Source organism: Streptomonospora nanhaiensis, from assembly GCF_026642255.1.
GTDB lineage: Bacteria > Actinomycetota > Actinomycetes > Streptosporangiales > Streptosporangiaceae > Nocardiopsis > Nocardiopsis tropica.
The window spans coordinates 6,910,031-6,967,339 of the sequence record NZ_CP113264.1 but is presented as its reverse complement, the minus strand read 5'-3'; the positions used below and the strand labels follow the sequence as shown (position 1 = coordinate 6,967,339).

Genomic DNA, 57,309 nt, shown 5'->3' with positions numbered 1-57,309 from the left:
CTGCGGTCCCCGCCCCGGCCGAGTGCCCGACGGACCCCTCCGCGGTCCCCGGCTACCCCACCGCGACCCCTGACTACCCCTCCGCGATCCCCGACTACCCCTCCGCGATCCCCGACTACCCCTCGGCGATCCCCGGTTACCCCACTGCGGTCCCCGCCCCGGCCGAGTGCCCGACGGACCCCTCCGCGGTCCCCGGCTACCCCTCGGCGATCCCCGGTTATCCCATTGCGGTCCCCGACTACCCCTCGGCGGTCCCCGACTACCCCTCGGCGATCCCCGGTTACCCCACTGCGGTCCCCGCCCCGGCCGAGTGCCCGACGGACCCCTCCGGGCTGCCGGTTGCGGAGGCGCCCGTCGAGCTGCCGGTTGCGGAGGCCGAGCTGTGCGAGGACCCGGGCCAGCCGGAGCCCGCGCCCGTCGCCGTGCCCGCGTACCCGACCTACATCGACTGACCAGCTGATCCACGACCGGTGTCACCCCGTGGCGAGCACGGGGTGACACCGCGGCGGCGGGGCCCGCCGCGCACGGACGCTGTTGGTCGATTCTCGGTTCGGGTCTCACCCAACGCCGTTCTCCGCGACCCCGGTCGCGGAGAACGGCGTTGTCGTTGCGGATGGGCGCGCGTGTCGATGCAGCCGGAGGAACCGGGTCAGATCCCCACCGGGACTGTGCGGGTGGCACGAGCCGCGTTCGGTAGAAACAGCTTGGCGATTCGGATCCGGGACGAACTCGGGCCCTTGTTCGGCGACAAGGCGTTCTCGGACCTGTTCCCCGGCCGAGGAAAGCAGATCCCGTTACCGGGGTCCGGCCGAGGCCGGCCTCCAGCACCAGCTGATCGGTGTTGCGATCAACCTTGTCCGTATCGATGCTCCTCCGACCAGCACGCCCCGAGCTCGCACTCGTACCGGTCACTTCGCAGCGCTTCTCCCCGTCGAGCAGTAGCTCGACGGGGAGAAGCGCTCAGGAACCCGAATCGACCAACAGCGTCCGGGAGCGGTGCGGGCCCGCCCTGCCTGGCGCACCGGACCCGGAGAGCGGTAGAACGGTGACATGTCGTCACCGACGGAACATCCAGCCGCATGGGCTCGGACCGACGTCCCCGAGGGGCTCGGTCTGGGCACACTCCTCCCCGAGCCCGACGGCTACCGCCTGGAGGCGGGGGAGACCGTGGTCGAGGGCGAGGAGCGGTTCTTCACCCGCTTCACCGTCCGCACCGACCTCGCCTGGGCGACCCGGGAGGTGCGCACCGAGGTCGTGAGCAGCCGGGGCACGGCCGCGGTCGCCCTCGCCGCCCAGGGCGGCCACTGGTTCGACGACAAGGGGAACCCCCTCCCCGGCCTGGTCGGCTGCCTGGACGTGGACGTCGCCGCCACACCGCTGACCAACACCCTCCCGATCCGCAGGCTGGGCCTGCGGCCCGGCGAGTACCGGGACATCCAGGTCGTCTGGATCGACATCCCCTCCCTGCGTGTGCGCCGGGTCCGGCAGCGCTACACGCGCCACGCGGCCGAGGGGGGACTGGAGCGCTACACCTACCGGGACCCCCTGCACGGCGAGTACCGCCTCTCGGTGGACGGGCACGGCGTGGTGGTCGACTACGAGCGCTTCGCCCGGCGGCTGCGCGCGGACGACTGAGCCCGCGCGGCTCCCGCAGGCCCTCCCCGCCCCGGTCCTCCGCCGCGATCGCGGCGGCCCGGGGCCGGTTCCTTCCGCGGTCGGCGAGGCCCCGGCTGCGCGGCCCGCCGCCCCGCGCGCGATAATCGGCGGGAACACGCACGAGACCCACGGGGGAGAGCTGTGACCGACATCGAGCTGAGCCGGGCCCGCCGCGAGATCATCCTCGACCTGGACGTGCCCGAGGACTTCGACGTGCGCGCCGAGATCGAACGGCGCGTGACCTTCCTCTCCGAACTGCTGGCCACCACCGGCGCCACCGCCCTCGTCCTGGGCATCAGCGGCGGCGTCGACTCGCTGACGGCCGGTCTTCTGTGCCGCCTGGCCGTGGACCGTGCTCGGGAGGCCGGGCACACCGCCGAGTACGTCGCCATGCGCCTCCCCTACGGCGCGCAGAAGGACGAGGAGGACGCCGCGCGCGCCGTCGACCTCACCGCGCCGGACCGCTGCCTCACCGTGGACGTCAAGCCCGCCAGCGACGCCATGGCGGCCTCCCTCGCCGAGTCCGGGCTCGCCTACACCGAGGCCTCCGAGGACTTCGTCCTGGGCAACGTCAAGGCAAGGCAGAGGATGATCGCCCAGTATGCCGTCGCCGGCGGCCTGCGCGGCCTGGTGATCGGCACCGACCACGCGGCCGAGGCCGTCACGGGGTTCTTCACCAAGTACGGCGACGGCGGCGTGGACGTCGTCCCGCTGACCGGTCTGACCAAGCGCCGGGTGCGCGCGGTCGCCGCGGAGCTCGGCGCCCCGGACGACCTGGTGTCGAAGGTCCCCACCGCCGACCTGGAGACCCTGTCGCCGCAGAAGCCGGACGAGGAGGCGCTCGGTCTGACCTACGACCAGATCGACGACTTCCTGGAGGGGCTGCCGGTGCCCGAGCACGTGGAGACCACGCTGGTCGACCGGTACCGCGCCACCGCACACAAGCGCGCGCTGCCCACCGCTCCCCAGGGGCGCTGACCACGGAGGTCGGTGACACCCGCCCCTCCCGTCGCAGGCGAAGAGGGCCTCCGGCGCCGGTGTGGACGTCGCCGTCCACACCGGGCCGGAAGGCCCTCGACGCCCCACGCCGCCCACGCCGACGCCCGCCCCCGCACCAGCGGGGCCGGACACGCTGAGGCGTTCACGGGGTGGCCGCACCACGACGACCACCACCGGTTCCACACCGCCCTCGCCGGCCCTCCAGCTTCCCGTGTCCCCGGCCTCTCGGGTCGGTACGCCCGGGCCGCGGGTGCTCCCGGTGGTCTGGCGCCCGCGCCGATCGCCGCGAGCGGCCGTCGGACGCGGTCCCTCCCGTCCGGGCTCCACTACCCTGCCGGGCGCTCCCGCGCGGTGGTGCGGGCACCACCTTTTCGGGGAGTGCGAACCGCCGGTTCAAAAGGGGCGTCAGATCCATCGCGACCACCCGCCTGTTCCGCCTAAGGTCGTAACAACGCGCGTCACCGATCTGCCGACACCGACGCGGGCCCGCCGTAGGGCGCGTTGGAGAACGCGTTGCCACCCCCTGATCCCGGTCGACTCCGACCACTGGGAACACGCTATGCCCAGGGGGTCCGTGCACGGGAAGACCTAGGAGCGACATGACCGTGACCGTCGAGAACGAGGGCGGGGGCTTGCTGTCCGCGCCCCCGCCCGGCACCGTCCACGCGGCCTCACCCGCCGCCGACCAGCGGGTCCCCCGGCCCGGAGCGGGGCGTGACAGGTTTCTCGACGTCATCAGGCTCCTCGTCATGGCCCTCGTGGTCATGCAGCACTGGTGGCTCCCGGTCCTGGCCCAGGACCAGGGCGTCCTGGAGGCGGGAAGCGTCCTGGAGACCGAGGGCGGCTTCGCCCTCACGTGGGTCGTCCAGGTCATGCCGCTGATCTTCTTCGTCGGCGGGGCCGCGAACCTCATCAGCTGGCGCTCGGCCTCGGACAAGGGGGTCCCGGCCTCGACCTGGTACGCGCGCAGACTGCGCCGCCTCGCCTGGCCCGTGGTGCCGCTCGCGATCGTGTGGATCACCGCCTCCCACCTGCTGGTGCTGAGCGGCGCCCCCGCGGAGTCGGTCCTGGTGGGCTCGGGCGCGGCGGGCATGGTCCTGTGGTTCCTGGCGGTGTACGTGCTGGTCGTGGTGGCGACCCCGGTGCTGTTCGCCGCGCAGGAGAGGTTCGGGTGGTGGGTGCCGGCGGCGCTGCTCGCCGGCGCGGTCGCCGTCGACGCCGTCCGGTACGGGACCGGTGCGGACTGGGTCGGGTACCTGAACATCGCGTTCGTGTGGCTGGGCATCCACCAGCTCGGCTTCCGCTACGCGACGGGGGCGATCCGCCTCCGCTACGCGGCGATGATGGCCGTGGGCGGCGGCGTCGCCGCGCTGGCCCTGGTGCTGTTCGGGCCGTACTCGGTGAACATGACGGGCGTGTTCGCCGCCGAGACCTCGAACGTGTCCCCGCCGACCCTGGTGCTCGGCTCCCTGGGCGTCCTCCAGATCGGCGTCGCGGTGCTGCTGCGGGAGAGGATCAGCGCGTGGTCGGACCGCCCCGGGCCCGCGCGGATGCTGGACCGGGTCTGCCCGCAGCTGATGACGGTCTACCTGTGGCACATGATCCCGGTCAGCGTGGTCGCGGGGGTCCTGGTGTTCGGCCTGGGGATCGACACCCCGGCGCCGCTGACGGGCACGTGGCTGCTGTGGGGCGTGCTGGGCCTGGCGGTCCTGCTGCCGATGATCGCGCCGCTGGCGCACTGGGCGGTGCGGTTCGAGAACCCGCCGAAGGCGCTGAGCGGCTCCCCCGGCATGCTGCGGGTCCTGGTCGCGGCCGCGCTGATCGGCGGCGGGATGCTGATACTGACGGTGTCGGGCCTGGGCGTGGGCCTGGCGCCCCTGCTCGGGCTGCTGGCGGTCCTGTCGGGCCTGATGCTGACGCGGGCGCCCGTACGGGTCTGACGTCCTGCGCCCCTCCGGCGCGGCCCCGGTCCCCGCGCGGGGACCGGGGCCGCCGTCGTCGAAGGGGACGCGGGTCCGGTCCCGTTCCCCGCCCATCCGACCGTCCGGCGCCCCGCCCCGGGCCCGGTGGTGTCGGGGCGGTCCGTCCCCGCCCCCCACGGCCCGCGCCGCGCAGGCGTCCGGCGCGCCCCTCCGGCGCCCCCCGGGCCCGGTGGTGGCGACGCGCCGGAGCGGGTAGACCGGACAGCATGGACCCGACACGCATCGCCTTCGAACGGCGCGGGCGCGGTCGCCCGCTGGTGCTGCTCCACGGCCTGGGCGACCGGCGCCAGAGCTGGAAGGTCGTCATGACCCGGCTCGCCCGGGACTACCAGGTCATCTGTGTGGACCTGCCCGGCTTCGGCTCGACCCCCGCGCCGGGGGCCGACGAGCCCTACGACGTCCTGAGCATGACCGAGGACGTCCGCGCCCTCTGCGAACTGCACGGTTGGGAGCGCCCGCACCTGGCCGGGAACTCCCTCGGGGGATCGATCGCCCTGGAACTGGGGGCCCGTGGGCTGGCGGGGTCGGTGACGGTGTTCTCCCCGGCAGGGTTCTCGGACAGCCTCGCCCGGTGGGGGATGCGCGCGGTAGGCGTCGCCGCCGACCTGGCGACCCGGATCCCGACGCCGGTCAAGGAGCGCCTCGCCAACACCGCGCCCGCCCGGGCCGCCGCGCGGATCGCCCTGCGGGGCGACCCCTCCTCGCCCGAGGCCAAGGCCACCCGCTTCAGTGTGCAGGGGCTCGAACCGGGAGCCCCCTACGTGCGGATGGTCCCGCGCATCGCCGAGTACCACTTCGAGGCGCGGCCCATCGACTGTCCCGTGACCATCGCCTGGGGGGACCGCGACCGGACCCTGCTGCCGTCCAGCGCGGTGCACGCCCACGAGCGGGTGCCGAACGCGCGCATGGTCTCCCTGATCGGCAGCGGGCACATCCCCATGGCCGACGACCCCGTCACGGTCGCCGAGCACATCCGCTGGACCTGCCGCTCGGCCGACCTGGGGGGCCGGCGGGCCGCCCGCGGGCGAGCCCTTCCGCCGTCCGCCGGCCGGTGAGCGGAGCCCCCGGCGGAGGGCGGTCCCGGGAGCCGGATCCGCCGTCCGCGCCGCCCGTCCGTCCGGCCCCGGCGGCAGCCGCCAGGGGGACCCCGCCCGTCCGGACGGAGCGCCCGGAGTCCCGCCCGTCCGGTCGGTCCCCGGCACACCGGACCCCGGGGGTACCGGGGGCCCGGCGCTCCGCGCGCGTTCGCGCCGGGGCCGTCCCGGCGGCGCGCGACCGGGGCCCGGTTCGCCGGGCCCTGGGCTACCGCCGCGTCGACCTCGCGGGATAGCGTGGTCCGGCGTACCGACGAGGAGGCAGTGGATTGACAGCATCGACACACCGTGCCCCGGGGCATCCCGAGTGGCTGCGGGAGGAGGAGCGGAGGCTGTGCGCCTTCGCCGCGGGCTCCGCGGTGCCCGACGGCTTCGGCTGGTTGGACGCGCGCGGCGGGGTGGAGCGGGACCGGCCGGTCGCCACCTGGATCACCGCGCGGATGACGCACGTGTTCTCCCTGGCCCACCTCCGCGGTGACGCGGACGCCGGCCGGCTCGCCGACCACGGGGTGGCCGCACTCGCGAACGGGCCGCTGCGCGACGGGGAGCTGGGCGGGTGGTTCGACCGGGTTCCGGAGGGGCGCCCTGCCGGGGACGCGTCCCGGGAGCGCTCCCACGCAGAGGGCGGGGAGCCGGGGGCCGACCTCCCGCGCAAGTCCGCCTACGAGCACGCGTTCGTGGTCCTGGCGGCCTCCACCGCCACCGCCGCGGGCCGCCCCGGCGCCCGCGACCTGCTCGACGAGGCGCTGCGGGTCATGGACGCCCGCTTCTGGGAGGAGTCGGCGGGGGCCGTCCGGGAGAGCTGGGACGCCGGGTGGAAGGCCACCGAGGAGTACCGGGGCGCCAACAGCAACATGCACTGCGTCGAGGCGTTCCTCGCCGCCGCCGACGCCACCGGCGACACCCTCTGGACGCGGCGCGCGCTCGCCGTCGCGGAGCGGCTGGTCCACGGTGTGGCCGCCGCCCACGACTGGCGCCTGCCCGAGCACTTCACCCCCGGCTGGGAGCCCGTCCCGGACTACAACCGGGACCGGCCGGACCACCCCTTCCGCCCCTTCGGGAGCACCACCGGCCACCTGCTCGAATGGGCGCGGCTGCTGGTCCACCTGGAGATCGCGCTCACCCGGGCGGGCGAGGACGTCCCCGACTGGCTGACCCCCGACGCCCGGAGCCTGTTCTCCCACGCCGTCCGGCGCGGGTGGGGGGTCGACGGCGAGGACGGTTTCGTCTACACCCTCGACTGGCAGGACGGCCCGGTCGTGCGCGAGCGCATGCACTGGGTGGTGGCCGAGGCGACGATGGCCGCCTGGGCGCTGGCCCGGCACACGGGCGACGGCGAGTACACCCTCCTCTACGACCGCTGGTGGGACTACGCAGCCAGGTTCCACCTGGACGGCGAGCACGGCAGCTGGCACCACGAACTCGATCCGGCCAACCGGCCGGCGGGAAGCGTCTGGGCGGGCAAGCCCGACGTCTACCACGCCTACCAGGCGACCCTTCTGCCCCAGATCGGGTTGTCGACCTCCCTCGCGGACGCGCTCCCCGCGACGTCCGCCCCGGCCCCCGGAGGAGACGAGTGACCGCGCGAAGCACGGACGGCACGAGGGCGTCGGGCGCACCCGCGCGCCTCGTCGTGATCGGTGAGAACGTCATGGACCTGCTGCCCACCGGCCACGGCGCCGGCGTGCTGCGTGCCTCACCGGGAGGGGGTCCCGCCAACACGGCCGTCGCGGCGGCCCGGCTCGGCACCCCGACCCGCCTGCTCGCCCGGATCGGCTCGGACGGCTTCGGCGCGATGATCCGTGAGCGGCTGCTCGGCGAGGGCCTGGACCCCGCCGGCCTCCTGGCGGCGGAGGAGCCGTCGGCCCTGGCCCTCGCCTCGCTCGGTCCGGACGGGTCGGCCCGCTACGACTTCCGCATGGACGACGCCGCCGACTGGCACTGGCGCGCGGGCGAACTCCCGGAGGAGCTGGAGCCGCAGGTGCGCGCCCTGCACGCCGCGTCGATCGCCCTGTTCCGCGAGCCGGGGGCCTCCCGGATCGAGTCGCTGCTGCGCCGCGAGCACGGGAGGGGGCGGGTGACGCTCACCCTGGACCCCAACATCCGGCCGGACGTCATCGGCGACCCGGCGACCGCGCGCGCCCTGGCCCTGCGGCACTGTGCGCAGGCGCACGTGGTCAAGGCCAGCGACGAGGACCTGGCGTTCCTGTACCCGGACCTGTCGCCGTCGCGGGCGGCCCTCGCCCTCGCCGCCCTCGGCCCGTCGCTGGTCGTGGCGACCCTCGGCGGCGAGGGGGCCCTCGCGGTCTCCCACGGTGTGGAGGCGGCGGTCGAGGCGCCCGAGGTCGAGGTGGTGGACACGGTCGGCGCGGGCGACTCGTTCATGGGAGCGCTGCTGACCTGGCTGGACCGCCGCGACCTGCTGGGCGACGGCCCCCGGGCCCGTCTGGCGGGGACGACCCGGGGGGACCTGGAGGAGATGCTGCGGTTCGCGGCGTCCGCCGCCGCGGTCACGGTGACCCGTGAGGGCGCCGACCCGCCGGTCCTCGCGGACCTGGCGGACCCCGCGGGGGACGCCGTCTGAACAGCGGGGCCGCCGGACGTCCGGCGGCCCCGCGCCGGGGTCAGAGGCCCTCGCGCGTCCCGCGGACGACGTGGTCGACCACGTCGGTGAGGTACCCCCGCCGGGCGTAAGCGGAGCGCTGGCGGGCCGCCCCCGTCCCGGCCTCCCGGGCCCGGTCGAGCAGCGCCGACACCAGGTCGGCGTCGCCGTTGGCGCTCAGGCCGGGGAGCGCCGCGTTCCACAGCCGTTCGAGGGCGTAGGCCCCCGGCAGGCACTCGCCGGTGAGCGGGTCGGGGACGCTGCCCTCCAGGCCGTCCCGGGCGGCGCGCCACATGGCGGCGCGCAGGGTCTGGTCGGTGATCTCCGGCGCGGGCCTGCCGTGGTGGACGTCGGCGAGCGCGCGGGTGGCCAGGCCGCGGGCGAGGACGGCGAACAGCAGCGCCTCCTCGGCGGTCGCGGCCACGTCCCCCACCCGGATCTCCAGGGTGGGCAGGTGGTCGGACAGGCGGACGTCCCAGTAGACCATGTGCCTGTCCAGGATCGCTCCGGCGGAGGACAGCGCCCGCACCGCCCGCTCGTGCTCGGCCAGTGAGCGCAGCATGGGGGGCGGCCCGGCGGAGGGCAGCCGGTTCCAGGTGATGGACCGCCAGCTCGCGTAGCCGGTGTCGACCCCCGCGTGGAAGGGCGAGTTCGCGGACAGTGCCACCAGGAAGGGGAGCCAGCGCCGCAGGTGGTCGCTCACCGCCACGGCGGTCTCGCGGTCGGGGATGCCCACGTGCACGTGGCAACCGCACACGATGTGGGAGGTGCGCAGTGCTCCCGCGTGCGCGGCGATGTCGGCGTAGCGGGGGCCGTCGCTCACGAGGGCGGCCGAGGTGTCGCCGATGACGGCGGTGCCCGTGGCCGCCACGGCGAGCCCGGCCTCGTCGGCGGAGCGCGCCAGTTCGCCGCGGGCCGCGCGGAGGAACCGCAGGGCGTCGTCGGCGGTCTCGCACACAGGGCTGTTGGCCTCGACCTGGACGCGGCTGAACTCCCCGGACAGGCGTTCGTCCGGCATGCGGGCGCGGGACAGGAGCTCGGGCGCCCGGGAGAGGATCCGGCGGGTGCGCGGATCGACGACGAAGAACTCCTCCTCGACACCGAACGTGGGACTTCTCGCGGTGGTGCGGGTGTGGGTGGATGCCGGTAACCACTGGCCGTGTGCTGTCGTGGAGCGGTTCTCCATGGGCGTCGGTCCCTCCTGCTGTCCGGGGGTGTCCCGGACTGGATATCCCGTGCAGGGCGGCCGCGACAGTGTCCCGAAGAAGACAAAGAGCTATCCGTTGATTCGTTTGTCCTCTTTGTCGGGATCGCGGGTGTGGCGTTGCGCGCGCGTTACGGATTTATAACCGCCCCTGGAGTCGGTGAATCCCCGACGGGGCTCCGGACCGCCGTGCGGAGTGAGAGACGTCACTCTTCCGGGGGTGTGGAAACGCAGGTGGGTGCTGGGGCACCCCCGGGAACACCCGCCCCCCGGTTCCCCGCGGGAGGCGTCCCGGGCCCGCGGGAGCCACCGCGTGCGACTCGGTGCGGGCATCGGTGAAACGACCAGTGTGGACCTTCGCACCTGCCGTGACGGGGGGCCGCTGTGCGAATGTGAGCACGTGGAAGGCAGCGAACCCGAACCCCCGAACACCCGCCTCCGTGGCCGTGACACGGAGACGCGGGCCCTCGCCGACGCCCTGGGCGGCGCCAGGTCCGGACGGGGCACGGCCCTGCTCGTCTCCGGCGGTCCGGGCAGGGGGAAGACGGCCCTCCTCGACCACGCCCGCGGCGCCGCCGGTGGTTTCACCGTGCTCCACGCGGGGGGTATCTCCGACGAGGCGGGCCTCCCCTTCTCCGGACTCCAACGCCTGCTCCGCCCCCTCGGCGCCGAGGTCGACGGGCTCCCCGAGCCCTGGCGCCCGCTCCTCCGGGAGGCCCTCACCCGCGGCGCGGTGGCCGACGCCGACCGGCTCGCCCTCTACACGGCGCTGCCCGAACTCCTGTCCCGCACGGCCGCCGGGCGCGGTCGGCCGCTGCTGGTCTGCGTGGACGACGCCGACCGGCTGGACGCCCCCTCGCTGGACGCGCTGTCCTTCACGGCCCGCCGGCTCGGCGGCACCCCGGTCGCCGCCCTGTTCACCGCGCGCGAGGGACACGGCAAGCCCGCCGGGGCGCGCCTGCCCGAGACCATGGGCGAGCCCACCCCCGACGCGCTCGTGCCCGGCATCGCCGAACTCCTCCTCGCCCCTCTGGAGGAGCGGGCGGTGCACGACATCCTCACCGACAGCGCTCCTGTCACCCTCGCCTCCGCCGTCCGCTCCTCCCTCGTCCGCGCCGCCCACGGCAACCCGGCCGCCGTCCTCGGCTACCTGCGCGGACTGGCCCCGGCGCAGCTCCTCGGCGAGGAGCCGCTGCCCGACCCGCCCCGCCTGCCCGGCCGCCTGCGCGGCGACTTCCTCGCCCCCTACCGCGACCTGCCCGAGCGGGCCCGCCACCTCCTCCTGCTCGCCGCGCTCAGCACCGCGCCCCGCGTCCACCTGCTGCTCACCGCCTCCGGCGGGGCCGACACGACCATCACCGACCTCGAACCCGCGGAGGAGCGGGGCCTGGTCCGGGTGGAGGGCGACGCCGTCGTCTTCACGGACCCCCTGACCCGCGAGGCGATCGCCCAGGACACCCCCGCCGGGCGGTTGCGCGACGCCCACCGGGCGCTGGCCGGGGCGGTGGACCCGGAGCGGGCGCCCGTGGAGTTCTCCCTGCACACCGCCGCGGGTACGAGCGCCCCCGACGCGGACCTGTTCGAGGCGGTGTCCGCCGCCGCCCGCCGGGCCAAGCGCCTGGAGGGCCGCCTCGCCGCCTCCCACGCGTTCGAGCGCGCCGCCTGGCTGTCACCGGACTCCGACGAGCGCGCCTGCCGCCTGACCACCGCCTCCTACGAGGCCTACATGGCGGGCCGCACCGAACGCGCCACCCGCCTGCTGTCGCAGGCGCGCCCCCTCGCGGTCTCCGACCGGCGCCGCGTCACCGTCGACTTCATCGACGCCCAGATCGCCATGCGCGGCGAGAACGCCCTCGACGTGGCCGAGCGGCTGTACACCGTCGGGCGCGAGCTCATCCCGCACGACCGCTTCCTGGCCCTGCGGGCGCTGGTCCGCTCCGCCGACTCCGCCTCCCTGGCCGGCGACGCCGGACGCCACGCCCGCGCCGCCGAGCTGGCGGTCTCCCTGGTCCGCACCGACGACCCGGCGCCGATGCGCCTGCTGTCGGCCTTCCTGGAGGGGTGCGTGATCTCCTTCCGGGGCGACTACCCGGGGTCCACGCCCCTGCTGCGCGAGGCCACCGGGCTGGCGGAGATCGCCAAGCCCTCCGAGCTGATCTGGGCGGGCATCACCGGGCTGCGGCTGGCCGACGCGCCCTTCGTGCGCGCGGCGACCTCCCGGGCGGCGGAGGTCGGCCGGGCGCGCGGCGAACAGGCCACCCTCCCCGCCGCTCTGGGGTTCCTGGTCTTCTCCGAGTTCTGGAGCGGCCGGTTCCCGTCCGCGGCCGGTACCGCGCTCACCGGCCTCAGGGTGTCCCGTGAGAGCGGGCAGACCATCTGGGCCACCCAGCACCTGGCGTCGCTGGCCATGATCGCGGCCATCCAGGGCGACGTGGACACCTGCCGGATCCGCGCCCGCGCGGTCGCCTCCCAGGCGGGCGAGAACAGCCTCGGGCTGGCGGCGGCCCTGGCGGCGTGGGCGCTCGCCGTACTGGAGCTGTCCCGGGGCAACGCGGCGGAGGCGTTCTTCCGGCTGCGCTCCCTCGTGCACTCCGCCCCCGGCCACGGCCACCCCACCATGCGGCTGCTGACCGCCCCGCACTTCGTGGAGGCCGCGGTCAGGATGGGCGAGACGGAGTGGGCCCGCACGTCCCTGGCCGGGTACCGGCGCTGGGCCGAGTCGGTGGGGAGCCCGAGCGCGCTGGCCCTGGCCGCGCGCGGTTCCGGGCTCCTGGCCACGGGCGACGAGGCGGCCGACCACTTCGAGAACGCCCTGGCCCTGCACCGGGCGTGCGGGGACGACGACGTCGAGCACGCCCGCACCCAGCTGCTGTTCGGCGCCTTCCTCCGCAGGGCGCGCCTGCCCGGCCGGGCCCGCGAGCACCTGAACAACGCGGTGGAGACCTTCGAGCGCTTCGGCGCGAGGCTGTGGGTACGGCAGACCCGTGCCGAGCTGCGCGCCATCGGCACCGCCGCGACCGGACCCGACCCCGGGCCGCACGCGGCCGGCGAGCTGACCGCGCAACAGCAGCAGATCGCCCGCCTGGTCGCCGAGGGGGCCACCAACCGCGAGGTGGCCGCGCACATGTTCATCAGCCCGCGCACGGTCGAGCACCACCTGCGCGGCATCTTCCGCAAGCTCAACATCAGGTCCCGCGTGGACCTGGCCCGCCTGTTCAACTGACCCTCCGGTCCGACGGCCCCCGGGCCGCCGGACACCCCTGCCATACCAACTGGTCGGTACGGGTTTTCGGTCGGCAACCGCGAGAAAGGCAGCCATGACAACGACCGCAGCGGACCATCTCCTGAGAGCGGACGGGGTGACCGTGCGCTTCGGAGGCCTCACCGCACTCGACGACGTCGGGCTCCAGGTCGCGCCGGGGTCCGTCGTCGGCCTCATCGGCCCCAACGGCGCGGGCAAGACCACCCTGTTCAACGTCCTCTCCGGCGTGCTGCGGCCCACCGCCGGCACCATCACCTGGAAGGGGGCCCCGCCGCCCGGCCGCAGGCCCCACCACCTCGCCCGCGCCGGCATCGCCCGCACCTTCCAGGGCCTCAACCTCTTCCCGATGATGACGGTCCTGGACAACGTCGTCGCCGGAGCCGACCGCCTCGCCGCCGGAGGGGCGTTCTCCCTGATCAGCGGTCTCGGACGGCACCACCGCGACGAGAGGGAGCTGCGCGCCCGCGCCCTCGCCGCCCTGGAGGGGTTCGGGATCGCCGAGCACGCGCACCGGCTCCCCGGCACCCTCCCCTACGGCCTGCAGAAGCAGGTCGCCCTGGCCCGCGCCTGCGTCGGCGAACCCGAACTCCTCCTCCTGGACGAACCCGCCAGCGGGCTGTCCGGGACGCAGATCGACGCCCTCGCCGAGCAGATCCGCGGCTTCAGCCGGGACATGGCCGTGGTCCTGGTCGAACACCACATGGACCTGGTCATGCGCGTCTGCGACCGCATCGTCGTCCTCGACTTCGGCCGGGTCATCTCCACGGGGACGCCGGAGGAGGTCCAGGCCGACCCCCTCGTCACCCGGGCCTACCTCGGCGCCTCCGACGACGCCGCCCCCGGCCACACGAACGGAGCCCCCCGATGACCGCGGCACCCCTTCTCACCGTCGAGGGGCTCAGCGCCTCCTACGGCGCCGTCCGGGCCCTCGACGGCGTCTCCCTCGCCATCCCCGCCGGCGGCATCTGCGCCGTGCTCGGCGCCAACGGCGCGGGCAAGACCACGCTGCTGCGGACCGTCACCGGCCTCCACCCCTCCTCCTCCGGCCGGGTCCTCCTCGACGGGGACGACATCACCCGGCTCCCCGCGGAGAAGGCCATCACCCGCGGCCTCGCCCACGTCCCCGAGGGGGGCGGCGTCATCGCCGAGCTCACCGTCGAGGAGAACCTGCGCCTGGGCGGGCTGTGGCGGTCCGACCGCCGGGACAGGAGCACGTTCACCGAGGTCATGGAGCTCTTCCCGCCCCTGGCCGAACGGCGCGGCAAGACCGCGAGCACCCTCTCCGGCGGCGAGCGCCAGATGCTCGCCATCGGCCGCGCCCTCATGGGCAGGCCGCGGATCCTGCTCCTGGACGAGCCCTCGCTCGGGCTGGCGCCCCTGGTCACGCGGCAGATCTTCGGCCTCCTGCGCGACCTCCGGGACCGCACCGGGCTCACCGTCGTCCTCGTCGAGCAGAACGCCGCCGGGGCGCTGGCGGTCACCGACACCGGGTTCGTGCTCAACCAGGGGCGGGTCGTCGCCGAGGGCGCCTCCTCCGAACTGCTCTCCGACGACCGCACGCGCCACGCCTACCTGGGCTTCTGAGGAGCACCCCCATGACCCACTTCATCAACCTGACCCTCAACGGGTTGGCGACCGGGGCGGCCTACGCGGCACTGGCGCTGTCCCTCGTGATCATCTACCAGGCCACGCGCCTGGTGAACTTCGCCCAGCCCGCGCTCGCCCTGGTCGCGGTCTACACCGCCTACACCGTCACCGGGATCACCGGCTCCTACTGGCTCGGGTTCGCGGCCGCGCTGACGGCCGGGCTGGTCGCCGGGGCGGCGGTCGAGCGGTTCGTCATCAGGCCCATCGCCCGCGTCTCCCAGCTCAACGCCATCATCGTCACCCTCGGACTCCTCCTGGTCGTCCAGGGCCTGGTGGGCATGGTCTGGGGCAACGAGCAGCACGGGTTCCGGTACGCGTTCAGCTACGTGGGCCGCTTCGCCCCGTCCAGCGTGTTCGCCCTCGTGTCCGTCGGCGCCGTCGCCCTCCTGCTGTTCGCCCTCTACCGGTTCACCCCGCTCGGCCTGCGCATGCGGGCCGCCGCCTTCCACCCCGAGGCCGCCCGGCTCAGCGGCGTGCGGGTCGGCCTGATGCTCACCGCGGGGTGGGCCATCGCCTCCTGCATCGGGGCCCTCGCGGGCATGCTCGCCGGACCCCCGTTCATCTCCCCGAACGTGTTCGACGTCGTGTTCGTCTACGGCATCACCGCCGCCGTCATCGGCGGCCTGGACAACCCGTTCGGCGCCGTCGTCGGCGGGCTGCTCATCGGCCTCGGCATGTCCTACGTGTCCGGGTACGCCGGCCCCGAACTGGCCACCCTCACGGCCCTCGCCATCGTCGTCGTCGTCCTGAGCGTGCGTCCCGACGGCATCCTGTCCCGTCCGACCGCGCGGAAGGTGTAGCCATGTCCTCGCCCACCGGAAAGAGCGCGGAACGCGCCACCGGCCCCGGCGCCCACGCCGCGGGAAGCCCCGACACGCCCCGCGGCCGGAGTCGGCGGACACTGCCCTCGCCGCTGCGCCACCTCCTGTTCGCGGCGCTCGGCCTCGCCGCGGTGACGGGCCTGCTGCTCGTCACCGGGGACCTCACCGCGCTGCGCCTGGCCGCCGTCGGCTACACCATGCTCGCCGTCGCGGGCCTGCAGCTGCTCGTCGGGGGCAGCGGCCAGGTGTCGCTCGGCCACGGGGCGTTCATGATGATCGGCGCCTACACGATGACGCTGCTCGTCCTCCACCAGCCGATGCTGCCCATCGCCGCGAACCTGCTGATCATCGTCGCCGTGTCGGCGGTCGCGGGCATCGCGGTCGGCGCGGCCACCGCCCGCCTCCACGGCCCCTACCTCGCCGGGGCCACCCTGATCCTGGCGGTCGGGCTGCCCGGGCTGACCCACCGCTACCACGAGTTCCTCGGCGGCAGCAACGGGCTCAACATCCGCACCGCCGGGGCGCCCCCGTTCCTCCAGGGGGTCTTCACCGACAGCGAGTGGAAGGCGCTCGTCGTGTGGACCACCGTCGTCATCGGCCTCGCCGTGCTCGCCACCATCTCCTCCGGCCGCCTGGGCCGCCGCATGCGCTCCCTGCGCGACGACGAGACGGCCGCCGCCATGGCGGGCGTCCCCGTCGGGAAGACCAAGGTGGTCGCGTTCGTCATCGCCTCCGCCGCGGGGGGCCTCGGCGGAGGGCTGCAGGCCTACGTGCTCGGCACCGCCACCCCCAGCAGCTTCACCCTCGTGCTCTCCCTGACCCTGCTCGCCGCCCTGGTGTTCGGCGGCATCGGCAGCCTGTGGGGCGCGCTCTGGGCGGCGGTCACCGTCGTCTACCTCCAGATCTGGGCCACCGACCTGGCCCGCTCCCTCGAACTCGGCAGGAACGTCGAGAACAACCTCCCGGTCGTGTTCTTCGGGATCGTCCTCATCCTCGTCCTGCGCTTCTGGCCCCTGGGGCTCCACGGCGCGCTCACACGCCTGGGCGCCCGGCTGCGGCCCCCCACGACCCGCTGATCCCTCCACCCCCCATCGAAGGAGAACCACCATGCGAAGAGGAACACCGGGCGTACTCGCCGCCGCCCTCGCGCTGACGGTCATGGCGACCGCCTGCACGGGCGCGGGCGAGGTCGCCGACGGCGGCGAGGTCGACCTGGACGTGTCGACCGGCGTCACCGACGACAGCATCGTCCTCGGCTCCCACCAGCCCCTGACCGGACCCGCCGCCCCCGGATACCTGGCGGTCTCCCAGGGGGCGAGGGCCGTGTTCGACTACGTCAACGCCCAGGGCGGCATCCACGGACGCCAGATCGACTACCGGGTGGAGGACGACGCCTACGACCCGGCGCAGACCATCGACGTCACCCGCCAGCTGGTCCTGGAGGACGAGATCTTCGCGATGGTGGGCGGGCTGGGCACGCCCACGCACGGCGGCGTCATCGACTACCTCAACGACGAGGGCGTCCCCGACATCTTCCCGTCGTCCGGAGCCCTGGCCTGGAACAACACCGAGGAGCACCCGCTCACGTACGGCTGGCAGACCGACTACACGAAGGAGGCGAAGATCCAGGGCCAGTACATCAGCGAGAACTTCTCCGGCCAGAACGTCGGCTACCTGTACCAGAACGACGACATCGGGGAGGACTCCCAGGCGGGCCTGGACCAGTACCTCGCCGACGAGGTCGTCGCCCGCGAGCACTACGAGTCCGAGGTGTCCGACCTCAGCGCACAGGTCGCCGAGTTCGAGCGCACCGAGGCCGAGGTGGTCGTCTGCTCCTGCATCCCGGCGTTCGTCGCCCTCGCCATGCTGGAGGCGGCGAGCATCGGCTACGAGCCGCAGTGGGTCATCTCCAGCATCGGCGGGGACACCGCGACCCTCCAGGGCCTGCTCGCCGAGTTCACCCAGGACACGGACGCCGAGGACGTCCCTGCCGACGCGTTCCTGGACGGCGCCCTCGTCACCAGCTACATGCCGCGCGTCGAGGACCAGGAGGACGAGTGGGCCCAGTTCTTCCTGGAGGTCTACGGGGAGTACGGCGAGGGCGAGACCGTCACCAACACCCACGTGTTCGGCATGACCCAGGCCGTCATGGTGGCCCAGGTCCTCAGGTCGGCCGGCCAGGACCTCACCCGCCAGTCGCTCGTCGACGCGATGGAGGCCCAGGAGTGGCAGGGGCCGGGCCTCCTGCCCTTCTCCTCCAGCGGTGGCGACCACGGCGGACACCAGGGCGTGTACGTCGTCCAGTACCGGGCCGGCGGCACCATCGAGATGGTCCAGGGCCCCCGGGTGACCGACCGTGAGGGCGGCGGCATCGAGGAGACCGACTTCGAGCGGCTGCCCCCGGAGGAGCTGGACTTCCACGACTGACCGGGGTCGGACCGGTAGGACAGGGCGGTGGCCCGGAGGGAAGTCCCTCCGGGCCACCGCCTGTGTGCTCTCCGCCGTCCGGGCCACGGGCCCGGCCCGGGTCAGGACCCGTGCGGGCAGGAGTCCCGGTAGTCGGAGAAGTCCGTGCCGAACCCGGTGTCGGGCGCCGGGCACAGGAACTGCTCGTACCGCTCGTCCTCGTCCACGAACCGCTTCAGCCAGGAGATGCTGTACTTCGCGATCGCGGTGTTGGACATGTTGGGCGCGAAGTGGGAGGCGCCCCGCAGCTCCAGGTAGGCCCTGTCCAGGTTGCCGGGCAGGCTCTCGTAGAACGGGATGGAGTGGGTCCGCACCGAAGCGACGCTGTCGTTCTCGGCGCCGATGACCAGCGTCGGGACCTCCATGCCGGACCAGCTCTTCTGGGTGTGCCAGGGGGTCAGCGGGATCGCCGCACGCAGTTCGGGCCGGTCGTCGGCGACCGCGAGCGTGCCGCCGCCGCCCATGGAGTGGCCCATCACCGCCAGGCGGTCGCCGTCCACGCGGTCGGCCACGTCGCTGTCCTCGACCAGGTAGTCCAGGGCCGCGTCCAGCTGGCGGCCCCGGCTGTCGGGCTGGTCGTAGCGGGTCGTGGTGTCGATGGTGAACACCACGAACCCCTGGGAGGCGATCCGGTGCCCGTACCAGGACATCGAGGACTGCCCGGCGGTGTAGCCCGGGGCGATGACCACGCCGCCGAACGTGCCCTCGCTGGTGTCGGTCGGGTAGTAGATCGTGCCGCCGCCGAAACCGCTCACCAGGGAGGACACGGTGTCGGTGTCGGTGTCGAAGTGGCCCCGGACGGCGGTGACGCTCCGCTCGGTGGGGTCCGGGCCGCGCTCGTACTCACTGGCGGCCTGGGCGGGGGAGGCGAGACCGCCGGAGAGGCCCGCGACCAGTGCGAGGGCCATCGCCGACCGGGCGGCGAACCGGGCCGTCCGGGAGCGCGGACGGCCGGAGTCCTCCCGGAGTTCGGGGGAGGGGGGATTCATTGTCAGCACGTCGTTTTCCTTTTCTCGTGCAGCGGGAATCCGCGAGTCCTGGGGCGGACGCGGATCGGAGAACCATCAGGAAAGGAGATGTGCTCGGACGGGGGTCCGGCCAGCTCCTACCGCGCCCTCTACGAAACCCGATAGGGGGTCGGGAAATCGAATGGGACCTGGTTCCGGGGAAATGTTTCTCCGTTAATTCACTATGAAGTCGACAGTGTGAACGTGCATCCGTTGGATCACCAGTGCCTGGGTCGGGGCAGGTCGGGCGGGGGGCGCCCGTTTCCGGGGCGCGCACGGCCGCCGCCGGGGGCGGTCCCCGGTGTTTTGCACGACCGCGTCCCGGGCAGGGCGGTGGGCACCGAGAACCAACGAGGATCGGGGAGTGAGGACAGTGCCCGGTGCGAAGGAACTCCCGGCGACCCTGAAGCGGTCACCGAAGAAGGCCCAGGACACCTGGATCAAGGCGCACGACTCCGCGGTGGAGGAGTACGGCGAAGGGGAACGCGCCCACCGGGTGGCGATCGCGGCGCTCAAGCACAAGTTCGAGAAGCAGGGCGACCACTGGGTGCCCAAGCAGCGGTCGGGACCCTCCGACGCACAGGCCGCCAACCCGAAGGCCGGGCGCAACAGGGGCGGCAAGGACCTGCCCACCGCCGGCGGGGTGGACGCCAACGCCACGAAGGACCACCTCTACGGCCGGGCCAAGGAGCTGGGCATCCAGGGCCGCTCGTCCATGACCAAGCCCCAGCTCGTCGAGGCGCTCCGCAAGGAGAGCAACCGGCGGACCTCGGGCTCCGGGAAGAGCGGGTCCTCGAAGTCCCGCCGCTCCTCCTGACACACCGCACCACCCGTACCACCCGCACCGCGGGCGGGCGGCCGTGCGCGCCGCGCGCCCGCGGGCCACACCTGGGGGCGAGATGGCCCAGAACGTCGCCGACCACCTGCTGCGCCGCCTGTCCGACTGGGGCGTCACCGAGATCTTCGGCTATCCCGGTGACGGCATCGACGGACTCGTGGCGCAGATGGGGCGCACGGAGGGCGCGCCGCGGTTCGTGCAGAGCCGGCACGAGGAGATGTCCGCCTTCGAGGCGGTGGGCTACGCCAAGTTCGGCGGCAGGTTCGGGGTCTGCCTGGCGACCGGGGGGCCGGGGGCGGTCCACCTGCTCAACGGGCTCTACGACGCCAAGCTCGACCACGTGCCCGTCGTGGCGATCGTGGGGCAGACGGCGCGCAGCGCCATGGGCGGCAGCTACCAGCAGGAGGTGGACCTCCACAGCCTGTTCAAGGACGTCGCCGGGGCCTACGTCCAGACGGTGACGGTGCCCGAGCAGCTGCCCAACGTGCTGGACCGCGCGATCCGCACCGCGCTCGCGGAGAGGACCCCCACGGCCGTCATCGTCCCCGCCGACGTGCAGGAGGCGGACTACTCCCCGCCCGGGCACGAGTTCAAGGAAGTGCCCTCCAGCAGGCCCGACCCGGACGCCGGACCGGGCACGGTGCTGCCGCCCGAGTCCGAGATGGACCGCGCGGCCGAGGTCGTCGAGGCCGGTGAGCGCGTGGCCCTCCTGGTGGGCCAGGGCGCCCGCGGCGCCGTCGACGAGGTCCTGCACCTGGCGGACCTCACCGGGGCGGGGATCGCCAAGGCCCTCCTGGGCAAGGACGTGCTGGACGACACGCTGCCCTTCGTCACGGGGTCCATCGGGCTCCTGGGCACCCGGCCGTCGTGGGAGCTGATGCGCGACTGCGACACCCTGGTCATCATCGGGTCCAACCTGCCCTACACCCAGTTCCTGCCGCCCTTCGGGCGACGCGCGGTCCAGATCGACATCGATCCGAAGTTCATCGGCATGCGCTACCCGACCGAGGTCAACCTGGTGGGCGACGCCGCCGCCACCCTGCGCGCGCTGAGCGACCGGCTCTCCCCCGACGCCGGGCGCGACCGCGCGCGGAGCCGGTGGCGGGAGACCGTGGAGGACAACGTCGCCCGGTGGTGGCGTGTCCTGGACAGCCAGGCGCGGCTGGAGGCCGACCCGGTCAACCCGATGCTGGTCTTCCACGAACTCTCCCCACTGCTGCCCGACAACGCCGTGGTGACCGCGGACTCCGGGTCGGCGACCAACTGGTACGCGCGCTTCGTCCGCCTGCGGCACGGTATGCGCGGCTCCCTCTCGGGAACGCTCGCCACCATGGGCTGCGCGGTGCCCTACGCGATCGGGGCCAAGTTCGCCGCCCCGGACCGGCCCGCCGTCGCCCTGGTCGGGGACGGGGCCATGCAGATGAACGGGCTCATGGAACTGCTCACCGCACGCCGGTACCAGCACCTGTGGGAGGACCCCCGCCTGGTGGTCTGCGTGCTCCACAACAACGACCTCAACCAGGTCACCTGGGAGCTGCGGGCCATGGGGGGCTCTCCCAGGACACCTTTCTCCCAGGACCTGCCGGACATGTCCTACGCGGACTTCGCCGAGTCCGTCGGGATGACCGGTATCGGCGTCGACCGGCCGGACCAGGTGGCGCCGGCCTGGCGCCGGGCGCTCGCCGCCGACGGGCCGGTGCTGATCGACGTCCGCTGCGACGGCAACGTCCCGCCCATCCCGCCCGAGGTGGAGTGGGACCAGCTCGTCGACACCGCGAGGGCGCTCGTGTCGGGCGACCCGGACGCGGCGGACGTCGTGCGCCGGGGGCTCGCCGCCAAGGCACGGGAGTTCCTGCCGGGCCGCGGCTGAACGGGGGCCGCGGCGCGGCCGGGACGGGGCCCGGGACCGCACGGGCGGGGGCGGGGACCGCACGGTCCCCGCCCCCGCGTCCGTCGGGCCCGGGCTCAGCCGGCCTGGATCTCCCCTCCCGTGGGGGCCAGGGTCTCGCCCGAGTAGTACGACGACAGGCGGTCGCTGGCGAAGAACACGTACGACGGGGCGATCTCGTCGGGTTCGGCGGCCCGCCCCATCGGCGCCTGCTCGCCGAACCCCTCGGCGCCCTTCTCCCCGAGCGTGGCCGGGATGAGCGGCGTCCAGACGGGGCCGGGAGCGACGCAGTTCACCCGGATGCCGCGGTCGCGGAGCACCTGCGAGAGCGAGAGCGACAGGTTCATCACCGCGGACTTGCTCGCCGCGTAGTCGATGAGCGAGTCGTTGCCGCGCAGACCGTTGATCGACCCGGTGATGATGATCGAGCCGCCGTCGGGGATGTGCTCCAGCGCCTCGCGGACGGTCCAGAACACCCCCATCACGTTGACGTCGAACGTGCGGCGCAGCTGCTCCGTGGTCAGGTCGGTGAACTGCTCGACCGGCGACTGGGTGGCGGCGTGCTCCACGAGGACGTCGATCCCGCCGAGTTCCTCGACCGCGCGGCCGACCAGATGGGAGCAGAACGACTCGTCGGCCAGGTCGCCGCGGATCCCCACGGCCTTGCGGCCCTGTTCCTGGACCAGGCCCACGGTGTGCTGGGCGTCGGCGTCCTCACTGAGGTAGCCGAAGACGACGTCGGCCCCCTCCTTGGCGAACGCCACGGCCACGGCACGGCCGATCCCGGAGTCGCCCCCCGTGATCAGGGCGCGCTTGCCCTCCAGCAGACCGCGCCCCTCGTAGTCCCTCATCTCGTCCCTGGGCTGCGGATCCATCGGCTCGGTACGCCCCGGGTACGGCTGGCTCTGCGCGGGAGGTGGGGTCTCGGACATGGGCTTCTCCTCTCTCTGGCGCCTCGCGTGGGGCTCCTCCTACCCGGCTCCGAGCCCCTCCAACGCGGAACCCTTTCCCCGGTTCGGGCATCCGCGGACACGTCCGCGCGGGGCGGTGAACTCCCCTCCAAAAGCGGGACAACCATGTTTGGGGGTGGAGCGGCCCGGTCACCGTGAGTGGAGAAACCCCTTATGTCAGCACCTGAGGTCTCACCAACGGAGGACTTCCATGGACGACGCACGCACCGAGAAGGACCGTCGGCTCGATTCGGTGAGGACCGATTCCGCGCAACCGCTGACCACGGAGACCGGCGTGCGGGTGGGCGACACGGACAACTCGCTCAGGGCCGGCGCACGCGGCCCCACGCTCCTGGAGGACTTCCACGCCCGCGAGAAGATCACCCACTTCGACCACGAGCGCATCCCCGAACGCGTCGTCCACGCGCGCGGGGCGGGGGCCTACGGCCGCTTCCAGCCCTACGAGGGGCTCTCCGACCTCACCGCGGCCCACTTCCTGAGCGGTCCGGACGTGACCACACCGGTCTTCGTGCGCTTCTCCACGGTCGCCGGGTCGCGGGGCTCGGCCGACACGGTGCGGGACGTGCGCGGGTTCGCCGTGAAGTTCTACACCGAGCAGGGGAACTACGACCTCGTCGGCAACAACATGCCGGTCTTCTTCATCCAGGACGGCATCAAGTTCCCCGACTTCGTCCACGCGGTCAAGCCCGAACCCCACAACGAGATCCCGCAGGCGCAGTCCGCGCACGACACCCTGTGGGACTTCGTCGGCCTCCAGCCCGAGACCACCCACATGATGATGTGGCTGATGTCGGACCGGGCGATCCCGCGCAGCTACCGGACCATGCAGGGGTTCGGCGTGCACACCTTCCGGTTCGTCAGCGCCGAGGGGAGGGGCACCTTCGTCAAGTTCCACTGGAAGCCGCTGCTCGGCACGCACTCCCTCGTCTGGGACGAGGCGCAGCGCATCCAGGGCAAGGACCCCGACTTCAACCGGCGCGACCTGTGGGAGGCCATCGAGCGCGGCCAGTACCCCGAGTGGGAGCTGGGCGTGCAGCTCGTGGCGGAGGAGGACGAGCACGCCTTCGACTTCGACCTGCTGGACGCCACCAAGATCATCCCGGAGGAGGAGGTGCCTGTCCGGCCCATCGGGAAGATGGTCCTGGACCGCAACCCGGACAACTTCTTCGCCGAGACCGAGCAGGTCGCCTTCCACACGGCCAACGTGGTGCCGGGGATCGACTTCACCAACGACCCGCTGCTCCAGGCCCGCAACTTCTCCTACCTCGACACCCAGCTGCTGCGCCTGGGCGGCTCCAACTTCCAGCAGATCCCCGTCAACCGGCCGGTGGCGCCGGTGAGCAACAACCAGCGCGACGGCTTCGCGCAGCACCGGGTGCACCGGGGACAGACCTCCTACTACCCGAACTCGCTGGGGGGCGGCTGCCCCGCGCCGGCCGACGAGGGCGTCTACCGCCACTACGCGGAGAAGGTCGAGGGCGGGAAGATCCGGGTGCGGAGCGAGAGCTTCGCCGACCACTACTCCCAGGCGACGCTGTTCTACAACAGCCTCGCCGACTGGGAGCGCGAGCACCTGGTCGCGGGGTTCCGCTTCGAGCTGGGCAAGTGCGAGGAGCTCGCGGTGCGCCAGCGTGTGGTCGCCAACCTCAACCACGTCGACCACGAGCTGTCGGCCCGTGTGGCCGAGGGGATCGGGGTGGAGCCCCCCGAGACGGAGGGGACGCCCAACCACGGACGCTCCTCACCGGCCGTCAGCATGGCCAACACCGCCTTCGGCTCGCTGACGGGCCGCCAGATCGCGGTACTCGTCGCCGACGGCGTGGACGCCGCCGCCGTCCACGCGTTCCGGGACGGCCTCGTCTCCGAGGGCGCGGTGGTGGAGCTCCTCGCCGCGACGGACGGCGCGGTGCGCGCCGGCGCCGGGGACCCCGTCACCGTGGACCGCGCCTACACGACCGTGTCCTCCGTCCTGTACGACGCGGTCGTGGTGCCGGGAGGGCCCTCCTCCGCCGAGTCCCTGGAGCAGGACGGCGTGGCCGTCCACTTCGTCCTGGAGGCGTACAAGCACCACAAGGCGGTGGCGGCGGTGGGCGAGGGCACGCGTCTCCTCGCGTCCCTGCCGGTCCCGGAGGGGACCTTCGCACCCGCCGGGGGCACGCGCACCGAGCTGGGGGTCGTCGTGTCGGAGACGGCGGGCGACGACTGCGTCGCGGAGTTCGCGCGGCTGGTCGGGGGACACCGGATCTGGGACCGGCCGACCGCGGCGGTGCCGGCCTGACGAGGGGAGGGACGACGACACCATGAAGGTGGGCTTCAAGCTGTTCGCCGAGGGCTTCGGGCCCCGCGAGATCGTGGAGCAGGCGGTCCGCGCGGAACAGGCCGGTTTCGACTTCGTCGAGGTCAGCGACCACTTCCATCCGTGGCTGTACAGCCACGGCCACTCGGGTTTCGTGTGGTCGATGCTGGCCGCCGTCGCGGAGCGGACCGAGACCATCGGCCTGGCCACCGGGGTCACCTGCCCGATCCTGCGGGTGCACCCGGCGATCGTCGCGCAGGCCGCCGCCACCACCGCCCTCCTGTCCGAGGGGCGGTTCAGCCTCGGGCTGGGCTCGGGGGAGCGCCTCAACGAGCACGTCGTCGGCCGGGGCTGGCCCAACGTCACCACGCGCCACCGGATGCTGCGCGAGGCGATCGACATCATCCGGCTGCTCTGGTCCGGCGGCTACCACTCCTACGAGGGGAAGCACCTGGTCCTGGAGGACGCCCGCGTGTTCGACCTCCCCGACGAGCCGCCGCCGATCATCGTGGCGGCCGGGGGCGAGCAGGCCGCCCTGCTCGCCTCGGAGCTCGGCGACGGGTTGTTCTGCACCGAGCCCGACAAGGCGCTCACCCGGGCGTACGGCGAGAGCGGCGGCGTCGGCCCGCGCTACGGCGAGGTGCCGCTGGCCTGGGCCGCCGACGAGGTCGAGGCGCTGGACTCGGCGCGCGAGGTCTTCCGCTTCGGCCTGCTGGGGTGGAAGGTGCAGGCCGAGCTGCCCAACCCGGTGAACTTCGAGGCGGCCACCGCCCTGATCGGCCGGGAGGCGATGCGCGACGCGTTCGGCTACGGACCGGACCCGGAGCGCCACCTGGAGGCCGTGCGCCAGTTCACCGAGGCCGGTTTCGACCACCTGTGCCTGGTCAACGCGGGGCCGGACACGGAGGGGTTCTTCACCTTCTTCGAGGAGGAGCTGGCCGGGCCGATCCGGCGGTTGGGCGGTCGGGCCGGCCCGGCGGCGTGAGCCGCGCGGCCGGGCTCCGGCGGCCCCGGGGTGCGGGCCTCCCCGGGGCCGCCGTGCGTCCCGCGTCGGCCCGCTCCGGGGGCGGGGCCGGCGCCCCGCGCCCGGAAGGTGCCCGGCCGCGCACGACGGGCCCGGAGGGCGCCGCGCCTACCCGCGCAGGCCCCGCCACCAGAGGAGGAGCCGGTCGAGCAGGTCGCCCTCCTGCCCGTCCTCCTCCCCGGCGGACGACCGCCGGCCGTCCCGGTGCCGGGACGCCGACTCGTCCCCGGCGGCCGGATCCGGGGCGGAGGGCTCGCCCGGGACGAAGACGACGGGCAGCTCGCGCAGTCCGCGCAGGAACGGCGAGGGCGTCCAGCGCAACTCCTCCGGGTCGACCGCCAAGCGCATGCCCGTCAGCCTCTCGTGCAGGATGGTGACGGCCGTCGCCGCGATCATCTTGGCCATCTCGCGCGCCGGGCAGGCGTGCGCACCCGCTCCGAACATCAGGTGTGCGCGGCTGCCGCTCGCCACCCCCGTGCCGTCGTCCTCGCCCCGCCGTACCGCGGGGTCGCGGTGGGCGGCGTCGAACCCGATCAGCAGGGCGTCGCCCGCCCGGACCTCGGCGTTGCCGATGCGCATGTCCTGGAGGGCGAAGCGGGCGGGGAGGATCTGGAAGGGCGTGTCCGTCCACATGACGTGGTCCAGCAGTTCCTGGACCGGCAGCCGGGCGTCGGTGTACGCCCCGCGGATGCGGTCCTCCGTGAGCAGTGTGCGCAGCGTGTTGCCGATGAGGTGCGTCGTGGGCTGGTGGCTGGCGTTGTTGATGAGGGCCGCCTGGTGGGCGACCTCGTGCCCGCTCAGGCCCGAGGGGTGCTCCAGGATCCACGACACCAGGTCCGGTCCGGGGTGCTCGCGCTTGCGGTCGACCAGCCCGGAGAAGTACTGGTGGACGCGGCCGATGGCGTCCTCGCCCCGCTTGGCGTCCTCGTCGAAGATGAGGGCCGTGAGGTCGCCGAGCATGTGCCCGTAGCTGTCGGAGAGCCCGTACAGCCGGTTGATCACCAGCACGGGCAGCGGGTTGGCGTACTGGGCGACGAGATCGGCTCTGCCCTCGGCCACGAAGGCGTCGATCAGTTCCTCGCAGAGCTGCCGGACCATGCGCGAGGTGGCGGCCATGTCCACCCTGGCCAGGGCTTCCACGACGGCTCCGCGGAGCCGCGTGTGCTCGGCCCCGTCGGCGTAGAGGACGTTGGGGCGCCAGGACAGGGCGGGCCGGGCCGAGGCGAGGTCGACGCGGCCCTCGGCCACCTCGCGCCACCGGCGGGTGTCCCGGGAGAACATGTGCGGGTTCTGGAGGACGGTGAGGTTCTCGTGGTAGCCGAGGAGCAGCCAGGCCCGTACCCCGGTCTCCAGTTCGACGGGTGCGACGGGGCCGTGCCGTTCGCGCAGCGCGGCCCAGAGCGCGTCGCGCCCGGTGTCGGGCGTGGTCCCGTACAGGCGGGTGATATCGGCCGGGCACCCCCGGGGGGGCATGGAGCCGGGGGCTCCGGGCGGGGCGGTTTCGTCGCCGGGGCGGGTGGTCGTCATCGGGGTCGCGGTACCCGGGGGTCACGGGAGCCGCTTCCCTCCCTTCGAGGAGACGTTGTGTTTCTTTGGTGTCGGGGGAGGGGGAGCGGGGACGGTCTCGGCCGCAGGCGGGAAGGGCGGGCCGTGGCCGGGTTCCGGGACCGCATTCCCCGGAGGCGTGGCGACCGGGGGCTGAGATCCTGGTCGTGGCATTCTAGGAGGGTAATAGATCTGTTTTCAACACCCTCAGAAAAATGCGCGGATCAGGACTTTCGGCACCAGGATAAAACGGCCAGAGAGAACAAATGTATTTTATATGCCGTTAATGCGTTTTCGGTGGCACACGGGGGTTTCGTGGCCGTGGGCGGGCCGGTCCGCTGCCCCATCCTTCCACGGGGCCCGGACAGTTCCGGATCTCCGGCCGGCGCCCCCGGGAAAGGTCCCGCGAGGAGCTGTCGGAACACCCCGATTTGTCACTGTCGTTCCGTAGTGTTCTCCATGTGAGCGATCGATGGAGTACCGACGACGTATGGGCGCTGGCTCCGGACCCCTCCTCCCAGAAGGCCGCGATCAAGGTGGCCAAGGGCGGGTCCTGGCCGGAGCGCGGGGTGGTCGCCGCCCCCTCGGGCGGCGCCTCCGCCGTGTGGGGCGAGTGCAAGGGCAGCGGTTCCAAGCCCTACCTCGCCGCCGTCCACCTGGACGGTGACGGCGGCCCCGCCTTCAAGTGCAGCTGTCCCAGCCGCAAGATCCCCTGCAAGCACGTCCTGGCCCTGCTCGCGCTGTGGGCCCAGGACGACGTGGCGGTCCGGGCCGAGAAACCCGAATGGGTGGGCTCCTGGCTCAACGGCCGCGCGGCCCGCCGGGCCCGGGCCGAGAACGGGGCCCCCGCGGCGCCCGCCGACCCCGCCAAGGCGGCGCAGACCCTCCAGAAGCGGGAGGAGGCCGTCGGCGCCGGACTGGAGGAACTCCGGACCTGGCTGTACGACCAGGTCGACGCGGGCCTGGCCGAGGTGCCCAAGCAGGGCTACGACCACTGGGACCGCATGGCCAGGCGCCTCACGGACGCCAAGGCGCGCGGAGCCTCCACCCTCGTCTCCCAGCTGCCCTCCGCCGCCAGGGGGGACCACTGGCCCGAGCGCGTGCTCGAACAGCTCGGCCTGCTCCACCTGCTGGTCGTCGGCCACCGGGCAGGGGACGCCCTCGGGGAGCGCACCCGCGGGGCGGTCCGCGCCAGGGTCGGGATCACCACCCGCGCCGAGGACGTCCTCGCGGGCGGCGAGCGGGTCCGCGACACGTGGCGGGTCCTGGGATGGCGCGACGTCGCCACCCCCGAGAACGACATGCGCGCACGCCGGGTGTGGCTGCGGGGAGCCGGGACCGGGCGCACCGCCCTGTCCCTGACCTTCGGCCGCGCCGGGGAGGCGCCCGCCACCGCCTTCCGGGTCGGCACCGAGGTCGCCGCCGAGTTCGCGTTCTACCCCGACGGCCACCGCGTCGTCCCCCTGGGCGACGGTGACACCGGCCCGGCGCCGGAGCCCGGGGGCGGCACCGTCGCCGAGGCCCTCGACGCCTTCGCCGCGGTCCTGGCCGAGGACCCCTGGCAGGACGCCTGGCCGGTCGTGCTCGACCGGGCCGCCCCCGCACTCCCGGCCGGGGGCGGCGACCGGTGGCACCTCGCCGACCCGACCGGCGCCGCCCTCCCCCTGGCCTCCCCCGACCCCTGGCGCCTCCTCGCGGTCACCGGCGGCCATCCGGCCACCGTCGCCGCCGAGTGGTCGCCCTCCCACGGGCTCACACCCCTCACCGTGTGGGACCGGAACGGAAAGGCGGTCTCCCTGTGACCGGCACGACCGAACCCCTCGACCCCCTGGCCCCCCTCACCGCCGTCGACTCCTGGGACCGCCTGGTCTCCGCCGCCCTCGTGGGCACCTCCCGCCGGGCCGTGCCCGACACCCCCGACCTGCCCTCCACCCCCGCCGCCGAGGGAGCCGAGACCCTCCTGGACAGGGCCGCCCTGGCCGCCGTCCGCCGCGCCGCCGGGTACACACCCGCCGAGGCGACGCCCGTCGCGCCCGACGCCCCCGACGAACGCCCCGAGGTGGGGCAGGCCGCCACGCGCCGGCTGGAGGGCATCCTCGCCGGACGCCTCCCCCTCCTGCCCGAGTGGCTCGAACTCGCTGCCGCCCGCGGGAGGCGGGCCGCCCACTCCAGCGTCCCCGCCCTCCTCGACCAGGGGGCGCGCGACAGCCGGCTGCGCCCCGCGCTCGCGGCGGCCGTCGGCGGACGCGGCCACTGGCTGGCCCGGTTCAACCCCGGTTGGGAGTACATGCTGGGCGAATCCGTCCCGGGCGACCGGTTCGACCGGCACGAGTGGGAGCAGGGGAGCCCCGCCCGGAGGCGACGCGCCCTCGCCGCGCTGAGGACCACCGACCCCGACGCGGCCCGCGAGCTCCTCCGGGGCGTCTGGCCCGACCTGGCCAGGGCCGAGCTCCGCCGCCGGCTCCTGGAGGCGCTCGCGACCGGGCTGGGCCCCGCCGACGAGGAGTTCCTCGAACACGCCCTGGACGACCGGGGCGCCAACGTGCGGGGCCTGGCCCTGTCACTCCTCACCCGGCTGCCCGACAGCGCCCACGCGCACCGCCTGCGCGGCCACGTCCGCGAGTACGCGTCGGCGGGCGACAACGGCGGGCTGCGGGTGGAGACCGTCCACACCCGGCGCGACGACATCCACCGCGACCTCGCGCTCGCGGCGCCCCAGCAGCAGCCCGAGGGCAAGAACGAGCGGTCCGAACGCCTCTGGGCGCTCGTCACCCACGCCCCGCTGGACGTGTGGCCCGACCTCCTCGGCACCGGCCCCTCCGGGGTCCTGGACGCCGCCACCGACTCCGGCGACGCCGAACTGCGCGACGCCTTCGTCAACGCGGTCGTCGTCCAGGAGGACACCGCGTGGGCGAGGGCCGTCCTGGAGGCGATCGGCCCCCGCGTCTCCCACCGCTCCCACGCCCACACCCGCGGGGCGTTCCAGCTGGAGAAGCTCCTGGACCTGCTGCCGGTCGAGGAGCGCTGCGCGCACGTGCAGGGCGTCCTCAACCCCGGGGTGGGGTTGGAGCGCTGGGGCGAGATGCTGCGCGCCACCCGCGGTCCCTGGACCGCGGCCCTGTCCGAGCAGGTCGTCCGGCGCCTGCACCGGCCCGGACGCGGACGCGACTCCTTCGGCTACCGGGAGGTCTGCGAGGCCGCGGCCGAGCACATGCCCCCCGAGCACCTCGCCGGCCTGAGCACCGAACCCCCGTTCGACGACACCGCGGACGCCTACCTCCGGCTTCGGGACACCCTCCGATTCCGACTCGACATGCACAAGGAGCTCTAGTTGACCACCTCCGCCATCAGCACCGACGCGGCCCAGGCCATCCGCCCGCACGCCGAGCAGACCTACGCCGCCGAACTGGAGGCGCTGGCCAAGGCCGACGACCGCCGGCGCCCCCCGGGCTGGCGCCTGTCCCCGTGGGCGGTCACCCAGTACCTGCTGGGCGCCACCCTCGACGACGGCACCGAGATCACCCCCAAGTACATCGGCGCCCGCCGGGTCGTGGAGGTCGCCGTCGCCACCCTGGCCACCGACCGCGCGCTGCTCCTCCTCGGCGTCCCCGGAACCGCCAAGACGTGGCTGTCCGAGCACCTGGCCGCCGCCGTCTCCGGCGACTCCACCCTCCTGGTCCAGGGCACCGCCGGGACCTCCGAGGAGGCCGTCCGCTACGGCTGGAACTACGCGCGGCTCCTCGCGGAGGGGCCCTCCGAGGCCGCCCTCGTGCCCAGTCCCGTGATGACCGCGATGGCGCGCGGCTCCATCGGGCGCATCGAGGAGCTCACCCGCATGCCCTCCGACGTCCAGGACGGCCTCATCACCGTGCTGTCCGAGAAGGCCCTGCCGGTCGCCGAACTCGGCATCGAGGTGCAGGCCCGGCGCGGGTTCAACATCATCGCCACCGCCAACGACCGCGACCGCGGCGTCAACGACCTGTCGAGCGCGCTGCGCCGCCGGTTCAACACGGTGGTGCTGCCCGTCCCGGACAGCGCGGAGGACGAGATCCGCATCGTGACCCAGCGCGTGGAGCAGCTGGGACGCTCGCTGGAGCTGCCCGAGGTCCCCACCAGCCTCACCGAGATCCAGCGGGTCGTCACGGTCTTCCGCGAACTGCGCTCCGGGGTCACCGAGGACAACGGCACCAAGGTCAAGTCGCCCAGCGGCACCCTGAGCACGGCCGAGGCCATCTCGGTGATCACCAACGGCATCGCCCTGGCCGCGCACTTCGGCGACGGGAAGCTGCGCGCCGCCGACGTCGCCGCGGGCATCCAGGGCGCCGTCGTCCAGGACCGCGTGTCCGACGGCGTGGTGTGGCGCGAGTACCTGGAGACCGTCGCGCGCGGCCGCGACGGCTGGGGCGAGTTCTACCGCGCGTGCCGTGAGGTGGGCGCCTGATGGGCCGACCCCGACTGGACACGAGCGGGCTGCACGTCCTCGGCGTGCGGCACCACGGCCCGGGTTCGGCCCGGGCCGTCCGGGCGGCCCTGGAGGAGATCAAGCCGGACGCCGTGCTGATCGAGGGGCCGCCGGAGGCGGACGCGCTCACCGCACTCGTCGGCGAGCTGGAGCCGCCGGTGGCGCTGCTGGCCTACGTGGCCGACGCCCCCGCGGGGGGCGGGAAGGCCCCGGCCGGGGGCGGCGGGGAGGAGAAGGCCGCGGTCGAGGACCGGCGGTCGAGGGACGGATGGGCGTTCTGGCCGTTCGCGAGCTTCTCCCCCGAGTGGGAGGCCCTGCGCTACGCGGTGGCCAACGACGTCCCGGTGCGCTTCTGCGACCTGCCCGCCGCGCACACCCTCGCCGAGCGAACGGCCGGGGCGGAGGACCACGGCGCCGGGGCGGACACGGAGGCCGGCGCCGGGGAGCCGGGTGAGGGCGCCGACGGCTCCGGGATCGAGGAGGCCGTCGGCGAGCCCGAGCGGGTCCGCCTGGACCCGCTCGGCGTCCTCGCCGAGGCCGCGGGCTACGACGACGCCGAACGCTGGTGGGACGACGTCGTCGAGCAGCGCGGCGACGGGGAGCCCTCCCCGTTCCCCGCGATCGCCGACGCCATGGCCGCGGTCCGCGCGGAGTCGGGCCCCGAGGAACCGCGCAACGCCCGCCGTGAGGCGTACATGCGCCAGACCCTGCGCGCCACCCTCAAACAGGGCCACGAGCGCGTCGCCGTGGTCTGCGGCGCCTGGCACGCCCCCGCCCTGCGCGACCTGGCCGACCACCCGGTCAAGGACGACGCCGCCCTGCTCAAGGGCCTGCCCAAGGTCAAGGTCACCGCGACCTGGGTGCCGTGGACCCACGGCCGCCTGGCCTCGGACAGCGGCTACGGCGCGGGCGTGTCCGCGCCCGGCTGGTACCACCACCTGTTCACCGTCGCGGACCGCCCGGTGCACCGCTGGCTCACCGACGCCGCCCGCATGCTGCGCGACGAGGGTCAGGGCGTGTCGTCCTCGCACGTCATCGAGGGCGTACGGCTCGCGGAGAGCCTCGCCGTGCTGCGGGGCCGACCCCTCGCCGGGCTCGACGAGGTGTCCGAGGCGCTCACCGCCGTCCTGTGCGAGGGCGAGCCCACCCGGGCCGCCCTCGTCCACCGGCGGATGGCGATCGGCGAGCGGATGGGAGCGGTGCCCCCGTCCACGCCCATGGTCCCGCTCCAGCGGGACCTGGTCGCCGCCCAGAAGCGGCTGCGGCTCAAACCGGAGCCCTTCGACCGCGACCTCGACCTCGACCTGCGCAAGGACAACGAGCGCCGGCGCGGCGTGCTGCTGCACCGGCTGCGGATGCTCGGTGTGGGGTGGGGCGTTCCGCGCACGCCCGACGGCGGGCACAAGGGGACCTTCCGGGAGTCGTGGCGGTTGCGCTGGGAACCGGAGATGGACGTGGCGCTGATCGAGGCCAGCCGGTGGGGGACCACCGTGGCCTCGGCCGCCGCCGCCAGGGCGGTCGACCTCGCCGGGGAGGCGACGCTGCCGGAGCTGACCTCGCTCACCGAGCAGTGCCTGTTCGCGGAGCTGGGCGAGGCCCTGCCCCGGGTCCTGGCCCTGCTCACCGACCGGGCGGCCACCGACAGCGACGTCACCCACCTGATGGGCGCGCTGCCCCCGCTCGCCCGGTCGGCCCGCTACGGCGACGTGCGCGGGACGGAGAGCGGACACCTGCGCACCGTCGCCGAGCAGATCCTGCGCCGCGTCTGCGTCGGGCTGGCCCCCGCCGTGCACGGCCTGGACGACGACGCGGCGGAGCGGTTCGTCGGGCGGATCGACGAGACGCACACGGCGGCGACCCTGCTCGGCGGGGAGGGCGCCGCCGCCTGGACGGCGGCCCTCGTCGCCCTCGCGCGGCGGGACACCCTGCCCGGACGGATCGCCGGCCGCGTCAACCGGATGCTGTCGGACGCCGGGCTGGTGGACGACGACGAGCTGCGCCGCCGCCTCGGGCTGGCGATGTCCCCGGGCGCGGAGCCCGCGACGGCCGCCGCGTGGCTGGAGGGGTTCCTCCGGGGCAGCGGACTGATCCTGGTGCACGACGACCACCTGCTGGGGCTGATCGACACCTGGCTGCTCGGCCTGCCCGAGGAGCGCTTCACCGTCGTGCTGCCGCTGCTGAGGCGCACCTTCGGGTCCTTCCAGGGGCCGGAGCGGCGGGAGATCGGGGCGGCTGCCGCCCGGATCGGCAGGGCGGCCCCGGCCGCCGGCCCCGCGGCGGTCCGCGCGGACGTGGACGTCGAACGCGCCGCCCCCGCACTGGCCGCGGCCCTGGCCATCCTCACCACCGGAAGGAGCCACACGTGAGCGTCACGGATGAGCGGGAGCGCCGCTGGCGGCTGGTCCTCGGCCGCGAGGCGCAGTGCGCGGGCGGCCTGAGCGCCGCCGACCAGGGCATGGACGGCGCGCTGGAGGCGCTGTACAACCGGGGCGACGCGGACCGGGGGGCCGGGGACGGCCGGCGCAGCGCCGGCCTCGGCGGCTCGGCGCCCCGGGTCGCACGGTGGCTCGGCGACATCCGGGAGTACTTCCCGACCTCCGTCGTGCAGGTGATGCAGAAGGACGCCATGGACCGGCTGGGCCTGCACCAGCTGCTCCTGGAGCCGGAGATGATGGAGGCCGTCGAACCCGACGTGCACCTGGTGGGCACCCTGCTGTCCCTCAACCGGGTCATGCCCGACGAGGCGCGCGAGTCCGCCCGCGCCGTGGTGCGCCGGGTGGTGGACGACCTGGAGCGCAGGGTGGCGCAGAAGACCCGCTCCGTGGTCCAGGGGGCGATCGACCGGTCGGCGCGCACCCACCGGCCGCGCCGGGTGGCGGACATCGACTGGAACGCCACGATCCGCCGCAACCTCGCCAACTACCTGCCCGAGCACAACACGATCGTGCCGGAGACCCTGGTGGGGTACGGACGCCGCAGCCGGGGCGTGCAGAAGGACGTCGTCCTGGCGATCGACCAGAGCGGGTCGATGGCCTCCTCGGTGGTGTACGCGAGCGTGTTCGGCGCCGTCCTGGCGTCCATGAGCACCCTGCGCACGTCGCTGGTCGTGTTCGACACCGCCGTGGTCGACCTGACCGAACAGCTCACCGACCCGGTGGAGGTGCTCTTCGGCACGCAGCTCGGCGGCGGCACGCACATCAACAAGGCGATCGCGTACTGCCAGGGGCTCATCACCAAGCCCGCGGACTCGATCTTCGTGCTGATCAGCGACCTGTACGAGGGCGGTGTCCGAGCGGAGATGCTGAAGAGGGTGGCCGCCATGCAGGCCGCCGGGGTCCAGGTGGTGGTCCTCCTGGCCCTGTCGGACGAGGGCGCGCCGTTCTACGATCGCGAGAACGCGTCGGCACTCGCGGAGATGGGGGTCCCCGCGTTCGCCTGCACGCCGGACGTGTTCCCGGAGCTGATGGCGGCCGCGATCCAGGGACAACCCCTCACGTCCTGGGTAGAGAAGCACCAGGACGCCTGATCCGGGCGGGCGGGGCCGTGGCGGTCCCCGCCCGCCTGTCACCCGTCCGGGGTGGGGAGCGGTGACCCGATCGTCACAGGCAGTCGCGTTGGTGTGGGTTATTCCTTTACATTGCCTGCTTGCGGGAATACTCTCTCCGTGTCGGCTCCCTTCGAGCGAGGAGACCCCTCGAAACTCACGAAGATCACCGACGGATGCGAGAACAGGAGCTGTCCGGCTGTCTATGAAACCGATCGCGGAACCCTCGTCGTCCAGGGCTACGTACTCTCCGACCCCCAAGCCCTGAAGCAGATCGGCCTTCCTGAGGGCGAGTCCGCGGTCGAGGTGCCCACCGAGTTGTTGAGGGGGGTCCGTGCCGTCTCTGACTAACGCGGGCTTCGACGAACTGTTCGACGGGACGACCAAGAGCGTCTTCGGGTTGGAGACCCTGCCGGTCTACAACCCGGTGTCCGAAGCCTCGACGCTGGAGTCCTACCTCGCAGGGGAACCCTGTCCGAGGGCGGGTGTCACCACTCCCTACATGCAGGAGGTCAAGGACCAGACGAGCCGTGGCATCCGGCGTTACCGGGTCCATGTCGTCCACGGCCCCCTGACGGACTACCTCCGCTACGAGATGGAGTGGGGGTACGCCTTCACCTCCCGGGCCGGCGAGGAGATCCTCATCCTCGACACCGCCGAACACGGTCGGCCCGAAGGGCTGCTCGACGAAGACTTCTGGTTCTTCGACGAGACCCATGTGGTCCGCATGGACTACCGGGACGACGGCGAATTCCTCGGCAAGGAACTCCTGGTGGAGCCCGATCTGGAGCACTACCGCGCCCAACGCGATCTGGCTGTCGGCCAGGCCGTACCCTTCAGGGAGTATTGGAGCGCGCATCCGCAGTACCACAGGGACTGATGACCACACCTGAATCCTTTGAACGCATCCGTGCGGAGTTGGCGGAGGACCTCCGCCGACTCCGCACGGATGTCGGCATGTCCGGTGTGACGGCGGCGACGCGCCTCGGCTGGAGCCAGTCCAAGATCTCCAAGATCGAGACGGGCAGAGCCACCCCCTCCTCGGACGACGTGCGGCAGCTGGTCGGGCTGTATCGACCGGGCCGGGACGAGCGTCTCGCCCTCGAAACGCGGGTCGCGGAGCTGAACGACCGTTACCGCTCGCTGCGCATGCTGCGAAAGCGCGGACTGGAGCACGAGCAGCGGGGCATCAAACGCGTGGAGTCCTCGACGACCCTCCTCCGGGTCTTCGAGCCGAGCACCGTTCCGGGGCTGCTCCAGACGGCCGAGTACGCGCGGGCCGTATTCAGCCGCCCCCTCTCCTGTGCCGGAGTCGACGTCGCCCGGGCCGTGGCTGCCAGGCTCGACCGGCAGTCGGCGCTGTTCCAGCCCGAGAGGAGCTTCCACTTCGTCATCACGGAGGCTGCGCTTCGTTGGCGCATGGGTGGGACGGCGACCATGACCGCCCAGATGGACCGCCTCGCCAACCTCTCCACCCTGTCGAACGTGCGCCTCGGCCTGCTTCCGTGGAGGGTCGAGGTTCCCGAGTTCCCGAACAACGGCTTCGACATCCGTGACGAGCGCGAGGTCGCGGTGGAGAACTTCACGACGCACCGGGTGCTCACGGACGCCAGGGACATCGATTTCCATCTGCGCATGTTCGCGTACTTCGCGGACGCCGCGATCTACGGCGACGAGGCGCGCGCCTTCCTCGCGGAACTGACGCGCGAGCACGCCTGACCCCTCCCCTTCACGGGACCTCCTTCGGGTCTCCTTGCTTTGCGGCCACAGAACTATTCCCTGTTGTGGCTAGTTTCTTGGAATAGTCTCCTGCTTGGTTCCTCCGACTGCGATGCGCGGAGGAGCCACCGTCGTGAGCATGACGACTCTGACCGAGAAGGGAGTCCGCATGACCGACGAACCCGGTCCTGGGGACCTGGCGGTGCTCGTACCCGCGGCCTGGAAAGAGGTGTTCCGGAGCGTTCCCCGGGAGTTCTTCATCCCGGACGCCGTCCAGGCGGGTCCCATGGGCGACGAACCGTCGTACTGGGTCGACCGCACCGAGGACCCGGAACGGTGGCGGGCCGCCGTCTACGCGGACACGACCCTGCTCACCCAGATCGCGGACGGGGCCGTGGAACTGTCCGAGGACACGGTGCGCACCGGTGCGCCGAGCAGTTCGAGCACCGCGCCCAGCCTGGTCGGGGAGTTCCTCGCTCTGCTCGATCCCTACCCGGGTGACCGGGTGCTGGAGGTCGGCACCGGGACCGGATGGACCGCCGCGCTCCTCTCCGAACGCCTGGGTGCGGACAGCGTCACTTCGGTCGAGGTGGACGAGCAGGTCTCCAAGGTCGCGGCCGACCACCTGGAGGTCGCCGGGTACCGGCCGAACCTGGTGGTGGGAGACGGGCTCGCCGGGTTCCCCGAGGGGGCTCCCTACGACCGCGTGCACGTGACGTGCGCCGTGCGCGAGGTGCCGTTCGCCTGGGTGGAGCAGACCCGTCCAGGGGGAGTGATCGTCGCGTCGTGGTCACCCGTGCAGGTCCGGGGCCACAAGCTCAGGCTCAGGGCCACGGGAGACCGGGCGATCGGCCGGCTCCACGGCGGAACGGCGTTCATGGTGGCGCGCTCCCAGCGTCCCGGATATCCCTCCCCTCAGGGGGAGTCGCGTGAGTCGGAGGCGCGGCTGGACCCGATGGTGGTGACGAGTGCGGGCCCGGGGCTGGAAATGGTGGTGGCCGCGCTGCTGCCCGGGGTCGTGGTCAACGGGATCGGTGAGGGGGACGACCGGGTGGGGCTGCACGACCCGGTGACAGGCGCGTACGCCCTGGCGATTCGCCTGGGGGACGGGGGCGCGGGGGAGGTCACCGAGTACGGGCCCCGTGACCTGTGGTCGGAGATGGAGGCCGCCTACCTGGCGTGGGTGGGTCTGGGGGAGCCGGAACTGGAGCGGTTCGGGCTCACCGTGGACGCCGAAGGCCGGCAGGTGTGGTTGGACCAGCCGCGCAACCTGGCGCGGTGAGGAAGGAGACGCACGTGGGTGACCACGGCAAAGAGGTGAACTGCTCCACCTGCCACGGGAGGAAGACCATCACGCAGTCCCGGGACGGGAAGGTCGACCGGATCCCGTGCCCGCTCTGCAACGGGACCGGCAAGCAGCCGTGGGGCGCCGGACCGATGGGGCCTCGGCCCTGTCTCCAGAGGACCGAAGGGACGTGCCCGGTGGCGCGGCCCTTCGGTACCGGGTCAGCCCTTCGCGCTGCCGAGGAACGCGTGCCATTCGGCGGAGTCGAAGGTCAGGGTGCCCTGGTCGCGGTTCTGGGTGTCGCGCATGCCGGTGAGCGACCCCTCGGAGACCTCAACACAGTTGTGGGCTCCCGAGCTGTAGCTGCTCTTGTGCCACGGAGCCGACGCCCGGTTCTGCTGAGACATCAGCGGTTCCTCTCATTCAAGGCTCTGATGCTGTCCTCTATGAGAAGTATGCTCTCACGCTTGCCCAGCGCCGCTACTTGGAGCTTGTTGAAGACCAGTTCGTACACTCCGGTGTGCTGCGGACGGTCCCAGAAATCGGAGCTGGTGAGGTCCTCCAAGTAGACGTATGTCGCTTCTACCTCCCTCAGGTTCAAGAGTGTGAAGCCGGTGCCCATAGCGGCGTGTTCTCCAGAGCTGTACGGAAGGATCTGCAGGTCGATGTGCGGTCTCTGTGCGAGACCGTGGAGGTGTTCAAGTTGTTCCCGGAGAACGGAGACGCCACCGATGGTTCGATGCAGAACACCTTCGCCGAGGATGATCGCCACCTTCGGTGGTGAGGCGTCGGTCAGGATCGACGCCCTCTCCAACCTGCCCTGGACGACTTGGTCGATATCGGCGGGTGCGATGGTCACCGAGGTTGAGCAGACCGCAGTGGCGTAGGCGCGTGTCTGGAACGGTGCTGGCACCAGCTCTTCGTAGAAGAACTTCAGTTCACCGGCATCGGCCTCCATGCTCACGTATCCACGGGCGAAGTCCAGGACCTTGCCGTAGGACCCGCGCTTGCGGGCAGACGCAGCCAGGTCGCGGAAGGTCGCAGCCTCGTCAGCACTGAGCTTGAAGAGCTTCACGAGTTTGCTCGTCTCGGTGGAAGTCACCGTGCTGAAACCTGACTCGATCTTGCTCACCTTGGACGCGCCGCACGACAGGGCTCGGGCGAGGTCATCCCGCGTCAGGTTGGCGCCTTCCCGAAGTCGTCGGATCTCCCTGCCCAGTTGAAGGCGGAGAACGCGTGGTCCGGGAGTCGTCAAGGTCGATCACCTATCCCTTTTGCTGTCTAAGGTCCGCTTTGGATTGCCTTGCCACCAGGTTCTTTGCGCTTAAGTGGAAATTCTACTTGACTTTCTCCTGGCAAGCAGGTCTCCTGTTCACAGTGAGTATTCCACCTGTTGCGCTTCGGTGTGAGTGTTCGGGAGATTCTCGGTAGCTCCGAACGTCCCTTGCGCATCCGGGTGGGCCTGTACGTCTCTTCCAGGAGGGCTGTCATGGCTGGTGAACGGCGGATACATGCTCGTGCGGACATGGGCGGGGAGGGCTCCGACCCATGGGTGCGTTTCGGCACCCGGGTCCGGGTGGCCCGCGAGAAGGCGGGGGTGTCCCCGGAGGAGGTGACCGAGCGCAGCCTCTTCTCCGTCGGCACTCTGGGTCTGATCGAGGAGGGCTCCCACGTCCCCGATCTCGGTGCGGCGATCGTCCTGGACGAGAAACTCGAAGCGGAGGGCGTCCTGCTCGACGCCTGGGCGCAGACCCGCATCACGACCTCCCTCCAGGCCGGTGCGGACATCTTCGCCCTGACGGAGCAGGTCAACCAGATGCGCTACTACGCACCGCTCGTCCTCCCCGACCCCTTCCTCACCGAGGAGTACGCACGGGCCCTGACCCGCGTCGAGCGCCCCATGGAGGCCCGGCTGGTACTCAGGGACCGGCCGCGCGTCCGCCGGGTGTCCTCCACCTCGTACGGTCCCCCGTTCCACTGCCTGGTGGTGGACGAGGCAGCACTCACCCGGGTCGTCTCCGACACCAGGACCACGCACGACCAGCTCCGCCACCTGTGCGAGCTCGCCGCCTCCGAGGCGGTGACCGTCCAGGTGGTCCCCGACGGCCTCCCCCACCACCCCGGCCTGCGCGGCGCGTTCTGGACCCTGTCCTTCTCGCCCCGCCACACGCTCGCCTACACCCCGCACCCGCGCGGGCCGGGCCACACCGTCACCGACGCCAAGCAGATCAAGGGCTACACGGACCTCTTCGCCACCCTGCAGAGCGTGGCCCTGTCCGCGCAGGCGTCACTGCGCCTCATCGAGGAGGCGGCGAAGCGGTTCGAGGAACCGCCCAAGCGGCAGGCCATCACCGCCGGTTCCGGCACGGGCGGCCTGTCCTCGCTCATCAACGCACCGGCCGCGAGTCGGAACAGCTGATCCACGCGCACGTGCCCCGGCCGGGCACGCGAAAGCCCTGGCGGGTGCAATCACACCCCCAGGGCACGGCCGACGACCCACACCCCTGAACAAGGAGATCGTGGCATGTTCATTCTGCCGCCCCGCCCTGCCCCCGAAGCCCCCGCCGTGGACAACCCGGAACGCCGGTGGGAGCCCCGCCTGTACCCCGGGACCCTCGCCACCACCGCCCGTGTCCGCGCTGATCTGAGCCGAGACCTCTCCCGGCTCCCGGACCTGGACCCGGACCAGGCCGATTCGATCGTCCTGTGCGCCAGCGAGATGTTCGCCAACGCGTGCGACCACGCCAGGTCCGGCGAGGAGGACGGCCGGGTCATCCGCACCCTGACCGGCCCCGACGAACGCACGATCCGGCTGTCGATCATTGACGACGGGTATCGGGACACGGATACCCGCCCCCGCATCCCCCGTCAGCGCACCGCTCAGGAATGGCGGGACGCCGAACGGGGCCGGGGCCTGCTGATCGTCCACCACCTCGCCACCCGGTGGGGAACCTTCCGGGTGGTCGACTTCCCGTTCTGCGAGGGGCTCGGAACCGTCCTGTGGGCCGAGTTCTCCCTGTCTTTCCAGGGTGGAGACGTCCGATGACCGTCTCCACCGGCCCCTGCACGGGGCGGGCCCTCCACACGTCCCGAGGGCACCAGCACCGCCGTGCCCACACGGGCGGCCCCGTCGAGCCCCCGCTCGCGTCCCTGGGGAGGACCCCGCGGGAACGCGCCATCCTCGCCCAGATGGGGGAGAACCCCCGGGTTCGCTACAGCCTCGTCCACGGCGCGGTGCCCCCGTGGATGGACCTCGCGATCGCCGCCCAGGAGGCCGGACGGCCGTCTCTTCCCGCTGGCGAACCGGCCCCGCCGCGAGTCCCGGCTTCCCGTGCCGGGACGAGTTCGCTGCCGCGCCGCCCGGCGAGCCACCGCAAACCCCGCCGCCGCATCGGCTGGGCTGTGGCCAGCCACGGCCTGGCTGTCCTGGCCGGTGCGATCGGCTGTGGCCTCCTCGGGTTCTTGTAGGCCCGCATCGACGCCGTCACGGCCGTGTCAGACCGACGAGCGACACGGCCGTGTCAGGTCGCATCGATTGTGCCGTGGGTCGACGAGCTGTCGAGAACGCCCTGTGGTTACACTTATTTCAGATATCATGAGTTCGGTGACAGGAGGCCGAGATGGTGAGATCGAGTGTGCTGGGTCGTGCGCCCCGGGTCGAGCCCGGCGTCGAAGACCGCCTGATGGCCGAGCGAGTCGTCAACGGTGCCGCTGACGGCGGTTCGCGGCTGGTGCTGAGGCTGTCCGACGACTCCGAGGTAACCCTGCCGGAATCGTTGGTGAAGATCCTGTTGGCATCGGCCAACGAGTTCTCGGAAGGACACGCCGTCACGGTGTTGGCGTCCGACACGAGTCTGACCCCCACGGAGGTGGGAGAGCTGCTGGGCCTGTCGCGACCCTTCGTCTCACGTCTTCTCGATGCGGGGGACATCCCGTCCGAACGCCTGCCCGGCAGCCGGCACCGGGTCGTTCGACTTGCCGATGTCCTGGAGTTCCAGGAACGGAGGGACAAACGGCGCACCGGTAGACGGCGGATCGCCGAAGAGGTCGAGTCCGCCGAGTTCCCCTACTGAGTGCCAGGTCCCACATGTCCCGGATTTTCGTCGACACCAACGTGCTCTTCCCCTTCTCGGTCATGGATCTTCTCCTGGCACTGACCGAGGACATGGTCCACGAGGTGATCTGGACCGAGAGGCTCCTGGCGGAGTGGAAGAGGGTGATCGTCCGTGAACACCATCGCTCGGAGGGCTCAGCCGAGGCGATCACTTCGGCGATCAGGGAGTACTTCTCCGAGAGCTGCGTTCCCGAGGACGACTACGCCTCCCTGACGGACAAGATGCCCGGTGGCGACCCCGACGACCGCCACCACATGGCCGCCGCGCTCGCGGGACAGGCCCATATGCTTCTCACCTGGGACAGAGGCGATTTTCCCACGGCGCCACTGGCGGAACTGGGTCTGCGGATCGTCGACCCCGACACCTACCTCTGCGAGTTGCTGGACGAGTTGCCGAGAGAGGTGGTCACGACCGTCGTTCGACTGGCAAGGGAGAAGCGCCGCCCTCCCAAGACACCGGAAGACCTTTCGGACGACCTGGCCAAGGCGGGGGTCCGCGAGTTCGCCGAACGCCTCAGAACACGGCTCCGCTTCTACTGAGTCGGTTCTCCACCGCCCACGTGACCGGAGTAAGGACAGGGCGGCCCCGCCCGGCGTGGTGGAGAGGCGCGAAAACCGGTGGCGGTCCGCGGCAGGGCTCGGCTAGTGTCCGGCCCGTGCCCGAATCGGTTGACGTGGCCGCCTAGCGGCGGCCGACCCCAGAGTCCTCCGCCGCATCAGCGACCACGCCGGTGCGGCCCTCCGTGCTGCCCCGGCTCCGTTCCTGAACGCCCGGAGCCTCCGACTTGTCCACACCACCCGCACGCGGCGGGGTAGTCCTCCTCGCCGTCCTCCTATCCACCCTCACGTTCCCCCTGGCCATCACCGGCGCCTCGGTGGCGCTGCCCGCCGTCGGCGCCGAGCTCGGCGGCGGCCCGACCGCGCTCCAGTGGGTCGTCAACTCCTACAACGCGTGCTTCGCCGCGTTCCTCGTGTGCGCCGGGTCCGTGGCCGACTCGGTCGGCCGTCGGCGCGTCTACGCCGCAGGGGTCCTCCTCTTCTGCGCGGCCGGCCTGCTGTGCCTGTTCGCGCGGGACGTCGCCGTGCTGAACCTGTTCCGCGCCGTCGGCGGCGTCGGCGCCGCGGCGGCGGTCGCCGGGGGCGGTGCGATGCTCGCCGCGACCTTCGAGGGGTCCGCGCGTGCGCGGGCCTTCGGCCTCCTCGGCACTGTGCTGGGCGCGGGCACCGCCTTCGGCCCCGCCGTCGCCGGGCTGCTGGTGGACACCCTGGGCTGGCGGGCCGCGTTCGCCGCCCCGGCCGTGGTCGCCGGTCTCGCCCTGGCGCTGGTCCCGCTGATGCCCGCCGCGCGCGGCACCGGGAGGCCGGTCGACCGGCCGGGCGCGGTCCTGTTCACCTCGGCGCTGGCGGTCCTGATCGCCGCCCTGGTCGAGGGCCCCGCACGGGGCCTGCCGGTGGTGCTGGCGGGGCTCGCGGTGTCCGCACTGCTGCTGGCCGCCTTCGTCCTGGTCGAACGGCGCAGCCCCGAACCGCTGGTCGACGTGGCGCTGCTCGGCAACCGGAGGTTCGTCGCGTACGCCCTGGCCGCGGCCGTGTTCATGGCGGTGCTCGTCCCCCTGCTCGTCTACCTGCCCTCGTACCTGATCGCGGTGGTGGGCCTGGGAGCGGCGCAGGCCGGACTGTGGCTGCTGATGCTCACGGGGCCGACGCTGTTCCTGCCCGCGCTGGGGGCGGAGCTGGCCGCCCGGCTGCCCCACACCGCGGTCGTGGCGGGCGCCCTGGTCCTGTGCGGAGCGGGCTCCGCGGGCCTGCTGGTGCTCGGTCCGGACGCCACGCCGTGGACCCTCCTGCTCCCGTTCCTGCTGATCGGGGTGGGTGTGGGTCTCACCAACGGCACCGTCGACGGCATGGCGATGGGGGTGGTGGGCGTCGAGCGGACCGGGGTCGCCGCCGGGGTGTTCAACGCGACCCGCATCATCGTGGAGACGGTCGCCCTCGCCTGCGCGGGGGCCGTCCTCGCGGCGCTCACCGGGGGCCGGCTGGAGGGGGAGGGGTTCACGGAGGCGTTCCACGTCGTGGCCCTCGCCCTGGCCGGGGTCGCCGCCCTGGCGGCGGCGGGGGTCCTCGTCCTGGGCGGGCGCGGGGAGAAGGAACCGGAGAAATCACCCCTCTCCTGAGAGGCGGGCGGGCATCATGGGTCCTGGGAGGAGCCACGATGACGACGAACCACTGGCCTGCCGGGACATTCATGGCGAGGGTGGGGGCCGACACGGCGACCAGGCTGCTGGCTCTGGCCCCGCCCCGCCGCCTGTCCGCCGACGACGTGCTGATCGGTCAGGGCGAGAACAGGGAGATGATCCTGCTCCTGAGCCCTCCCGAGGCCGGCGAGCCCGCCTTCGCCAAGGTCACCTCGGTACTGCGCAACGGTACCGAGGTGATGCTCGGCATTCGGGTGCACGGCGACGTCGTGGGCGAGATGGGCATGTTTCGCGCCAGCGGGGCCAGCGCCACCGTCATGGCGTGCACGCCGATGACCGTCCGTTCCTACACGTACAAGGTCTTCCGGGATTTCTTGGACGGGCACCGCGACGCCTGGGAGGCGGTCGGTGCGGTCATGGGCGACCGTCTGGAATCCGCTGACCGGCACCGCGCCGAGTTCGTCGGCTACGAGGTGGACGCCCGCCTCGCCCGCGTTCTCGTGGACCTGGGCGGGCGGCACGGCATCCGCTCCCCCGAGGGCGTCGAGTTGGGGGTGCGGCTGTCGCAGACCGACCTGGGCAAGCTCATCGGGGCCCGCACGGACGCCGTCGGCAACGCCATGAGGCGGTTCCGCGACGAGGGGTTGCTGCTGACGCGTTACCGCCACGTCGTGATTATCGATATGGACAGACTGCACGCGGTGTACGAAAAGGGATGAAGTGCATCAGGGGGTGAGTCTTCCCGCCAGACCATTCGCCACGACCAGGACGAGCATGAACGCCAGCCACGGGATGCACCTCCGGATGTGCTGGTTCTTGGCCCTGGAAATGGTGGAGAAGACCTCTGCCATGCGCCACACCTCGTCCGCGGTCAACGGGCGCGCGGAGTTCGGGCGGGGAAAACCGATGACCATCCTCCCGCCACCGCGGAAAAGCGTTCTCGGACGCAGTGCCAAAACCAGGTGATAGCCCGATGCCAGGAAGGCGAACGCGCAGGCCAGGAGAGATAAAGCCGAGGTGATCGGATGTCCTTCGGACACGCCCTCGCCGTTCACGAGCGCCATGGCGAACCCCGCCTGGGCGGCGCACAGAAAACCGATCTTCGTGTCGGCCTGGGAGACGTTGTTCTGGAAAAACGCCACTGCGGCCAGGGCTGAGTCGATAACGTCCTCCCTGCGAGATTCCATTGCCATCCCTTCTTCGGTGCGAGAAACGACCTCCATTGCACTCCCCCCTGGTGGTTCGGATGGCCGATTGGTCCGTGTTCCGCTGTGTGCCGGTTCTCACGCCGGTGGAGCGGGTGGATTGCCGACTGGTCAGGGATTCGCCTGCGCGCTGCGGACCACACTGGCAGCGTTCCGCGATTTCACATGAGGAAGTAGTGAGGAAATGACACAGACACCCGATTTCGGTCGGCGTCTCATCGTCACGGTCGACGCCAAGGGCTACGGGAGTTCGGACGAGCTCACCCAGCACCAGATCCAGGAGGCCATCCCCGTCCTGCTCACCGCGGCGGCCGAGCGCGTGGGCCTCGATCGGGGGACGTGGCACGTCTCGACCACGGGCGACGGAGAGATGGCGGTCCTGCCGACCACGGTGGAGGAGCCCCGCCTGCTCGACCTCTACGTTCCCGAGGTCGCTTACGTCCTGCGCCGCCACAACCACAACCGGACCGAGGCGGGGCGCCTGCGACTGCGCATGGTCATCCACCACGGGTCCGCCGTGTCCTCGCCGACCGCCGGCTACTCCGGCAATGGGATCGTCACCGCTGCCCGGGTCGTGGACAGCGACGCCCTGCGCGACGTCCTCTCGGGCTCGGGCGCCGACCTCGTCGTCGCTGTGACCGCCCCCGTCCACCAGGACGTCGTCGCCCAGGGCCACACACGCCTGCGCCCCGAGGACTTCGTCCTCACGACCGTCCGCAACAAGGAGTACGAGGAGCCGGTCTGGGTGCACGTGCCCGGTCACCACCCGCGCAGGCCCGGGGCCTTCGGGGGCGGCGCCACCGCCCTCTCCCCGACCACCTCCGGAGCGGGCCCGGCTCCCTCCCCGGCCCCGGAGGCGGAGCGGTCCGCCCGGCCCGGGGAGCCGGGGGCCGGACCGGAGCGACGAGACTCCCCAGCGGTCACCAACGTCATGCACGGCAACGTCGACGCCTCCAACGCCGTCTTCGGCGTCCGCCACTAGGGGGGGCACGTGGACGAACACCCCGACGAGGCCCCCCGACGACGGCCGGACGGTGCGGCGGAGCGGCCGCGCGAAGAGCGTCGGGCCGCCCGCTCCGCCGGGGCCGGGCGGTCACCGCGCGGGAAGGGCCCCGAGCGCGAGAAAGAGGCGGCCGACCGGAGGCGGCAGGGGGAGGCGGACCGGGAGCCCGGTGCCTCCGAGACCCCGGGCAAGGCGCCTCCCGGTGACGGTCCCCCCGTCGACGCCCCGTCAGGCCCCGGAGAGCGTGAGGGAACCGGGCCCGACGACGGGCCCCGCGACCGAACCGATCCGTGGACAGAGATCCCCAGCCGGGTGACCAACGTGTTCTACGGCATGGTCAACGCCCAGAACGGTACCTTCGGTGCGGCGGGGGAGCCCGGGGAACCAAACTCCCCACGCCCATCGGTCACCGGCCCCATGCGGGACCACGAGATCAGCGAGGCCGTCCGGGCCTTCGCCACCCCTGAGGGCTACACGGCCGCAGCCGAGCTCCTGGCGGACAGGGCCGTCCTCGTCCTCACAGGGGAGGCGGGAACCGGTAAGAGGACCGGAGCGATCTCCCTCCTCTCGAGGCTCTCCGACGGCGGGATCACTGTGCTCCCGCCGAGCCAGACCCTGGAGTCCCTGGCGGACCGCGACTTCGTGTCCGGCCGCGGCTACATCGTCCTGGACTGGTTCGGCGTGGACCGGTGGGACTCACCGGCGGAGCACGAGTACCAGTGGTCGGTGCTGTTCGGGTGTGTCGCCAACGCCGGGGCACACCTCGTCCTCACCTGCGACCGGGGTGTTCCCACCGGGAGGACGGCGCCCTCCGTCCCCTGGACCCGCCCCCGCGTGGTCGACGTCCTCCACGAACACCTGCGGGCACGGGCCCCGGGGGAGGAAGGCACGGACCCCGGTGGTGACCCCGGCGTGCCGGAGGCGGCCGAGAAGGCCGCCGCCGCCCTCCCGGACGACCGGTCACTCGCCGACGTCGTGGCTGTCGCGGAGGGGATCGCAGCCGGAGAGGACCCACAGGCAGCGGTCGAGGGCGTCCTGCGGTCCTCCTCCCGTACCCGGGTCCAGGAGTGGTTCGACGCCGACCCGGAAAGGCGTGACGTCGCCGACGCCACCGCGCTCGCGCTCCTCCACGGTGTGCACGAACGCGACTACGAGATCCTTGCCAAACGACTGCACCACCGTCTGAACAGGGCCTTTCCGTCAACGGCTCCCCTGGAGGGGTCTTCCGGGCGTACGGCGGAAGGTGACACCGAGAAGGAACCGGACCGCCTGCCCATGCTTCGGCGGCGGCGAGGCGCGGGAGGGCACAGCCTGATCCGGGTCAGGCTCCGCGACGACGGCTGGTTGGTCCGGCGCTTCCCCGGGTTCGCCGAGAACGGCGACCGGGCCGAGGTCCTGCGTCAGCTGTGGGAGCGCTACGACGCGGACTTCTGGAACGCCGTCGAGTCCTGGACCAGGACGGTCGTCGGTCACGAGACCCGGAGGGTGTTCCTCGCCCGCGGCCTGGCGGCCCTGGCCGGAATCGCCTTCGAGGAGGTCCACGATCTCTACCTGGACCGGTGGTCGAGAAGGGGTGACGGCGACGGCCGCGACACGTGCGTCTTCGTCCTGTGGTCCATGTGCATGGACGAGGGGCTCGCCCCCGTGGTCCTGCGGACCGCGGACCGCTGGCTCTCCCACGGCACGCCGGCGCAGGCCGAGACGGCACTCCACGTGTGGAGCGGCGAGCTGGGCGTGGCCTATCCGACCGAGGCCTTCAACCGGCTGTGGTCCCGGATGCTCGAAGAGGATGCGGCGGAGCGACGGCTGGGCGCGGCCCAGTCCATCGGCACGCTCTTCGGCAGCCTGGTGGACAGGGGCGGCAACGGACGGGCCGTGCTGCGCAGGCTCGACGACGGACTGCTCGACATCCGCCGCTTCGGTTCCGACCGGATCAACCGGACACTGCTGATCATCGCCGTCTTCTCCGCCCTCACGGTCCCCACAAGCGAACCCGTCACCGGGGGGCCGCCCCCGGCCCACGAGGACGACGGGCCCGACGACACGGGTACCGGAGAGGCCCTGGACGGCGACGGCCGGTCCCCGGCCGAACCCGGCGACGGCCCGGACGGCACCGCGGGACCTCTCGCGGCGGAGGACGGACAGGGGAGGGAAGCCCTCGGCGCCGACCCGGCGATAGCCCGCCACCTCATGCTCGCCCCGGACCAGATCCCCACAGTGGCCTGCCTGTGGGTGGAGACGGTCCGTCATCGCCCTGTGCGGCGCCTGTCGATCGAGGCCCTGTGGCGCACCCTGAGGGCGCTCCAGCGCAACGGTGCAGACGCGCAGGGCACGGCGCGCGACCTGCTCCTCGCCCTTGTACCGATGCTGCGGCCGGACGAACGCACCGGGTTCCGGACCAGCTTCGTCAGCGCGGTCCGCCGCTGCGCGGGCAGTGACCCCTCCACCGACGCCGTCCTGGAGATCCTCGCCGGGGTCTTCGGGGACGGCACCGACACCCCGACCGGCGCGGGCGCAGGCCCGGGCCCAGACCCCCTCACGAAAGTGACGACGACATGAAACCCGCCACCTATCCGGTCGTGGAGGAACGCGCCCTGGGCGCTCCGGCCCGACAGGGATTCCTCAACCTGCGCGGCCGTCGCCGCGAGGCCTCCGAACTGCCGCAACCCGCCGCCCATCAGGTGCGCGTCTACCGCAGCGGCGGCGCGTTCCACGTGGACAGGGGCGGTCTCGCCCTCGACGACAACCGCGTCGTCGAGGCGGACCACGTGAGCCTGGTCGACGTCGGACACGACGTCGCGGTCGTGGTGGTCCTCTCGATCCCCTCCGCGGAGGACGACGAGTTCGAGGTTCGGACGACCTTCGCCTGTACGGTCATCGACCCGGTGACCGTGGTCAGCGAGGGCCGGGGAGACGCCGACCGCTTCCTGACCGGCTACATGAGGCGCTACGACAAGCTGCCGCAGATCGCCCAGAACCTCAGGCTGGCCGACATCAACGACGTCCGCGAGCTGGTGTGGAGCCACGTCAAGGCGTTCATCGACCTGTCGCCGCCCGAGGTCCGGGGGATGCGGATCGAGTACGTCGGTACGGAGGTGCTCACCCCGAACAGCCTCCGTGAGACGCGGGGGACATGGCGCACCACCCGTCACGAACAGGAGGTCGAGGTGGCCCGCACCGAGCACGACCACCTGATGAAGGAGAAGGTCACGAACCACACCCGCACGATCATGGCCGGGCTCAGCGAGGCTGTCCAGAACGACACCATCAACGCGGTCATGCTGGCGCTGGCCGAGGGCCGCATCGACCCGACCGAGGTCGCGCACCGCATCACCGCCGAGCGCGAGCGGGCCCTCACCCGGGAATGGGAGCGCGAGGAGGCCGAACGGCAGGAGCGGCAGCGCCAGGGGGAGTGGGAGCGCGATCTCGCCCTGCGCAGGGAGACCTGGGCACGTGAGGACGAGCACCGCCGTATGCAGGTCCGCTCCCAGTTGGCCCAGACGGCGATCCGGGAGAACTATGTGGACGGCGCCATGACCGCCGCCGAGGTCGTCGACTTCGTCGACCCCGAGATGTTCCCGATGCGCACCGAGTCGATCGGCAGCGGTGAGCGGAACAAGACGGTGGCGGAGCCCGCCGTGGACACCGGCGAGATCGTCGCGCAGACCGGTGAGGACCCGCGCTCCGGGGGAGGGAGGACGGAGGGAGACCACGTCCTGCCTCGCGAGGCCGCCGTCGGTGACGGCCCCGAGAACGGAGTGAGGGGGCGGCGCTCCTATTCGGAGGGCCTGAGCGAGGACGACCATGACGCATAGCACCGTCGCCCCACCGGAGGCGGGCTCCCGCCCGGAGACCGCGGAGGAGCCCCGGCTCCCTCCCGAGAGCCGTCCGTACAGATTCCGCGCCTGGACAAGCCGTGTGCTGCGCCGCCTGACCGGCGTCGACGAGGACCTCCTGGACGAGGTCCCCGAGGAACGCCCCCGCTACACCCTCCAGGGGCTGGTGGTCGTCTGCACCTCCCTCCTGGCCGGGATCGCCGTCTTCGTCGCGCTCGGCCGGTTCACCGACACCCCGTGGCCGCTCCTGGTCCCCGCCGCCGCGTTCTGGGCCGGGCTCATCCTGGTCTTCGACTGTTGGATGCTCTCGACCATGCACGGTGTGAAGAAGGGCCACCGGTTCCGCGACTACACGGGGCGGATCATCCTGGCCGTGCTGGTCAGCGTGGTCGTCGCCGAGCCCCTGCTCCTCTACGTCTTCCGGCCGTCCGTCGAACAGGAGATCCGGGTCGACCGGCAGCAGGAGGAGGCGGCCTTCCGGTCGTCGCTGGAGCGCTGCAACCCGGTGTCGGGGGAACAGAGCACCGATCCGTCCTGCACGGAGGAGTTCCTGTTGACGGTCGGCGGCAGCACTCTCGCCGCCGACCGGTCCGCGCTGGCAGCGACGGTCGCCGAACGCGACCGCGTGCAGGAACACGTCGACTCCCTCCGGGGCCAGCTGGAGGAGAAGCAGGAGCTGGCCCGTCTGGAGTGCAACGGCAGTTCCGGAGACGGGCTGACCGGCCGAGCGGGTGAGGGCGTCAACTGTCGGCGGCTGCGCGGCGAGGCCGACGCGTTCGAGGAGGACAGCCGGCTCTCCTCCTACCAGGCCAACCTGCTGGAACTCGACTCCGAGGTGGAGGGCCTCACTTCCGCTTCGGGGGTGTCGACAGCGGATTTCGCCTCCGCGCGCGGCGAGCTGATCGACGAGAAGGTCGCGGACCGGACCGCCGCGGAGGGGGAGCACGGGATCATCGACGAGATGGAGGCCTTGGGCGAGCTCGCCAGGGGGAACTTCTACGTCATGGCGGCGGTGCTGCTGTTGAGGCTCCTGCTGGTTGCCGTGGACCTGTTCCCGGTCCTGACCAAGGTGCTCGGAGGGGCGAGCAAGTACGACGAGCTGTACACCGCCCGGGCCGACTTCCACCGGGAGCGCCACGGGGAGAAGCTGCGGATCCGGCGCAAGCAGCTCCAGGTGGACACAGATCGGGATGTGGGGCGCCTGGACGCCCAGCAGCAGGCCGACCGCAACGAGAACGACCGGCGGATGCGCAGCGACAAGGTCAGGCAGCGGGCCGTCCTGGAGGACGAGATCGCCCGCCAGGCCTCCCAGTACCGGGGGCAGCGCGGGCCCGACGGCGAGGGCTGAGGGGGAGCGGGGAGAGGGGCGGAGCCCGTACCGGGCGCCGCCCCTTCGCCTTCCTGCCCTTCGTCACCCTCCGGGACCCCTGCCCCTCACCGGTCCGTCGGCCGCTGCTCTGCCGGGGCTCGTATCCGGTCGGGCGAGAGTGTGCCTGGTGGTGGCGGACACCGGACGGGGACCGGGCCGGGTCTCGGCCGCCGGACGGACTCCCCGTCGGGCGGACTCCCCGTCGGGCGGCCCCGCACCGGCGGGTCCGGCCCCGGCTACGCGAGGTCCTCCTCGTCGGGCCGCGCCGAGTCGGGGCTGAGCGGGTCGTGCCCCACCGACATCAGGCGGCGCCGCCACCCGGGATCCTCGCGGTGCGGGTCCGCCAGTTCCCGCCGGACGAGATCCGACACCTCGCGCATCAGCTCGACGTCGGCCCCCGTCACGTCGACACGGCGCTTGGACAGCAGGTTCACGACCGCCTCGCCCCGCCGGGACACCGTGTGGCCGGGCTCCGGCCGGAAGCCCTCCTCACCGGAGGCGTCGGTGAGCAGCCACTCGCGCAGCTCCTCACCGGTCATGTCCACCGCCGAGTGGAAGTCCTCCCACGCGTCGTCCACGGTCGGGTCGTGCTCGGTCATCTTCTTCCTCCCCGCTCTCGGACATGTCCTGTCGGATCCGTTGACCGGCTCCGCGCCCCCGCCCCGCCTCCGGCTCCTGGCCCCTGAACTCCGGCCCCGCGGCCCCGGCCGGGACACCCCGGCACCCCGGCCGCCGTGCCGGTCGAAACCCTTCACCGCCGGAGCCGGCGGGACGCGTAGACCGCGGCCCCCGCCGCCAGCGCGGCGGCGCCGACCAGGGCCGCGGGACGGCGCCTGCGGTTCAGCTCGTCGAGGGGGCTGACGCCCCACGCCTCGTCGTCGAACTCCCCGTGCGCGCCGAAGTCCAGCACGTCGTCCACGGGCTCGAACAGGTTGTCCCGCTCGGGCGCGGGCTCGTCCCGGACCTGGCTGTCCCTGCCGGAGAGGCCCAGCTGGAGGTCGAGCGCCCTCGGGGCGAGGCGCTGCGCCAGCACGGTGCCCACGGTCGACGCGCCCACCCAGTACCGGCGGCGCCGGGGGTGCTCGGCGGCCCACACGATCGCGCGCGCCGCCACCTCCGGCTGGTAGACCGGCGGCACGGGCCTGGTCCGCGCCCCCATCCGCGAGCGGACCCACGAGAACTGCGGGGTGTTGACCGCCGGCAGGTGGACCTCCGTCAACCTGATCCGCGACCGGGCGTGCACCAGTTCGGCGCGCACGGAGTCGGTGAACCCGCGTACCGCGTGCTTGGCCCCGCAGTACGCGGCCTGGAAGGGGATGCCCCGGTAGGCCAGGGCCGATCCGACCTGCACGACCTCGCCCCGGTTCCGGGGCACCATCAGCTCCAGCGCGGTCCGCGTGCCGTGGACGTAGCCGTGGTAGCAGACGTCGGTGACCCGGCGGTACTCCTCGGGCTCCACCTCCCCGAAGGGGGCGATGACCGAGGCGAAGGCCGCGTTCACCCACACGTCCACCGGGCCGAGCGCGGCCTCGGTCCGGGCCGCCGCCTCGCGCACCGCCGCGGCGTCCGCGGCGTCCGTGCGGACGGCCAGCGCCGGGACCCCGGCCTCGTGCGCCTCCCGCTCGGCGGCGGCCAGCCCCTTCGCGCCGCGCGCGAGGAGGGCCACCGCGTAGCCCCGGCGGGCGAACTCCCGCGCGGTCGCCCGGCCGACGCCCGCGCTGGCGCCGCTGACGACGGCCACCCGGCGTCCCCCGTTCCCGGTCTCCATACCGACCTCCGTCACGAACTCGGGACCTTCCCCCTGCGCTACCCGGGGCAGTGGTTCCTTATGTGCACACCAGGACTCTGAAGTGTCGTTTCGTCCCGTCCTTCCCAGGGCAGGCGGAGGGGAAGCGCTGGCGGGAGGACCACGGGGAGGGGCCGATGGGGCAGGGGACGACGGGCATCGGGGACCACGGCTTCCTCTCGGACTGCCACACCGCGGCGCTCACCACACCGGACGGCACGGTCACGTGGCTGTGCGCGCCGAGGTTCGACGGGCCCGCGTTCCTGTCCGGGATCCTCGACCCGGACCGCGGCGGGGAGTGGACCCTGGAGGTCCAGGGGGCGCGGCCGGCGGACCGCGCCTACGTGGACGAGACACTCGTCCTGGAGACCCTGTGGCGGGGCGACGGGGTGGAGGTCGCGGTCCGCGACCTGCTCGCGGTGCGGACCCCCGGGGGGAAGGAGGGCCTGTACCGCGAGGGCGTCCTCGTGCGGCTCGTCGAGTGCAGGGCGGGCACCGCCTCCGTGCGCTCCCGACTGCGTGCCCGTCCCGACTTCGGACGCTCGGAGCCGCGGTGGGAGAGCGTGGACGGGGGCCTGAGGGAGGCGTCGGGCCCGCTGCTGTCGGGCGCTCCCGGCCCCGGCCTCACAGGGGACGGCGGCCCCGAGTTCCTGGTGGAGCTCTCCGAGGGGGACACCGCGGTCTTCGCGCTGGACTACCTCCACGGCGAGCGCCGCGTCGACCTGGGGGAGGGACGCGCCCTGCTCCGGGGGACGGTGGACGCGTGGCGGGCGTGGTCGGCGCGGACCGACTACGACGGCGCGGGGGCCACCCACGTGCGCCGCAGCGCGCTCACCCTGCGCGGGCTGCTCCACGAGGAGAGCGGAGCCCTGATCGCCGCGCCCACCACCTCCCTGCCGGAGTGGCCGGGAGGGACCAGGAACTGGGACTACCGCTACGTGTGGCACCGCGACGCGGCCCTCGTGGTGCTGGCCTTCCTCCGCCTCGGGCACGAGGCCGAGGCGGGGAGCTACCTGAGCTTCCTGCTGCGGGTGTGCGGTCGCCCGAAGGGATGGCTCCCGCCCGTGGAGACGGTCGACGAGGAACCGCCCCCCGAGGAGGAGGTCCTGGACCACCTGTCCGGGTACGGCGGAGCGCGGCCGGTCCGGACCGGCAACGCGGCGTACTCGCAGCACCAGCTCGACGTCTACGGGCACATCCTCGACGCGGCCCTCTCCTACGAGGACGCCACCGGGAGCCTGCCGCCGGACGAGCTGGCCCGGCTCGCCACCGTGGTCGAGTCGGCGCGCGAGCTGTGGCGGGAGCCGGACGAGGGCATGTGGGAGGTCAGGACGGACCCCCGGCACTGGACCAGCTCCAAGGTCTACGCCTGGGTGTGCCTCGACCGCGCGGTCCAGCTCGCGGAGATGACCGGCGGGGAGGACGAGGTGCCGCTGGAGGCATGGCGCGAGGAGGCCCGCGCGATCCGCCGGGACGTCCTCGACCACGGCTACGACCCGTCCACGGGTTCTTTCGTCCAGTCCTACGGCGCGGCCAACGTGGACGGCTCGCTGCTGCGGATCCCGCTCCTGGGCTTCCTCGACGGCACCGACCCGCGTGTGCTTCGCACCCTGGAGCGCGTGGAGGCCGAACTGGGCGAGGGCGGCGGCCTGATCCGCAGGTACGACCCCGAGGAGACCGGCGACGGGATCGGCACCCCGGAGGGCGCCTTCCTCCTCTGCTCGTTCGACATGGTGTCCGCGCTCGTCCTCGCCGGGCGGACCGACGAGGCGAGGGAGAGGTTCGAGCGGCTGTGCGGGAGCGGGGGCGAACTGGGGCTCCTCGCCGAGGAGATGACCGCGGACGGCACCCAGCTGGGCAACTTCCCCCAGGCCTTCACGCACCTCGCGCTGATCGAGGCCGCCGTCAACGTCGACGGGGCGGCCGACAGGGAGGCGCTGCACGACTGGGCCCGCACCAGGTCCGGCAACGGAGGCGGAACGAGACGAAGGAGGAACGGGGACGATGACTGACGACACCTCCGGCGCGGAGAGCGTCAAGGAGACCGTCCGGCAGGAGGCGGAGGCCTACCGCGGGGGCAGCGACCAGCCGCTCGTCGGCTACGCCGCGGTGGCGTCCGGCTACGCGGCCCTGGTGGCGGCGGGGGCGCTCGTCGCGAGCCGCTCCCGCCGGAGCGGGGCCGCCGCCTCGGTGGGGCCCTGGGACCTGGCGCTGATGGGGCTCACCACCCACAAGCTGTCGCGGCTGCTGGCCAAGGACCCGGTGACCAGCCCGCTGCGGTCGTTCTTCACGCGCTTCCGGGGGGCCTCCGCGCCGGCCGAGCTCGACGAGGAGGTGCGCGGCGAGGGCGGGCGCAAGGCGGTCGGCGAGCTGGTCACCTGCCCCTTCTGCCTGGCCCAGTGGGTGGCCACCGGCTACGCCTTCGGGCTGGTGTTCGCTCCCGCCCTCACCCGGAGCGCGGGAGCGGTGTTCAGCGCCGTGGCGGTGTCCGACTGGCTGCAACTCGCCTATGTGCGCCTCCAGAAGGCGCAGGAGTAGGGCCCGGCCGCTGGAACCCAAACTCTCCCGGCCGGGCCCGGTCCGCCCGGTCAGGCGTCGCGGCGGCGGTCCTCCGGCCCGGTCCCCCCGGCGCCGGAGCCGTCCCCGCGGGGCTCACCGCCCGGCTCCCCGTCCGGGCCGTCGGAGCCGGCGATGCCCGCCTCGGGGGGCGTGCCGACGACGAACCCGAAGACGACGTGGTCGATCAGCAGCGCCCACCGCTCGCGCGGTCTGGACCCGCGGGCGTGGGCCAGGCCCAGCACCGGCGCGACGGCCACCTCGAACAGGCCCCAGACCGCGACGCCGTACACCGGCCCGGTCAGCCGCGAACGGCGCAGTCGGGCGGGCAGGAGGGCGAACACCGCCCCCGCCGTCGCGCCGTACCCCCAGTGGGCCAGTTCCACGGCGGCCGACCTGCGGTGCTCGGGCACGCTCTCCAGCAGGAGGGGCACGCCCTCCTTGAGGACGGCGTCGGGCGGCGTCCTCTCGATGGCCCCCACGCCGACCGCCACCTGCCGCATCCCGCTCATGGCCATCGCGCCCACGACCCCCCGCAGAGCCCCCCGGAACCAGGGGCGGCGGGGAGGAGCACCGGTTTCGTCGACCATCGCTGCCTCCCAATTGCTCGGTGCCTTCCGGTTCCCCACCCCCTAGCCGTTCCACGGTCCGCCCACACGTCGGGACACGAATCCGTCGCACCGGCCGGAGCGGCAGGGGGTCGTCCGGACCGGCGCGCCGGGGACGACGCGGTCCGTGCGCCCCGTCCGGGTGCTGGACCGGCCCTCCCCGCCGCCGTAGCCTCGACCCGACGGGCAAGGCGAGCAGCGAGGAGCCCCGCCACATGGCGACCACAGCGCCGGACCGGCGTCCCGCGTCCCTGGCCGCGATCGAGGCCGACACCGAGGCCATCGGCTTCACCATGTCCTGCGAGGAGGGTGTCGGCCGCCTGCT

General features: G+C 72.9%; 50 protein-coding genes (2 of these 50 only partly in view). 40 read left to right on the top strand and 10 right to left on the bottom strand.

The window, feature by feature from the left end; translation table 11 throughout:
- From OUQ99_RS30150 to OUQ99_RS30115, 7 genes are all read left to right on the top strand, one after another.
- Nucleotides 1-452, top strand: partial view of a hypothetical protein gene (locus tag OUQ99_RS30150; protein ID WP_267947140.1) — the 3' portion only. It extends 163 nt beyond the left edge of the window; 452 of the gene's 615 nt are visible here — the last part of the coding sequence; the start codon falls outside the window, past its left edge; the stop codon is at nt 450-452.
- 598 nt (nt 453-1,050) lie between these two features.
- Complete coding sequence (locus OUQ99_RS30145; protein WP_267947139.1) at nt 1,051-1,635, top strand: putative glycolipid-binding domain-containing protein; 585 nt, start codon at nt 1,051-1,053, stop codon at nt 1,633-1,635.
- 162 nt (nt 1,636-1,797) lie between these two features.
- The gene (gene nadE, locus OUQ99_RS30140; RefSeq protein WP_267947138.1) at nt 1,798-2,634 is read left to right on the top strand and encodes an ammonia-dependent NAD(+) synthetase; all 837 of its coding nucleotides are present in this window, start codon (nt 1,798-1,800) and stop codon (nt 2,632-2,634) included.
- 620 nt (nt 2,635-3,254) lie between these two features.
- Entirely contained in the window at nt 3,255-4,595 is a 1,341-nt protein-coding gene (locus tag OUQ99_RS30130; protein ID WP_267947137.1) for an acyltransferase family protein, read from the top strand.
- A gap of 248 nt (nt 4,596-4,843) precedes the next feature.
- A complete protein-coding gene (locus OUQ99_RS30125) occupies nt 4,844-5,692 on the top strand; it encodes an alpha/beta fold hydrolase (protein WP_267947136.1) in 849 nt (282 codons plus the stop codon).
- Between the two features lie 308 nt (nt 5,693-6,000).
- Nucleotides 6,001-7,311, top strand: coding sequence for an AGE family epimerase/isomerase (locus OUQ99_RS30120; protein WP_267947135.1), 1,311 nt, complete (start codon nt 6,001-6,003; stop codon nt 7,309-7,311).
- A complete protein-coding gene (locus tag OUQ99_RS30115; protein ID WP_267947134.1) occupies nt 7,308-8,315 on the top strand; it encodes a carbohydrate kinase family protein in 1,008 nt (335 codons plus the stop codon). The genes OUQ99_RS30120 and OUQ99_RS30115 overlap by 4 nt, the downstream gene beginning before the upstream one ends.
- A 40-nt stretch (nt 8,316-8,355) precedes the next feature.
- Here OUQ99_RS30115 and OUQ99_RS30110 read toward each other — a convergent pair whose 3' ends face one another.
- Entirely contained in the window at nt 8,356-9,519 is a 1,164-nt protein-coding gene (locus tag OUQ99_RS30110; protein WP_267947133.1) for a carboxylate-amine ligase, read from the bottom strand.
- Between the two features lie 418 nt (nt 9,520-9,937).
- Here OUQ99_RS30110 and OUQ99_RS30105 point away from each other — a divergent pair, with 418 nt between their 5' ends.
- From OUQ99_RS30105 to OUQ99_RS30080, 6 genes are all read left to right on the top strand, one after another.
- Entirely contained in the window at nt 9,938-12,760 is a 2,823-nt protein-coding gene (locus tag OUQ99_RS30105; RefSeq protein ID WP_267947132.1) for an AAA family ATPase, read from the top strand.
- A 94-nt stretch (nt 12,761-12,854) separates the two neighbouring features.
- Nucleotides 12,855-13,667 (top strand): ABC transporter ATP-binding protein, encoded by an 813-nt coding sequence (locus OUQ99_RS30100; RefSeq protein ID WP_267947131.1) that lies wholly within the window; start codon nt 12,855-12,857, stop codon nt 13,665-13,667.
- Entirely contained in the window at nt 13,664-14,383 is a 720-nt protein-coding gene (locus OUQ99_RS30095; protein ID WP_267947130.1) for an ABC transporter ATP-binding protein, read from the top strand. The genes OUQ99_RS30100 and OUQ99_RS30095 overlap by 4 nt, the downstream gene beginning before the upstream one ends.
- Nucleotides 14,384-14,394: 11 nt before the next feature.
- Entirely contained in the window at nt 14,395-15,246 is an 852-nt protein-coding gene (locus OUQ99_RS30090) for a branched-chain amino acid ABC transporter permease (protein WP_267947129.1), read from the top strand.
- A 2-nt stretch (nt 15,247-15,248) separates the two neighbouring features.
- Nucleotides 15,249-16,343 (top strand): branched-chain amino acid ABC transporter permease, encoded by a 1,095-nt coding sequence (locus OUQ99_RS30085; protein ID WP_267947128.1) that lies wholly within the window; start codon nt 15,249-15,251, stop codon nt 16,341-16,343.
- A 31-nt stretch (nt 16,344-16,374) separates the two neighbouring features.
- Nucleotides 16,375-17,694, top strand: coding sequence for an ABC transporter substrate-binding protein (locus OUQ99_RS30080; RefSeq protein ID WP_267947127.1), 1,320 nt, complete (start codon nt 16,375-16,377; stop codon nt 17,692-17,694).
- A gap of 101 nt (nt 17,695-17,795) precedes the next feature.
- On the opposite strand, the gene OUQ99_RS30075 is transcribed toward OUQ99_RS30080, so the two are convergent.
- Nucleotides 17,796-18,722, bottom strand: coding sequence for an alpha/beta hydrolase family protein (locus OUQ99_RS30075; protein WP_267950564.1), 927 nt, complete (start codon nt 18,720-18,722; stop codon nt 17,796-17,798).
- A 391-nt stretch (nt 18,723-19,113) separates the two neighbouring features.
- On the opposite strand from OUQ99_RS30075, the gene OUQ99_RS30070 reads away from it, so the two are divergent.
- Together OUQ99_RS30070 and OUQ99_RS30065 are read left to right on the top strand one after the other, a co-directional pair.
- Entirely contained in the window at nt 19,114-19,557 is a 444-nt protein-coding gene (locus OUQ99_RS30070) for a ChaB family protein (RefSeq protein ID WP_267950563.1), read from the top strand.
- 82 nt (nt 19,558-19,639) lie between these two features.
- Nucleotides 19,640-21,448 carry a thiamine pyrophosphate-requiring protein gene (locus OUQ99_RS30065; RefSeq protein WP_267947126.1) on the top strand — a complete coding sequence of 603 codons (1,809 nt, stop codon included), beginning with the start codon at nt 19,640-19,642 and terminating at the stop codon, nt 21,446-21,448.
- Nucleotides 21,449-21,543: 95 nt separating this feature from the next.
- On the opposite strand, the gene OUQ99_RS30060 is transcribed toward OUQ99_RS30065, so the two are convergent.
- Complete coding sequence (locus tag OUQ99_RS30060; RefSeq protein ID WP_267947125.1) at nt 21,544-22,398, bottom strand: SDR family oxidoreductase; 855 nt, start codon at nt 22,396-22,398, stop codon at nt 21,544-21,546.
- A gap of 229 nt (nt 22,399-22,627) precedes the next feature.
- On the opposite strand from OUQ99_RS30060, the gene OUQ99_RS30055 reads away from it, so the two are divergent.
- Both OUQ99_RS30055 and OUQ99_RS30050 read left to right on the top strand, forming a co-directional pair.
- Nucleotides 22,628-24,715 (top strand): catalase, encoded by a 2,088-nt coding sequence (locus tag OUQ99_RS30055; RefSeq protein WP_267947124.1) that lies wholly within the window; start codon nt 22,628-22,630, stop codon nt 24,713-24,715.
- Between the two features lie 22 nt (nt 24,716-24,737).
- Entirely contained in the window at nt 24,738-25,718 is a 981-nt protein-coding gene (locus tag OUQ99_RS30050) for a TIGR03557 family F420-dependent LLM class oxidoreductase (RefSeq protein WP_267947123.1), read from the top strand.
- A gap of 147 nt (nt 25,719-25,865) precedes the next feature.
- Here OUQ99_RS30050 and OUQ99_RS30045 read toward each other — a convergent pair whose 3' ends face one another.
- Nucleotides 25,866-27,284: a cytochrome P450 gene (locus OUQ99_RS30045; protein WP_267947122.1), complete on the bottom strand. Its 1,419-nt coding sequence runs from the start codon at nt 27,282-27,284 to the stop codon at nt 25,866-25,868.
- A 554-nt stretch (nt 27,285-27,838) separates the two neighbouring features.
- Between OUQ99_RS30045 and OUQ99_RS30040 the strand changes: the two genes are divergently transcribed.
- The 9 genes from OUQ99_RS30040 (at nt 27,839) to OUQ99_RS30000 (ending at nt 38,309) form a co-directional block, all read left to right on the top strand.
- Nucleotides 27,839-29,104 (top strand): SWIM zinc finger family protein, encoded by a 1,266-nt coding sequence (locus OUQ99_RS30040; RefSeq protein WP_267950562.1) that lies wholly within the window; start codon nt 27,839-27,841, stop codon nt 29,102-29,104.
- Nucleotides 29,101-30,633, top strand: a complete 1,533-nt coding sequence (locus OUQ99_RS30035) for a DUF5691 domain-containing protein (protein WP_267947121.1) — start codon at nt 29,101-29,103, stop codon at nt 30,631-30,633. The genes OUQ99_RS30040 and OUQ99_RS30035 overlap by 4 nt, the downstream gene beginning before the upstream one ends.
- The gene (locus tag OUQ99_RS30030) at nt 30,634-31,743 is read left to right on the top strand and encodes an ATP-binding protein (protein ID WP_267947120.1); all 1,110 of its coding nucleotides are present in this window, start codon (nt 30,634-30,636) and stop codon (nt 31,741-31,743) included.
- Nucleotides 31,743-34,130 carry a DUF5682 family protein gene (locus tag OUQ99_RS30025; RefSeq protein ID WP_267947119.1) on the top strand — a complete coding sequence of 796 codons (2,388 nt, stop codon included), beginning with the start codon at nt 31,743-31,745 and terminating at the stop codon, nt 34,128-34,130. The genes OUQ99_RS30030 and OUQ99_RS30025 overlap by 1 nt, the downstream gene beginning before the upstream one ends.
- Entirely contained in the window at nt 34,127-35,290 is a 1,164-nt protein-coding gene (locus OUQ99_RS30020; RefSeq protein ID WP_267947118.1) for a VWA domain-containing protein, read from the top strand. Before OUQ99_RS30025 ends, OUQ99_RS30020 begins: the two co-directional genes overlap by 4 nt.
- A 138-nt stretch (nt 35,291-35,428) precedes the next feature.
- Nucleotides 35,429-35,659: a hypothetical protein gene (locus OUQ99_RS30015; protein ID WP_267947117.1), complete on the top strand. Its 231-nt coding sequence runs from the start codon at nt 35,429-35,431 to the stop codon at nt 35,657-35,659.
- Nucleotides 35,643-36,188, top strand: a complete 546-nt coding sequence (locus OUQ99_RS30010; RefSeq protein WP_267947116.1) for a DUF6879 family protein — start codon at nt 35,643-35,645, stop codon at nt 36,186-36,188. The genes OUQ99_RS30015 and OUQ99_RS30010 overlap by 17 nt, the downstream gene beginning before the upstream one ends.
- Nucleotides 36,188-37,027, top strand: a complete 840-nt coding sequence (locus tag OUQ99_RS30005) for a helix-turn-helix domain-containing protein (RefSeq protein ID WP_267947115.1) — start codon at nt 36,188-36,190, stop codon at nt 37,025-37,027. Before OUQ99_RS30010 ends, OUQ99_RS30005 begins: the two co-directional genes overlap by 1 nt.
- Before the next feature lie 139 nt (nt 37,028-37,166).
- Nucleotides 37,167-38,309, top strand: coding sequence for a methyltransferase domain-containing protein (locus OUQ99_RS30000; RefSeq protein ID WP_267950561.1), 1,143 nt, complete (start codon nt 37,167-37,169; stop codon nt 38,307-38,309).
- A gap of 224 nt (nt 38,310-38,533) precedes the next feature.
- Here the strand turns inward: OUQ99_RS30000 and OUQ99_RS29995 are convergent, their stop codons facing one another.
- Together OUQ99_RS29995 and OUQ99_RS29990 are read right to left on the bottom strand one after the other, a co-directional pair.
- On the bottom strand, nt 38,534-38,719 hold the full coding sequence (locus tag OUQ99_RS29995; protein WP_267947114.1) for a DUF397 domain-containing protein: 186 nt from the start codon (nt 38,717-38,719) through the stop codon (nt 38,534-38,536).
- On the bottom strand, nt 38,719-39,567 hold the full coding sequence (locus OUQ99_RS29990; protein ID WP_267947113.1) for a helix-turn-helix domain-containing protein: 849 nt from the start codon (nt 39,565-39,567) through the stop codon (nt 38,719-38,721). The genes OUQ99_RS29995 and OUQ99_RS29990 overlap by 1 nt, the downstream gene beginning before the upstream one ends.
- Nucleotides 39,568-39,864: 297 nt before the next feature.
- Between OUQ99_RS29990 and OUQ99_RS29985 the strand changes: the two genes are divergently transcribed.
- From OUQ99_RS29985 to OUQ99_RS29955, 7 genes are all read left to right on the top strand, one after another.
- On the top strand, nt 39,865-40,731 hold the full coding sequence (locus OUQ99_RS29985; protein ID WP_267947112.1) for a helix-turn-helix domain-containing protein: 867 nt from the start codon (nt 39,865-39,867) through the stop codon (nt 40,729-40,731).
- A 105-nt stretch (nt 40,732-40,836) separates the two neighbouring features.
- Nucleotides 40,837-41,358 carry an ATP-binding protein gene (locus tag OUQ99_RS29980; protein ID WP_267947111.1) on the top strand — a complete coding sequence of 174 codons (522 nt, stop codon included), beginning with the start codon at nt 40,837-40,839 and terminating at the stop codon, nt 41,356-41,358.
- Complete coding sequence (locus OUQ99_RS29975; RefSeq protein WP_267947110.1) at nt 41,355-41,780, top strand: hypothetical protein; 426 nt, start codon at nt 41,355-41,357, stop codon at nt 41,778-41,780. Before OUQ99_RS29980 ends, OUQ99_RS29975 begins: the two co-directional genes overlap by 4 nt.
- A 152-nt stretch (nt 41,781-41,932) precedes the next feature.
- The gene (locus OUQ99_RS29970) at nt 41,933-42,385 is read left to right on the top strand and encodes a helix-turn-helix domain-containing protein (RefSeq protein ID WP_267947109.1); all 453 of its coding nucleotides are present in this window, start codon (nt 41,933-41,935) and stop codon (nt 42,383-42,385) included.
- A 14-nt stretch (nt 42,386-42,399) separates the two neighbouring features.
- Complete coding sequence (locus tag OUQ99_RS29965; RefSeq protein WP_267947108.1) at nt 42,400-42,966, top strand: PIN domain-containing protein; 567 nt, start codon at nt 42,400-42,402, stop codon at nt 42,964-42,966.
- A gap of 245 nt (nt 42,967-43,211) precedes the next feature.
- Nucleotides 43,212-44,600, top strand: a complete 1,389-nt coding sequence (locus OUQ99_RS29960; RefSeq protein ID WP_267947107.1) for an MFS transporter — start codon at nt 43,212-43,214, stop codon at nt 44,598-44,600.
- Nucleotides 44,601-44,638: 38 nt separating this feature from the next.
- Nucleotides 44,639-45,340, top strand: coding sequence for a Crp/Fnr family transcriptional regulator (locus OUQ99_RS29955; RefSeq protein WP_267947106.1), 702 nt, complete (start codon nt 44,639-44,641; stop codon nt 45,338-45,340).
- Nucleotides 45,341-45,346: 6 nt separating this feature from the next.
- Here OUQ99_RS29955 and OUQ99_RS29950 read toward each other — a convergent pair whose 3' ends face one another.
- A complete protein-coding gene (locus OUQ99_RS29950) occupies nt 45,347-45,844 on the bottom strand; it encodes a hypothetical protein (protein ID WP_267947105.1) in 498 nt (165 codons plus the stop codon).
- 166 nt (nt 45,845-46,010) lie between these two features.
- Here OUQ99_RS29950 and OUQ99_RS29945 point away from each other — a divergent pair, with 166 nt between their 5' ends.
- The 4 genes from OUQ99_RS29945 (at nt 46,011) to OUQ99_RS29930 (ending at nt 52,013) form a co-directional block, all read left to right on the top strand.
- A complete protein-coding gene (locus tag OUQ99_RS29945; protein ID WP_267947104.1) occupies nt 46,011-46,808 on the top strand; it encodes a hypothetical protein in 798 nt (265 codons plus the stop codon).
- 333 nt (nt 46,809-47,141) lie between these two features.
- Nucleotides 47,142-49,388 carry a hypothetical protein gene (locus tag OUQ99_RS29940; protein ID WP_267947103.1) on the top strand — a complete coding sequence of 749 codons (2,247 nt, stop codon included), beginning with the start codon at nt 47,142-47,144 and terminating at the stop codon, nt 49,386-49,388.
- Nucleotides 49,385-50,644 (top strand): hypothetical protein, encoded by a 1,260-nt coding sequence (locus OUQ99_RS29935; RefSeq protein WP_267947102.1) that lies wholly within the window; start codon nt 49,385-49,387, stop codon nt 50,642-50,644. The genes OUQ99_RS29940 and OUQ99_RS29935 overlap by 4 nt, the downstream gene beginning before the upstream one ends.
- The gene (locus tag OUQ99_RS29930; RefSeq protein WP_267947101.1) at nt 50,634-52,013 is read left to right on the top strand and encodes a DUF4407 domain-containing protein; all 1,380 of its coding nucleotides are present in this window, start codon (nt 50,634-50,636) and stop codon (nt 52,011-52,013) included. Before OUQ99_RS29935 ends, OUQ99_RS29930 begins: the two co-directional genes overlap by 11 nt.
- A 257-nt stretch (nt 52,014-52,270) precedes the next feature.
- Here the strand turns inward: OUQ99_RS29930 and OUQ99_RS29925 are convergent, their stop codons facing one another.
- Nucleotides 52,271-52,633 carry a DUF3140 domain-containing protein gene (locus OUQ99_RS29925; protein ID WP_267947100.1) on the bottom strand — a complete coding sequence of 121 codons (363 nt, stop codon included), beginning with the start codon at nt 52,631-52,633 and terminating at the stop codon, nt 52,271-52,273.
- 152 nt (nt 52,634-52,785) lie between these two features.
- Nucleotides 52,786-53,802 (bottom strand): SDR family oxidoreductase, encoded by a 1,017-nt coding sequence (locus tag OUQ99_RS29920; RefSeq protein ID WP_267950560.1) that lies wholly within the window; start codon nt 53,800-53,802, stop codon nt 52,786-52,788.
- A gap of 155 nt (nt 53,803-53,957) precedes the next feature.
- On the opposite strand from OUQ99_RS29920, the gene OUQ99_RS29915 reads away from it, so the two are divergent.
- Together OUQ99_RS29915 and OUQ99_RS29910 are read left to right on the top strand one after the other, a co-directional pair.
- Complete coding sequence (locus tag OUQ99_RS29915; protein ID WP_267947099.1) at nt 53,958-55,832, top strand: glycoside hydrolase family 15 protein; 1,875 nt, start codon at nt 53,958-53,960, stop codon at nt 55,830-55,832.
- Nucleotides 55,825-56,358: a DUF1360 domain-containing protein gene (locus OUQ99_RS29910; protein WP_267947098.1), complete on the top strand. Its 534-nt coding sequence runs from the start codon at nt 55,825-55,827 to the stop codon at nt 56,356-56,358. Before OUQ99_RS29915 ends, OUQ99_RS29910 begins: the two co-directional genes overlap by 8 nt.
- A 50-nt stretch (nt 56,359-56,408) precedes the next feature.
- Here the strand turns inward: OUQ99_RS29910 and OUQ99_RS29905 are convergent, their stop codons facing one another.
- On the bottom strand, nt 56,409-56,966 hold the full coding sequence (locus OUQ99_RS29905; RefSeq protein ID WP_431061472.1) for a hypothetical protein: 558 nt from the start codon (nt 56,964-56,966) through the stop codon (nt 56,409-56,411).
- A gap of 233 nt (nt 56,967-57,199) precedes the next feature.
- Between OUQ99_RS29905 and OUQ99_RS29900 the strand changes: the two genes are divergently transcribed.
- Nucleotides 57,200-57,309, top strand: the 5' portion of a protein-coding gene (locus OUQ99_RS29900) for an O-methyltransferase (RefSeq protein WP_267947097.1). It continues 487 nt past the right edge of the window; the window shows 110 of its 597 coding nt (coding positions 1-110); it begins with the start codon at nt 57,200-57,202; the stop codon falls past the right edge of the window.

Excerpts from the sequence above, each read along its gene's own strand:
- OUQ99_RS30145 (WP_267947139.1), top strand. The coding sequence starts at position 1,051 with ATGTCGTCACCGACGGAACATCCAGCCGCATGGGCTCGGACCGACGTC.
- OUQ99_RS30130 (WP_267947137.1), top strand. The coding sequence starts at position 3,255 with ATGACCGTGACCGTCGAGAACGAGGGCGGGGGCTTGCTGTCCGCGCCC.
- OUQ99_RS30125 (WP_267947136.1), top strand. The coding sequence starts at position 4,844 with ATGGACCCGACACGCATCGCCTTCGAACGGCGCGGGCGCGGTCGCCCG.
- OUQ99_RS30110 (WP_267947133.1), bottom strand. The coding sequence starts at position 9,519 with ATGGAGAACCGCTCCACGACAGCACACGGCCAGTGGTTACCGGCATCC.
- OUQ99_RS30100 (WP_267947131.1), top strand. The coding sequence starts at position 12,855 with ATGACAACGACCGCAGCGGACCATCTCCTGAGAGCGGACGGGGTGACC.
- OUQ99_RS30095 (WP_267947130.1), top strand. The coding sequence starts at position 13,664 with ATGACCGCGGCACCCCTTCTCACCGTCGAGGGGCTCAGCGCCTCCTAC.
- OUQ99_RS30090 (WP_267947129.1), top strand. The coding sequence starts at position 14,395 with ATGACCCACTTCATCAACCTGACCCTCAACGGGTTGGCGACCGGGGCG.
- OUQ99_RS30085 (WP_267947128.1), top strand. The coding sequence starts at position 15,249 with ATGTCCTCGCCCACCGGAAAGAGCGCGGAACGCGCCACCGGCCCCGGC.
- OUQ99_RS30080 (WP_267947127.1), top strand. The coding sequence starts at position 16,375 with ATGCGAAGAGGAACACCGGGCGTACTCGCCGCCGCCCTCGCGCTGACG.
- OUQ99_RS30075 (WP_267950564.1), bottom strand. The coding sequence starts at position 18,722 with ATGAATCCCCCCTCCCCCGAACTCCGGGAGGACTCCGGCCGTCCGCGC.
- OUQ99_RS30065 (WP_267947126.1), top strand. The coding sequence starts at position 19,640 with ATGGCCCAGAACGTCGCCGACCACCTGCTGCGCCGCCTGTCCGACTGG.
- OUQ99_RS30060 (WP_267947125.1), bottom strand. The coding sequence starts at position 22,398 with ATGTCCGAGACCCCACCTCCCGCGCAGAGCCAGCCGTACCCGGGGCGT.
- OUQ99_RS30055 (WP_267947124.1), top strand. The coding sequence starts at position 22,628 with ATGGACGACGCACGCACCGAGAAGGACCGTCGGCTCGATTCGGTGAGG.
- OUQ99_RS30050 (WP_267947123.1), top strand. The coding sequence starts at position 24,738 with ATGAAGGTGGGCTTCAAGCTGTTCGCCGAGGGCTTCGGGCCCCGCGAG.
- OUQ99_RS30045 (WP_267947122.1), bottom strand. The coding sequence starts at position 27,284 with ATGACGACCACCCGCCCCGGCGACGAAACCGCCCCGCCCGGAGCCCCC.
- OUQ99_RS30025 (WP_267947119.1), top strand. The coding sequence starts at position 31,743 with ATGGGCCGACCCCGACTGGACACGAGCGGGCTGCACGTCCTCGGCGTG.
- OUQ99_RS30005 (WP_267947115.1), top strand. The coding sequence starts at position 36,188 with ATGACCACACCTGAATCCTTTGAACGCATCCGTGCGGAGTTGGCGGAG.
- OUQ99_RS30000 (WP_267950561.1), top strand. The coding sequence starts at position 37,167 with ATGACGACTCTGACCGAGAAGGGAGTCCGCATGACCGACGAACCCGGT.
- OUQ99_RS29995 (WP_267947114.1), bottom strand. The coding sequence starts at position 38,719 with ATGTCTCAGCAGAACCGGGCGTCGGCTCCGTGGCACAAGAGCAGCTAC.
- OUQ99_RS29980 (WP_267947111.1), top strand. The coding sequence starts at position 40,837 with ATGTTCATTCTGCCGCCCCGCCCTGCCCCCGAAGCCCCCGCCGTGGAC.
- OUQ99_RS29975 (WP_267947110.1), top strand. The coding sequence starts at position 41,355 with ATGACCGTCTCCACCGGCCCCTGCACGGGGCGGGCCCTCCACACGTCC.
- OUQ99_RS29970 (WP_267947109.1), top strand. The coding sequence starts at position 41,933 with ATGGTGAGATCGAGTGTGCTGGGTCGTGCGCCCCGGGTCGAGCCCGGC.
- OUQ99_RS29965 (WP_267947108.1), top strand. The coding sequence starts at position 42,400 with ATGTCCCGGATTTTCGTCGACACCAACGTGCTCTTCCCCTTCTCGGTC.
- OUQ99_RS29955 (WP_267947106.1), top strand. The coding sequence starts at position 44,639 with ATGACGACGAACCACTGGCCTGCCGGGACATTCATGGCGAGGGTGGGG.
- OUQ99_RS29950 (WP_267947105.1), bottom strand. The coding sequence starts at position 45,844 with ATGGAGGTCGTTTCTCGCACCGAAGAAGGGATGGCAATGGAATCTCGC.
- OUQ99_RS29945 (WP_267947104.1), top strand. The coding sequence starts at position 46,011 with ATGACACAGACACCCGATTTCGGTCGGCGTCTCATCGTCACGGTCGAC.
- OUQ99_RS29935 (WP_267947102.1), top strand. The coding sequence starts at position 49,385 with ATGAAACCCGCCACCTATCCGGTCGTGGAGGAACGCGCCCTGGGCGCT.
- OUQ99_RS29930 (WP_267947101.1), top strand. The coding sequence starts at position 50,634 with ATGACGCATAGCACCGTCGCCCCACCGGAGGCGGGCTCCCGCCCGGAG.
- OUQ99_RS29925 (WP_267947100.1), bottom strand. The coding sequence starts at position 52,633 with ATGACCGAGCACGACCCGACCGTGGACGACGCGTGGGAGGACTTCCAC.
- OUQ99_RS29920 (WP_267950560.1), bottom strand. The coding sequence starts at position 53,802 with ATGGAGACCGGGAACGGGGGACGCCGGGTGGCCGTCGTCAGCGGCGCC.
- OUQ99_RS29915 (WP_267947099.1), top strand. The coding sequence starts at position 53,958 with ATGGGGCAGGGGACGACGGGCATCGGGGACCACGGCTTCCTCTCGGAC.
- OUQ99_RS29910 (WP_267947098.1), top strand. The coding sequence starts at position 55,825 with ATGACTGACGACACCTCCGGCGCGGAGAGCGTCAAGGAGACCGTCCGG.
- OUQ99_RS29905 (WP_431061472.1), bottom strand. The coding sequence starts at position 56,966 with ATGGTCGACGAAACCGGTGCTCCTCCCCGCCGCCCCTGGTTCCGGGGG.